This is a genomic window from Microbacterium sp. CIAB417 (genome assembly GCF_022788845.1).
Map to the genome: position 1 here is coordinate 1 of NZ_JAHZUT010000014.1, position 55863 is coordinate 55863.

The window sequence follows — 55863 nt, forward strand, 5'->3', positions numbered from 1 at the left end:
TATCCCCGAGTCCTTCAAGGTGCTCATGAAGGAGATGCAGTCGCTCTGCCTGAACGTCGAGGTCCTCTCGGCCGACGGTACGGCTGTCAACCTGCGCGACACCGATGACGACGCCTTCCGCGCGGCGGAGGAGCTCGGCATCAACATCTCCAGCCGGTTCGAGTCCTCGTCCATCGACGAGATCTGACCCCGGCTCACTCACCGAGATTTATTAGGCACACAGGAGAACCAGTGCTCGAATCCACCACTTTCGACCAGATCCGCATCGGGCTGGCCACGGCCGACGACATCCGTCGTTGGTCCTTCGGCGAGGTCAAGAAGCCCGAGACGATCAACTACCGCACCCTGAAGCCCGAGAAGGACGGTCTGTTCGGCGAGCAGATCTTCGGACCCTCGCGCGACTGGGAGTGCGCCTGCGGCAAGTACAAGCGCGTCCGCTTCAAGGGCATCGTCTGCGAGCGCTGTGGCGTGGAGGTCACCAAGAGCTCCGTCCGTCGCGAGCGCATGGGCCACATCGAGCTCGCCGCGCCCGTCACCCACATCTGGTACTTCAAGGGCGTCCCCTCGCGCTTGGGTTACCTGCTGGACATGGCGCCGAAGGACCTCGAGAAGGTCATCTACTTCGCCGCGTACATGGTGATCTCCGTCGATGAGGAAGGCCGCCACCGCGACCTTCCCACCCACGAGAACAACCTGCGTCTCGAGATCAAGAACCTCGGCGACCGCCGCGACGCCCGTGTGGCCGCTCGTCTGGCCGCCCTCGAGGAGGAGCTCGCGACCCTCGAGGCCGAGGACGCCAAGGCCGACGCCAAGAAGAAGGCCAAGGATGCGGCCGAGAAGGAGATGGCTCTCATCCGCAAGCGCGGTGACGAGCAGATCGCCAAGCTCGAGCGCGTCTGGGAGGAGTTCCGCTCCCTCGAGGTCGGTGCCCTGAAGCCCGAGGACGAGATCTTCAACGAGCTCGTTGACCGCTTCGGTCAGTACTTCGAGGCCCACATGGGTGCGGAGTCGATCAAGCGCCGTCTGGAGAGCTTCGACCTGGCCGCCGAGGCCGAGAGCCTGCGTCTGCAGATCTCGGAGGGCAAGGGCCAGCGCAAGATCCGTGCGATCAAGCGCCTCAAGGTCGTCAACTCGTTCCTGTCGACCGGCATGTCGCCGGCGTCGATGGTCCTGGACGTCGTCCCGGTCATCCCGCCGGAGCTGCGCCCGATGGTCCAGCTCGACGGTGGCCGCTTCGCCACCAGCGACCTGAACGACCTCTACCGTCGCGTGATCAACCGCAACAACCGTCTTCGTCGTCTGATCGACCTCGGTGCTCCCGAGATCATCGTCAACAACGAGAAGCGGATGCTGCAGGAGGCCGTCGACGCGCTGTTCGACAACGGTCGTCGTGGTCGCCCGGTCACGGGTACCGGCAACCGCGCCCTCAAGTCCCTCAGCGACATGCTGAAGGGTAAGCAGGGTCGGTTCCGTCAGAACCTGCTCGGTAAGCGCGTCGACTACTCGGGCCGTTCGGTCATCATCGTCGGCCCGCAGCTGAAGCTGCACCAGTGCGGTCTGCCGAAGCAGATGGCGCTGGAGCTGTTCAAGCCGTTCGTGATCAAGCGCCTGATCGACCTCGGTCACTCGCAGAACATCAAGGCCGCCAAGCGCGCCGTCGAGCGTACGCGTCCCGAGGTCTGGGACGTGCTCGAGGAGATCATCCGCGAGCGTCCGGTGCTGCTCAACCGTGCCCCCACGCTGCACCGCCTGGGCATCCAGGCGTTCGAGCCGCAGCTCGTCGAGGGCAAGGCCATCCAGCTCCACCCGCTCGTGTGTGCCGCCTTCAACGCGGACTTCGACGGTGACCAGATGGCTGTGCACCTGCCGCTGTCGGTCGAGGCGCAGGCCGAGGCCCGCATCCTGATGCTCGCGTCGAACAACATCCTGAAGCCGTCGGACGGCCGTCCGGTCACCCTGCCCTCGCAGGACATGATCATCGGCCTGCACCACCTGACCACGGTCAAGGAGGGTGCCGTCGGTGAGGGCCGCGTGTTCGGTTCGGTCGGCGAGGCGATCCTGGCCAAGGACGAGGGCACCCTCGACCTGCAGGCCAAGGTCCGCATCCGCGTTCCCGGTCTGACCTTCCTCGAGGGCGAAGCCCCCGAGGGCTACGAGCGTCACGGTCTCGTCGACGCCTCGCTCGGTCAGGCGATCTTCAACGACACGCTCCCCAAGGGCTACCCGTTCGTCCGCGAGCAGGCCGACAAGGGCAAGCTGTCGCAGATCGTCAACAAGCTGGCCGAGGAGTACCCCAAGGTCGAGGTCGCCGCATCCCTGGACCGCATCAAGGACGCCGGCTTCTACTGGGCCACGCGTTCGGGTGTGACCGTCGCGCTCAGCGACGTGCTGACCCCGCCGAACAAGGCGGAGATCATCGCGGGCTACGAGAAGCAGGCCGCGAAGGTCCAGTCCCAGTACGAGAAGGGTCTCACCACCGACGCCGAGCGTCGTCAGGAGCTCATCAAGATCTGGACGGCTGCGACCGACGAGGTCCAGGCGGCCATGAAGAGCCACTTCCCGGCCGACAACACCATCAACCGGATGGTGAGCTCGGGTGCCCGTGGTAACTGGCTGCAGATCCGCAACATCGCGGGTATGCGTGGTCTGGTGAACAACCCGAAGGGTGAGATCATCGCCCGCCCGATCATCTCCTCGTACCGCGAGGGTCTGAGCGTGGCCGAGTACTTCATCGCGACCCACGGTGCCCGTAAGGGTCTCGCCGACACCGCTCTGCGTACCGCCGACTCGGGTTACCTCACGCGTCGACTCGTCGACGTGTCGCAGGACGTCATCATCCGCGAGGAGGACTGCGCCACGACCAAGGGTCTGGAGCTGCCCATCGCCGCCGCGGGTGCCGACGGGGTGCTCATCAAGGACGCCAATGTCGAGAACTCGGTGTTCGCCCGTACGCTCGCCGCGGACGTGGTCAGCCCGAGCGGCGAGGTGCTCGCCGAGGCCGGTTCGGATGTGGGCGACGTGCTCATCAACCGCCTGGTCGAGGGCGGCGTGACCTCCATCAAGGTGCGCTCGGTCCTGACCTGCGACTCCGCCGTCGGTGTGTGCGCGAAGTGCTACGGCCGTTCGCTCGCGACCGGCAAGGTCGTCGACATCGGCGAGGCCGTCGGCATCATCGCGGCCCAGTCGATCGGTGAGCCCGGTACCCAGCTGACGATGCGTACCTTCCACACCGGTGGTTCGGCCTCGGCCGAGGACATCACGCAGGGTCTGCCCCGCGTGCAGGAGCTCTTCGAGGCGCGTACCCCCAAGGGGTCCTCGCCCATCGCAGAGGCCGACGGACGCATCACGATCGAAGAGACCGAGAAGCAGAAGAAGGTCATCCTCACGCCCGACAACGGTGACGAGCCGCACGTCTACCCCGTGCTCAAGCGCGCCACCCTGCTCGTCGAGGACGGCCAGCGCGTCGAGGTCGGTCAGCCCCTCCAGGTCGGCACGCTCGACCCGAAGGAGATCATGCGCGTCATGGGCGCCCGCGAGGTGCAGAAGTACCTCGTCGGCGGTGTCCAGGGTGTGTACCGGTCGCAGGGTGTCCCGATCCACGACAAGCACATCGAAGTCATCGTCCGCCAGATGCTGCGCAAGGTCACCGTGGTCGACCACGGCGACACCACGCTGCTGCCCGGCGAGATGGTCGACTCGCGTCGCTTCATCGACATCAACCGCGCGTCTGTGGCCGAGGGCAAGCGCCCCGCGTCGGGCCGCCCGGAGCTGATGGGTATCACGAAGGCCTCGCTCGCGACCGAGTCGTGGCTGTCGGCCGCTTCCTTCCAGGAGACGACCCGCGTTCTGACGCAGGCCGCCATGGAGGGCAAGAGCGACCCGCTCGTGGGCCTGAAGGAGAACGTGATCATCGGAAAGCTGATCCCCGCGGGGACCGGCCTGTCGAAGTACCGCAACGTCACGGTCGAGGCGACCGAAGAGGCCAAGAGCGAGCGGTACCCCAACCGCATCTTCGCCTCGGACGGTGCGTACAGCGACTCCGACCTGAGCTACGTCGACTTCGACAGCTTCTCGACGGATGACTTCACCCCCGGGACGTATAACTGATCGACGATTGACGACGAAGGCCCCCGAGCTCCGGCTCGGGGGCCTTCGTCGTTCCCCGTCCGCATAGCGAGCGTTCGGCTCGCGCCAAGGCCCGGAGGCTAGCCTTCCGGCATGCAGCTCGCCGTCCGCTCCTCAGGCTCCGGTGCGCGCACCGCGATCCTCATCCACGGCATCATGTCCGACTCGCGGGCGTGGCACCGTGTGAGCGACGACCTCGAGGATGCGGGCTTCCGCGTGCTGGCCGTGGACCTCGCCGGACACGGCCGGAGCCCCCGGGCTCGGAGCTACTCGCCCGCCGCCTGGGCCGAGGATGTCGTTGAGACGTTGGAACCCCTGCTCGCGCACGCGCCGGATCTGATCGTCGGGCACTCCCTCGGAGCGCTCGTCGCGAGCATCGTGGCCGAGCGCCTCGCCCCCCGTGCCGCCGTCTACGTCGACCCCGCCTTCGCCTTCCCGAGGGGCGTGCGCGGGCTCGCGTACAAGCTGGCGTTCGCCATCGCACCCAAGCCGCGTCGGCGGATGCTGCGCCGGATGAACCCCGGCTGGAGCACGCAGGACATCGACCTCGAGCTGTCATCGCTGCAGGCCTGGGACAAGCGCACGATCCTCGGACTCGCCGACACCCGCGCGCTCGTCGCGCCGCGTCGACCCCGACAGCCGAGTCTGGTCGTGCTGGCGGAGAAGAGCCTGCTGATCACCCGTACCGTCGCCGCGGCGATGCGCGGTGACGGGCTCACGGTCACGGTGCTGCCGGGGTCGGGGCACACCGTCTTCCGTGACGACCACGCGGGATTCATGGGACTCGTCCACGGCTGGATCGCCGATCACATTCCCGCCCGCGCCTGACGCCGCGTGCCGCTGCCGCGCTTCGCCGGATGCGACGCGTAGCGTGGATCGGGGAGGTCGGGGTGGCACGGATCGGCGGGCGGAACAGCTTCATGGCGTGGGTCGTGGGGCTCGGAAGTGCTGCTGTGGTGGCGGCGCTCGTGGTGCTTGCCGTTCCCGCGATCCCGGCCGGCATCCAGATGGTCGGCGACACTCTGCGGTCCTCGACGTCCGCCCCCATCGCCCAAGGGGAGGCGCCCGCGCCCGCCCCCACCTCATCGACCCCGCTGTGCCAGGCCCTCTACACGGACGCGCTGTGGGCGCAACTGACCCAGCGTGCGGGCGGAGTGCCGGTACAGGACACGAGCGCGCCGCGCGTGTCCGTGACCACGTTGGGGGCCTCGCTGTCGCCTGAGGTGTCGGTCTCGTGCACGTTCACCGGCATCAACGCCGGCTCCATCGTGACGACGGTAGCGAAGGTGGATGCGGACGCCGCCCGCGTCGCGCGTGCGACCCTGGAGAGCGCAGGCTACGCGTGCAGTGACTTCGGCGACGGCGTGCGCTGTCGGTTGACGACCGCGGACAGCTCCGAGGACCAGGTCATCCGCGACGGCACCTGGCTGGCGAGCGTGTTCACGGGATGGCACCCCGATCGCTACACCGAACGGGTCGCGCTGCAGCTCTGGCCGAGCTGAGCGCGCTCAGCCGAAGACGCGCGAGATGACCGCATCCGTGTAGCCGGAAGGGGCGAGGCCGACGTACTGGGTGTCGATGAGCACATCGTCGCGCCAGAACAGCGTCCGTCCGTCGTTGACCGGGTATTGCGGGTCGACCCATACCTTCTCGCACCGTGTGCCGTTGTTCGGCGTGTAGCACGTGAAGCCCTCGCCGACGAGAGCGTTGAGCATGTCGAGGGCGGGTCCGCGCGACTTCTTGGAGATGGTGGTCGTGAGCCGGCCGGTGTCGGTCGCGGGGCTTCCCCAGATGCAGGTGAGGCTTCCGTCGGCCTGGGCGCCGGCCGTTCCGAACGCCGGATCGTTGAGCGGTACGTCGGCGAGCTGGGCGAGCACCGCGTCGGAGAGGATCTCGCGGCAGTCCGTCGGAATGGCGACAGGAGTCGTCGTGGGCGTCGCCGTCGCCGTGGGAGTGGGCGAGCTCGACGGCGGTGCATCGAGCGTCGTGCCCGTCGGTGCGGGTGCAGGATCCGGAGCGCAGGCTGCGAGGGCGAACAGTGCGAGAAGAGCCGACGAGGTCGTGAGCAAAGTGGTCTTCGTGCGCCGGCGTGGGGTCATGGGGTCAGGTTAGCCGCGGCGCGCGCCGCGCGCCTGACGCGACCCGACGCGACCCGGCGTTACCCTCGGGAAGCGGATGTGCACCCCCGCTGAAGGAGCGACAGCGATGACCGAGCAGAAGACGCCCTCGGCCGGCGAACCCGTCGAGGAGCCGACTGTCGTCGTGGACGACGTCGTGGGCAACGCGAACGAGGCGCTGGCCGACGCGGAGGCCGCTCAGCGCACGGCGACCGGAGAACAGGACGTCGCCGCGGAGCGCGTCGTCGAGCAGGACGTGGTGGTCGTCGAGACCCCGACCCCCGACGGCGAGCGTGTCGTCGAGGAGGTCGTGGTCACCGAGGCCGCGGCCGACCAGACCCGCGCCGACGACGACGTGCCCTGGTACGACCGTCCGGAGACCGTCCCCATGGACCCCGAGCCGGCTGCCACGACCGCGATCCCGTCCGCTGCCGCGCCGGTCGCCGAACCCGAGCCGACCTATGCCGCCGCTGCGGCTCAGCCCATCTTCGTGCAGGCGCCCGAGGCGCCCCGCCCCCGGGGCAACCGCGGTGCCGCGGGTGCGATCGGCCTGCTCGCGGCCCTCGCGTTCGCCGTGCTGTCGTTCGGTGTGCTCTTCGCCTACGGCTACTTCTACGGCGGCTTCGGCGGCGCAGACGCCGACGCCGCCGACTACGCGCTCGCTCTGATCCGCTCGTGGACGTTCTGGATGCCGGTGGTGGTTTTCTACCTCGGTTTCTGGATCCTCGGCGCCATCCTCAATCGTGCGCGCTGGGCGCACTGGGTCATCTGGGGTCTGCTCGTCGGTGTCGCGGCCTACGCGGGATCGCTTCTCGGCATCCTGTTCCAGGCGCCGTTCTGGGAGCTCACCGCGCGTCAGGGCGCCGACCTGCTGCAGGGTTCGTTGTTCTCCCCGCTGCCGATCCTCGCCTTCGTGCTGGGCCGTGAGCTGACGGTGTGGTTCGGTGCATGGGTCGCCGCCCGCGGACGTCGTGTCACCGCGCTCAACGACGAGGCGCAGCGCGAGTACGAGCGCACCCTCGAGGCGGGTCCGCAGCTCCACCAGGTGTGATGTCGCAGCCGGACGCGCCTCGGACTCCGCCGGTGCGCCCGGCGGTCGCCATCGCTCTGACGCTCGCGGCGTTCTTCGCCCTGATCGTCGCCGCTTTCGGGGTGGTGAGCCTGCTCGCCGACGTCGAGGTCGTTCCGGTGGCGGGCGTCGGGCAGGCGCCCGGAATCGTCGGCGTCGTCGTCGCATGCGCGGTCTACGCCGCGGGCGCGGCTCTCGTGCTCCGACCGGGAAACCCCGCCTATACGGGCGCCGTGTTCATCGCGGTCGCCGTGTGGTTCTGCTACAGCCTCAGTGCGGGCATCGTCGGCGCCGTGACCTCGGAGGATGTGGCGGTGGGGCTCGCGCTCATGGCCCGTCTGCTGACGGGGTGGCAGGGGGCTGTGGTGGCTCTTGGCGCAGCGGTCGCCGCATGGTGCGCGATCGCGCTGGTTCGCACGCACGCGGGCCGTCCCCGATGGCCCTGGGAGGGCCCGGACGAGGCCTGATCGCGGACGCGACCGACCGGATGCGCGGATTTCCCGCGGAAAGACGCGGGTGGCGGCTACCTTTAGAGCGTGGAGCGCTCGCTCGAGACGCAGGTGAGCCAGGCTGTCGACGCCTGGCTGCGTTGGTTGCCCCGTTGGGAGCCGGCCACGCACCGAGGACGTCTCGCGGTGTGCCGCCGCTGCCTCGGCTCGCCGATCCTCTCGGCCGCGGGCCTGGGCGGGGACGTCCCCCATGCGGTGCAGCACGGGCTGTCCACCCGCCTGAAGACCGTCGTTGACCACGCGGTCGCGGAGTACACGGCGCGCAACCTCCCTCTTCTACAGTCCGAGCTCGACCAGCAGGCCACGCGCAACAGGGCACGCAGCTACCGGCCCACGGAGAACCTCGAGCCCGAGTACGACGGTCTGCCGCTGGATCCGGAGCCGATCCCGGGTGCGCCGTTCCTCTTCACCCTGGCGGGCATGGCCGCCGACGCGGATGCGGGCATCCCTGCGCTGCCGCCGCTGTCCGATGAGGCCAAGGCAGCGCTGCGCCACGAAGTGGCGCTGGCCGACGACTACGCGAACCTGATCGGCCGCGAAGTATGCCAGGTCCTGCTGCACCACCGCATCCGCATCCAAGCAGCGGTCGCGAAGTATGTAGAACCGCAGATCACCGCCATGCTGGAAGAGTTGACGCGTTCGCTCGACGTTCCTTTCGACCCCCGAGACCTCGACGGTCCCACTCCCTGAGGCAGTTCATCCATGCTCAACGCACTTGTCGCCGCTTACTCCTCGCCGTTGGTCCCCGACGCGGGAACGGTCGTGGTCCTCGTTCTCGTGTCGCTCGTGCCCTCGCTCCTGGTCTACGTCTGGGGCGCACTCGCGCTGTCGCGGGTGTATGCGAAGCTGGGCATCGAGGGCTGGAAGGCGTGGATCCCGGTCTACAACGTCGCCGTCCTGTTCATGATCGGCGGCCTGAGCCCCTGGCTCCTCCTGCTCTACCTCATCCCGTTCTTCGGGCAGATCTTCGTCTACGTCGCCTTCATCACCGCCGCGCACCGCGTGAACGTCATGTTCGGGCAGGGGGTGGGGATGACGGTTCTGGCCGCGCTGCTCTTCCCCGTCTGGGCGAGCGTGTTGGGATTCGGCTCCGCCAGGCCGATCGAGCAGGCCCCTGCGCGCCAGGCCGCAGGGGGCGTCGACGACCTCCTGGGGTTCGCGCCGCAGTACGCCCCGGCCACCGACGAATTCGGCGCCCGCCGCGATGTCCCGGCACCGTCGGCGTGGATCCCCCCGGCACCGCCCGCGCCCGGCGCGGCGGCGGCACCCGCAACCGCCGCGATGCCGATCGCCGGAGCGTGGGGCGAGCCGCCTCTGCCGCCCGCCCCGGCGGCTCCCGCCGCTGATCCCTACGCTCCGGCGGACGCGTACGCCGCGGCCCCGGCGGATCCGTATGCCGCAGCCGCTCCGGCGCCCGCCGTCGACCCGTACGCGGCACCCGCGCCCGACGCATACGCCCCGCCGGCGTTCCCCGCCCCCGTCGCGGACCCCTACGCCCAGCCGGCTCCGGCAGCGGGTGCTCACGACGCGTACTCGGCGCCCTCGGTGGATCCCTACGCGCCGCCCGTCGCCGATGCGCCTGCAGCGCCGGTCGACGACCCCTACGTGGCACCGGCCGCGCCCGAGCCGGCACCGGTGATGTCGTGGTGGCAGCCGGCCATCGTCGAGGACGAGCCCGCACCCGCCGCCGCGACGCCCGCATGGGTGGAGCCGGAGACGCCCGTAGCGCCTGCCGCGGCAGAACCCGCGACGTCCGACTCCTTCGTGCCGCCCGCGGCGCCCCCCGTGCTGCGGGAGTCCTTCGTCGCCGAGCCCGACGCGTTCCCCGAGGCCTCGGGCGAGGTCTCGGCCGTGGCCGGAGCGCCGATCGCGGGGATGCCGCGGTCGGCGGCCGCATCCGTCGCCGCCTCGCGCCCCGGCGTCGGCGACATCGTCGAGGACACCGTCATCGCTTCGCGCCGTCGGCCGAAGTGGGCGCTGCTGCTGCCCGACGGATCGCCCATGGAACTCACCGGCGATGCCGTCGTGCTCGGGCGCCGGCCCGTCCCCGTGCACGCCGCGCCCGGCGCCCAGCTGGTGACCGTCGTCGATGACACGCGCACGGTCTCCAAGACCCATGCGCTGCTCCGTCGTCGTGCGGATGCCTGGATGGTGAGCGATCTGGACTCCACGAACGGCGTCGTCGTGTTCGCCGCGCAGGAGGAGATCGACGTGGCGCCGGGTACCGAGCACGAGGTCACGGAGCGTTTCCTGCTGGGCGATGCGGAGCTGCGCATCGTCCGGGCCGACGGATGATCGCGATCGTTTGACCGCATCCCGATTCGACGCGTATCATTGAGCGGGTGTGCGCTCTCGCGCGCCCTGCGTCGTGCCCGGCACGAACAGGGTGAACAGGAGCACACCATCTCAGGGAACGGCCTGCGAACAGGCCACCCCCACGGCATATCCACCAACGAAACGGGCGCCAGTCATTCTGTCGCCCCGGTGGGTCCGCGTGAGCCCTCTCCGACATGAATCGAAAGAATCCCGTCGGAGCGGGGGAGACCACGACGCTGTCACCGTGCAGCACTGACAAGGAGAGAACGTGCCAACTATTCAGCAGTTGGTTCGCAAGGGGCGCACGCCGAAGGTCACCAAGACCAAGGCTCCCGCGCTGAAGTCGAACCCGCAGCAGGCCGGTGTCTGCACCCGTGTGTACACCACCACCCCGAAGAAGCCGAACTCGGCGATGCGCAAGGTCGCTCGTGTGAAGCTCCGCAACGGCACCGAGGTCACCGCCTACATCCCCGGCGAGGGCCACAACCTGCAGGAGCACTCGCTCGTGCTGGTGCGCGGCGGTCGTGTGAAGGACCTCCCCGGCGTGCGTTACAAGATCGTTCGTGGCGCCCTGGACACCCAGGCCGTCAAGAACCGCAAGCAGGCCCGTAGCCGCTACGGCGCGAAGAAGGGTTGAGTTAGATGCCTCGTAAGGGTCCCGCCCCGAAGCGTCCGGTCGTCAACGACCCGGTCTACGGCGCACCGATCGTCAGCCAGCTCGTCAACAAGATCCTCGTCGACGGCAAGAAGTCACTCGCCGAGTCGATCGTCTACACGGCGCTCCGCGGCGTCGAGGCCAAGAACGGCCAGGACGCGGTCGCGACGCTGAAGAAGGCGCTCGACAACGTCCGTCCCACCCTCGAGGTCAAGAGCCGCCGCGTCGGCGGTTCGACCTACCAGGTGCCGGTCGAGGTCAAGCCGCACCGCGCCAACACCCTGGCGCTGCGCTGGCTCGTCAGCTACGCGAAGGGTCGTCGTGAGAAGACGATGACCGAGCGTCTGCAGAACGAGATCCTCGACGCCTCGAACGGCCTCGGTGCCGCGGTCAAGCGCCGCGAAGACACCCACAAGATGGCCGAGTCGAACCGCGCCTTCGCGCACTACCGCTGGTAATCAGCAGCTCGGCGCCGGCCGGGGCCACCGCCCCGGCCGGCGCACCCGACAACACGTAAGGACATCCCCGTGGCACAAGAAGTGCTCACCGACCTCAACAAGGTCCGCAACATCGGCATCATGGCGCACATCGATGCCGGCAAGACGACGACGACCGAGCGCATCCTCTTCTACACGGGCGTCAACCACAAGATCGGTGAGACGCACGACGGCGCTGCGACCACCGACTGGATGGAGCAGGAGCAGGAGCGTGGCATCACGATCACGTCCGCCGCTGTGACCTGCTTCTGGAACAAGAACCAGATCAACATCATCGACACCCCCGGCCACGTCGACTTCACGGTCGAGGTCGAGCGTTCGCTGCGCGTGCTCGACGGCGCCGTCGCCGTCTTCGACGGCAAGGAGGGCGTCGAGCCCCAGTCCGAGACGGTGTGGCGTCAGGCCGACAAGTACGACGTGCCGCGCATCTGCTTCGTCAACAAGATGGACAAGCTGGGCGCCGACTTCTACTTCACCGTCGATACGATCGTGAACCGCCTGAAGGCCAAGCCGCTCGTCCTGCAGCTGCCCATCGGTGCCGAGAACGACTTCGTCGGTGTCATCGACCTCGTCGAGATGCGCGCTCTGGTGTGGCCCGGCGATGCCAAGGGTGACGTCACCATGGGCGCGAAGTACGAGATCCAGGAGATCCCGGCCGACCTCGCCGACCGCGCTGCCGAGTACCGCGAGAAGCTGCTCGAGACGGTCGCCGAGAGCGACGAGACGCTGCTCGAGAAGTACTTCGGCGGCGAGGAGCTCTCGCTGGCCGAGATCAAGGGCGCGATCCGCAAGCTCACGATCAACTCCGAGGTCTACCCGGTCCTGTGTGGATCGGCGTTCAAGAACCGCGGCGTGCAGCCGATGCTGGACGCTGTCGTCGACTACCTCCCCTCGCCCCTGGACGTGCCCGCCATCGAGGCGCACGACCCCAAGGACGAAGAGATCGTCATCGAGCGCCACGCCGACCGCGACGAGCCCTTCGCGGCCCTCGCGTTCAAGATCGTCACGCACCCGTTCTTCGGTCGTCTGACCTACATCCGCGTGTACTCGGGTCACCTCGACTCCGGCGCCCAGGTCGTCAACGCGACCAAGGGCAAGAAGGAGCGCATCGGAAAGATCTTCCAGATGCACGCCAACAAGGAGATGCCGGTCGACTCGGTGACCGCCGGTCACATCTACGCGGTCATCGGTCTGAAGGACACCACCACCGGTGACACCCTCTCCGACAGCACCAACCAGGTCGTCCTCGAGTCGATGACGTTCCCGGAGCCGGTCATCGAGGTCGCGATCGAGCCCAAGACCAAGGCCGACCAGGAGAAGCTGGGTCTCGCGATCCAGAAGCTCGCCGAAGAGGACCCGACGTTCCGCGTCGAGCAGAACGCCGAGACCGGTCAGACGGTCATCAAGGGCATGGGTGAGCTCCACCTCGACATCCTCGTGGACCGCATGAAGCGCGAGTTCAAGGTCGAGGCCAACGTCGGAAAGCCGCAGGTCGCGTACCGCGAGACGATCCGCAAGACAGTCGAGCGCCACGACTACACGCACAAGAAGCAGACCGGTGGTTCGGGTCAGTTCGCCAAGATCCAGTTCGCGCTGGAGCCCCTCGAGGTCACGGCGGACAAGACGTACGAGTTCGAGAACAAGGTCACGGGCGGCCGCATCCCGCGCGAGTACATCAGCCCCACCGACCAGGGCTTCCAGGACGCCATGAACGTCGGCGTGCTCGCCGGCTTCCCCATGGTGGGCGTGAAGGCGATCCTGCTCGACGGCGCGTCGCACGACGTCGACTCCTCGGAGATGGCGTTCAAGATCGCCGGCTCCATGGGCTTCAAGGAGGCCGTCCGCAAGGCGAACCCCGTCATCCTCGAGCCGATCATGGCCGTCGAGGTGCGTACTCCCGAGGAGTACATGGGTGACGTCATCGGCGACCTGAACTCCCGTCGCGGCCAGATCCAGTCGATGGAGGATGCGGCCGGCGTCAAGGTCGTCCGTGCCAACGTCCCGCTGTCCGAGATGTTCGGTTACATCGGTGACCTGCGTTCGAAGACCTCCGGTCGCGCCGTCTACTCCATGGAGTTCGACAGCTACGCCGAGGTCCCGCGCAACGTCATGGACGAGATCGTTCAGAAGACCAAGGGCGAGTAATCTCCTCGGAGGTCTCGTCTGCGGACGGGGCGGTTTCGTCCCGTCCGCACTTCTGGCTCACAACTTCACACGACCCCTCTCTATTACACTGAGAACAATCCCCGTAGCGAGCCGGTCGCAACCCAGCGACCGGAGTCTCTACACGACGTCCTGAGGAGGACCCAGTGGCTAAGGCCAAGTTCGAGCGGACCAAGCCGCACGTGAACATCGGAACGATCGGTCACGTCGACCACGGCAAGACCACGCTCACCGCGGCGATCTCGAAGGTGCTCGCCGACAAGTTCCCGTCGGCCACCAACGTGCAGCGCGACTTCGCGTCGATCGACTCCGCTCCCGAAGAGCGCCAGCGCGGCATCACGATCAACATCTCGCACGTCGAGTACGAGACGCCCAAGCGTCACTACGCTCACGTCGACGCTCCCGGTCACGCTGACTACATCAAGAACATGATCACCGGTGCCGCCCAGATGGACGGCGCGATCCTCGTGGTCGCCGCCACCGACGGTCCGATGGCTCAGACCCGCGAGCACGTGCTGCTGGCCAAGCAGGTCGGCGTGCCGTACCTGCTCGTCGCCCTGAACAAGAGCGACATGGTCGACGACGAGGAGATCCTGGAGCTCGTCGAGCTCGAGGTTCGCGAGCTGCTGTCGTCGCAGGACTTCGATGGCGACAACGCCCCCGTCGTCCGCGTCTCGGGCCTGAAGGCTCTCGAGGGTGACGAGAAGTGGGTCAACTCGATCGTCGAGCTCATGGAGGCCGTCGACGAGTCCATCCCGGACCCGGTGCGCGACAAGGACAAGCCGTTCCTGATGCCCATCGAGGACGTCTTCACGATCACCGGTCGTGGCACCGTCGTCACGGGCCGCGCCGAGCGTGGCACGCTGGCGATCAACTCCGAGGTCGAGATCGTCGGCATCCGCCCGACGCAGAAGACGATCGTCACGGGTATCGAGATGTTCCACAAGCAGCTCGACGAGGCGTGGGCCGGCGAGAACTGTGGTCTGCTCCTTCGCGGCACCAAGCGTGACGACGTCGAGCGCGGCCAGGTCGTCGTCAAGCCCGGTTCGGTCACCCCGCACACCAACTTCGAGGGCACGGCGTACATCCTGTCCAAGGAGGAAGGCGGCCGTCACAACCCGTTCTTCACGAACTACCGTCCGCAGTTCTACTTCCGCACCACGGACGTGACCGGCGTCATCACGCTGCCCGAGGGCACCGAGATGGTCATGCCCGGTGACACCACGGAGATGTCGGTCGAGCTCATCCAGCCGATCGCCATGGAAGAGGGCCTCGGCTTCGCGATCCGTGAGGGTGGCCGCACCGTCGGCGCCGGCACGGTGACCAAGATCCTCAAGTAAGTCCTTTAGGACTTCGCCGACAGGGGTCGGGCCTTCGGGCCCGGCCCCTGTCGGCATTTCAGCGTGTGTCGTGCGTGGGCCGCGAGATTACGGAGACGTAAAAAATGGCCGCATAACGCGCCCTCGACTTGTGAGCGGGCTGGGAAAAGAGCTAGCGTGGCCTGCGGGGGTAGGTTGGATGATTCACACCAACCCAACTCCCGGACCGTTCTGGTACCCATTGAGGCTGCGCCTCACACCCCCACGGAGTTGAAAATGAAGAGCCTTCGCACCAAGATCGCGGCGGTCATCCTGACCGCTGCCGCCCTCGTTGCTGCTCCCGCGGCAGCGCAGGCATACGTCCCCACGCCCGGCGAGCCCGACGCGGCCGTCTCGGGTGCTCCCGTTCCCGGCGGCACGGTGACACTCGTCGCCACCGCGTTCGACGGCAACACGCCGATCAGCTTCGTCGTCACCGGTGAAAACGGCGCCGGCATCACGCAGGCCTCGGTCAAGCTGGCGGTCAGCGCGTCGCCGACCTTCAACACCTCGACGAACGCTTCGGGTGACGCGTCCTTCAACGTCAAGCTGCCCTCCAACGCGTCCGGCACGTACTCCGTCACAGCCTCCGGCCAGAAGGATGGTCAGCCCGCCCAGGAGACGACGAGCTTCGCGATCGGCACCGGAAGCGGCGGCACGGGCTCCGGCACGGGACTTCCCGCGACCGGTGTCGACAGCGGTTCGCTGATGGGCGTCTGGATCGGCGGCGGCGTGCTGCTGCTGGGCGGCCTCGCGGTCACCGTGTTCGCCGTCCGTCGTCAGCGCCAGGGCGCCTGACGCACCACGCTCAACGACAGAACCCCCGGGCCACGGTCCGGGGGTTCTGTCGTTGTGCCCGACACGCCGTTCCGACACGCCCGAGTTTGCGACACGCCCGGGCGACACGTAGACTAGTCAGGTTCCACATTCCGGGTGCTTTGCTGCCCGGATCACTGCCAGGGCAGTGCATAGACCAGCGCCTCGAGCGCGGGGTCTAGGCCGCGGGCAGCAGAACAACATCTCCCACACTTCTTCCCGGAAACGGGCGTGCATTGCGCGTGAAGTGCGGGGCCGGCCTCGGAAGGGGCCGGTTTGACACGAGAACAGTGGTGCAGCATCACCGCGAAAGCGGGAGAAGTGCCCGGCGCGCAAGCGTCACCGTGCGTCCGATGCCCTCAGAGGTATGACGCGAGAAAGAGAGTGAGCAGACTATGGCGGGACAGAAGATCCGCATTCGCCTGAAGTCGTACGATCACGCGGGGCTCGACAGCTCGGCGCGCAAGATCGTCGACACCGTGACCCGAGCCGGCGCCACCGTCGTCGGCCCCGTGCCGCTGCCGACCGAGAAGAACGTCGTGGTCGTCATCCGGTCGCCGCACAAGTACAAGGACAGCCGCGAGCACTTCGAGATGCGCACCCACAAGCGCCTCATCGACATCATCGACCCGACGCCCAAGGCCGTCGACTCGCTGATGCGTCTCGACCTTCCGGCCGACGTCAACATCGAGATCAAGCTCTGAGGTTCGACATGGCTGACATCAACTCCAAGATCTCCCAGGGCCTCCTGGGCACCAAGCTCGGCATGACCCAGGTCTGGAACGAGCAGGGCAAGCTCGTCCCCGTGACGGTCATCCAGATCACCCCGAACGTGGTCACGCAGATCCGCACCCCCGAGAAGGACGGCTACAACGCCGTTCAGATTGCCGCGGGTCAGATCGACCCCCGCAAGGTCACCAAGCCCCTCGAGGGCCACTTCGAGGCTGCCGGCGTCACGCCGCGCCGCCACGTCACCGAGATCCGCACCGCGAACGCCGCTGACTACTCACTCGGTCAGGAGCTCACGGTCGACGGTGTCTTCGAAGCGGGCAAGCTGGTCGACGTCGTCGGCACCAGCAAGGGCAAGGGCACCGCGGGTGTCATGAAGCGCCACAACTTCAAGGGTGTCTCCGCCTCGCACGGTGCGCACCGCAACCACCGCAAGCCCGGTTCCATCGGTGCCTCCTCGACGCCCAGCCGCGTCTTCAAGGGCATGCGCATGGCCGGCCGCATGGGTGGCGAGCGCGTGACCGTCCTCAACCTCACGGTGCACGCCGTCGACGCCGAGAAGGGTCTGCTGCTCGTCAAGGGCGCTGTGCCCGGCGCTCGTGGCCGCATCGTCTACGTCCGCAACGCAGTGAAGGGTGCCTGAGAACATGGCTGACTCGACTCTCGCGCTCGACGTCGTGAAGGCAGACGGCAAGAAGGCCGGCTCCGTGGAGCTGCCCGCCGCCCTGTTCGACGTCAAGACGAACATCCCCCTCATCCACCAGGTCGTCGTCGCGCAGCTCGCGGCGGCTCGCCAGGGCACGCACTCGACCAAGCGTCGCGGCGAGGTCTCCGGTGCCGGCCGCAAGCCCTTCAAGCAGAAGGGCACGGGTAACGCCCGTCAGGGCTCGATCCGCGCGCCGCACATGACCGGCGGTGGCATCGTCCACGGTCCGAAGCCGCGCAACTACTCGCAGCGCACGCCCAAGAAGATGATCGCGGCCGCCCTCCTGGGCGCGCTCAGCGATCGTGCTCGCGGCGAGCGCCTGCACATCGTCGACTCGTTCGGCGTCGAGGGCGCTCCCTCGACCAAGGCCGCTGCCGCGGTGCTGAACGCGCTGACTCCCGCGAAGAACGTCCTCGTCGTGATCGAGCGTGACGACGAGCTGAGCCTGCTGAGCGTGCGCAACCTCGCGTACGTCCACGTGCTCGCCTTCGACCAGCTGAACGCCTACGACGTGCTCGTCTCCGACGACATCGTCTTCACCAAGGCCGCCTACGACGCGTTCGTCGCGTCGCGGACCGCCACCGAGGAGGTCTCGGCATGACCGCCGTCAACAAGGACCCGCGCGACATCATCCTGAAGCCGGTCGTCTCCGAGAAGAGCTACGGACTGATCGACGAGGGCAAGTACACGTTCTACGTGGACACCCGCGCCAACAAGACCGAGATCAAGCTCGCCATCGAGAAGATCTTCGGCGTCAAGGTCGCTTCGGTCAACACGATCAACCGCGTCGGCAAGGCCCGTCGCACCCGCTTCGGCATCGGCAAGCGCAAGGACACCAAGCGCGCCATCGTCACCCTGAAGTCGGGCACCATCGACATCTTCACGGCAGTCGGCTGACGGTCGGGATAGAGGACACAGATTATGGCTATTCGCAAGTACAAGCCGACGACCCCCGGTCGTCGCGGCTCGTCGGTGGCGGACTTCGCCGAGATCACGCGATCGACGCCCGAGAAGTCCCTGCTGCGCCCGCTGAGCAAGACCGGTGGACGTAACAACCAGGGCCGCATCACGACGCGTCACATCGGTGGTGGCCACAAGCGCCAGTACCGCGTGATCGACTTCCGTCGCAACGACAAGGACGGAATCAACGCGAAGGTCGCTCACATCGAGTACGACCCCAACCGCACCGCGCGTATCGCGCTGCTGCACTACGTGGACGGCGAGAAGCGTTACATCCTCGCGCCCAACAAGCTGCAGCAGGGTGACATTGTGGAGTCGGGCGCCGGCGCCGACATCAAGCCCGGCAACAACCTGCCGCTGCGCAACATCCCCACCGGTACCGTCATCCACGCCATCGAGCTCCGCCCCGGCGGCGGCGCGAAGATGGCTCGCTCGGCCGGCGCCAGCGTGCGCCTGGTCGCGAAGGACGGTCCGTACGCGCAGCTGCGTCTGCCCTCCGGCGAGATCCGCAACGTCGACGCGCGCTGCCGCGCGACGATCGGCGAGGTCGGCAACGCCGAGCAGTCGAACATCAACTGGGGTAAGGCCGGCCGCAAGCGCTGGAAGGGCGTTCGCCCGACCGTCCGCGGTGTCGCGATGAACCCGGTCGACCACCCGCACGGTGGTGGCGAGGGCAAGACCAGCGGTGGACGCCACCCGGTCACGCCGTGGGGTAAGGCCGAGGGCCGCACCCGCCACGCCAACAAGGAAAGCGACAAGTACATCGTCCGCCGTCGCACCGCCGGCAAGAAGCGCAAGTAGGAGTCAAGAAGATGCCACGCAGTCTGAAGAAGGGCCCCTTCGTCGACGAGCACCTGCTTCGCAAGGTTGTCTCGCAGAACGAGGCGGGTTCCAAGAACGTCATCAAGACCTGGTCGCGCCGATCCATGATCGTGCCCGCGATGCTCGGTCACACGATCGCGGTCCACGACGGTCGCAAGCACATCCCTGTGTTCGTGAGCGAGACCATGGTCGGTCACAAGCTGGGCGAGTTCGCGCCCACCCGCACCTTCCGCGGCCACGTGAAGGACGACAAGAAGGGCCGTCGCCGCTGACGCGGTGACGCAGAGGAGAAGAAATGGTGGAGTCCATCGCACGCGTGCGACACATCCGCGTGACCCCTCAGAAGGCTCGTCGTGTCGTCGCTCTCATCAAGGGCAAGCAGGCTGAAGAAGCTCTCGCGATCCTGAAGTTCGCGCAGCAGAGCGCCAGCGAGCCCATCTACAAGCTGGTCGCCTCGGCGATCGCGAACGCCCGTGTGAAGGCGGATGCGGCAGGCGAGTTCTTCGACGAGCAGGACCTGTTCGTCAAGAACGCGTTCGTCGACGAGGGCACGACGCTCAAGCGTTTCCAGCCCCGCGCCCAGGGCCGCGCGTTCCAGATCAAGAAGCGCACCAGCCACATCACCGTCGTCCTGGCGACGCCCGAGGTGGCAGAGACCGCCCCGGCCCAGAGCAAGAAGGCGAGCAAGTAATGGGACAGAAAGTCAACCCGTACGGCTTCCGCCTCGGCATCACCACCGACCACGTGTCGCGGTGGTTCTCGGACTCGACGAAGCCCGGACAGCGCTACGCCGACTACGTGGCCGAGGACATCAAGATCCGTAAGCTCCTGCTGTCGAGCCTCGACCGCGCAGGCGTGAGCAACATCGAGATCGAGCGCACCCGCGACCGCGTGCGCGTCGACATCCACACCGCGCGTCCCGGCATCGTGATCGGCCGTCGTGGTGCGGAGGCCGAGCGCATCCGTGGCGACCTCGAGAAGCTCACCGGCAAGCAGATCCAGCTGAACATCCTCGAGGTCAAGAACCCCGAGGCCGACGCTCAGCTCGTCGCGCAGGGCATCGCCGAGCAGCTTTCCGCTCGCGTGGCGTTCCGCCGCGCGATGCGCAAGGGCCTGCAGGGCGCTCAGCGCGCCGGCGCCAAGGGCATCCGTATCCAGGTCTCCGGCCGCCTCGGCGGCGCCGAGATGAGCCGTTCGGAGTTCTACCGCGAAGGCCGTGTGCCCCTGCACACCCTGCGCGCGAACATCGACTACGGCTTCTACGAGGCCAAGACCACCTTCGGCCGCATCGGCGTGAAGGTCTGGATCTACAAGGGCGACCTCACCAACAAGGAACTCGCTCGCGAGCAGGCCAACGCGCCGAAGTCCCGCGGTCGTGACGACCGTGGTGGCGACCGCCGTCGTGGCCCCCGCAACGAGGCCCCCGTCGCAGAAGGAGCGTCTGCCTGATGCTTATTCCCCGCAAGGTCAAGTACCGCAAGCAGCACCACCCGAAGCGTGACGGCCAGGCCACCGGCGGCACCCAGGTGTCGTTCGGCGAGTTCGGCATCCAGGCGCTGACCCCCGCTTACGTGACCAACCGTCAGATCGAGTCCGCTCGTATCGCGATGACCCGTCACATCAAGCGTGGTGGAAAGGTGTGGATCAACATCTACCCCGACCGTCCGCTGACCAAGAAGCCCGCTGAAACCCGCATGGGTTCGGGTAAGGGCTCGCCCGAGTGGTGGGTCGCGAACGTCAAGCCGGGCCGCGTCCTCTTCGAGGTCGCGGGCGTCAACGAGCAGCTCGCTCGCGAGGCGCTGACCCGTGCCATCCACAAGCTGCCGCTGAAGGCACGCATCATCAAGCGCGAGGAGGGCGACGCGTAATGGCGATCGGCACCAAGCAGCTCGCCCCGAGCGAGCTCGACACGTTCGAAGACCAGCGCCTCGTCGAGGAGCTGCGCAAGGCCAAGGAAGAGCTGTTCAACCTGCGCTTCCAGTCGGCAACCGGCCAGCTCGAGAGCCACGGCCGCATCCGTGCGGTCAAGCGCGACATCGCGCGGCTCTACACCGTGATCCGCGAGCGCGAGCTGGGCATCCGTGCCACGCCCGTCGCCGCTGAGCCGGCGAAGGCGAAGAAGACGAAGGCGAAGAAGACCGAGGACACCTCGGCCGCCGCCGAAGGAGAGGCTGAGTGATGGCCACCACGAAGAAGGCTGCAGAGGTCGAGCAGACCGCTGGGCACGAGAGCTCGGAGCACGACGTCCGTGACGCCGGTGCCCGTGGCTACCGCAAGGCACGCCGCGGCTACGTCGTCAGCGACAAGATGGACAAGACCATCGTCGTCGAGGTCGAGGACCGCGTGAAGCACCCGCTCTACGGCAAGGTCATCCGCCGCACCTCCAAGGTCAAGGCGCACGACGAGGGCAACACCGCCGGCATCGGCGACCTGGTGCTCATCAACGAGACCCGCCCGCTGAGCGCCACCAAGCGCTGGCGCCTGGTCGAGATCCTCGAGAAGGCCAAGTAAGCCTCGGGCTTACTTGGAACCCAAGGAGTAACAAGTGATTCAGAACGAATCCCGCCTCAAGGTCGCCGACAACACCGGCGCCAAGGAGCTGCTCACGATCCGTGTGCTCGGCGGCTCCAACCGGCGCTACGCCGGCCTGGGCGACGTCATCGTCGCCACGGTCAAGGACGCGATCCCCGGCGGCAACGTCAAGAAGGGCGACGTGGTCAAGGCCGTCGTCGTCCGTACCGTCAAGCAGACCCGTCGTCCCGACGGTTCCTACATCAAGTTCGACGAGAACGCCGCCGTCATCCTGAAGAACGACGGGGAGCCCCGCGGCACCCGTATCTTCGGCCCGGTCGGCCGCGAGCTTCGTGACAAGAAGTTCATGAAGATCGTCTCGCTCGCTCCGGAGGTGATCTGACCCTCATGGCCAAGATCAAGGCAGGTGACCTGGTTCAGGTCATCACTGGTAAGAAGCAGGACAAGGGCGGCGACCGCGGCAAGCAGGGCAAGGTCCGCAAGGTCCTGACCGAGCAGAACCGCGTCATCGTCGAGGGCGTCAACTACGTCACCAAGCACACGCGGGTCGGTCAGACCCAGCGCGGCACCAAGACCGGTGGCATCGAGACGACCGAAGCCCCCATCCACATCTCCAACGTCGCCCTCGTCGACCCCTCGACCAAGAAGCCGACCCGTGTCGGCCGCCGTGTCGAGGAGCAGGTCAAGGACGGCGTCAAGCGCACCGTCCGCGTGCGCTACGCGAAGAAGTCAGGTAAGGACCTCTGATGAGCACCGCCACTGCCGTGGAGGCTGGCAAGACCCAGCCCCGCCTGAAGCAGAAGTACAACGCCGAGATCAAGAAGGCGATGCAGGACGAGTTCGGCTACGCGAACGTCATGCAGATCCCCGGCCTGGTCAAGGTCGTCGTGAACACCGGTGTCGGCGAGGCAGCTCGCGACAGCAAGGTGATCGATGGTGCGGTCGACGACCTCACCAAGATCACCGGACAGAAGCCGGTCGTCACCAAGGCACGCAAGTCCATCGCGCAGTTCAAGCTGCGTGAGGGCCAGGCCATCGGTGCGCACGTCACCCTGCGCGGCGACCGCGCCTGGGAGTTCATCGACCGTCTCGTGAACCTCGCGCTGCCCCGCATCCGCGACTTCCGTGGTCTGAACGACCGCCAGTTCGACGGCCACGGCAACTACACGTTCGGTCTGCAGGAGCAGTCGGTCTTTCACGAGATCGACCAGGACAAGATCGATCGCGTCCGCGGTTTCGACATCACGATCGTCACGACGGCGAACACGGACGACGAGGGTCGCGCTCTGCTGCGTCACCTCGGCTTCCCGTTCCGCCAGGCGGACGCTCAGGCGTAACACCCCGTGCCGACATCCGTCGGCATCCACCACAGGTCGGCCGTCGTGTAACGGCGGTCGAAACCTGGTGAACGAAGGAAAACCATCATGACGATGACAGACCCGGTCGCAGATCTGCTGACCCGTCTGCGCAACGCGAACTCGGCGCACCACGACTCCGTGTCGCTGCCGAGCTCCAAGCTCAAGACCCACATCGCCGAGATCCTCCAGCAGGAGGGCTACATCTCCGGCTGGGAGGTCACCGACGCGCGTGTCGGCCAGACGCTGACGCTCACGCTGAAGTACGGCCCCAACCGCGAGCGGTCGATCGCCGGCATCAAGCGCGTGTCGAAGCCCGGCCTTCGCGTGTACGCGAAGTCGACCGAGATCCCCAAGGTCCTCGGCGGCCTCGGCGTCGCGATCCTGTCCACCTCCTCTGGCCTCCTCACGGACCGTCAGGCCGAGTCGAAGGGCGTGGGTGGGGAAGTCCTCGCCTACGTGTGGTGACCTGATATGTCGCGTATCGGACGTCTTCCCATCGACATCCCCGCCGGCGTCACCGTCTCGGTGTCCGGTCAGGATGTCTCCGTCAAGGGCCCGAAGGGCGAGCTCACGCTCACCGCAGCCCACCCGATCGAGGTCAAGGTGGAGGAGAACCAGGTTCTCGTCACCCGCCCCGACGACGAGCGCGAGTCGCGGTCGCTTCACGGCCTGACCCGCACGCTCATCAACAACAACATCATCGGCGTCACCCAGGGCTACACCAAGGGCCTCGAGGTCGTCGGCACGGGTTACCGCGTCGCGCAGAAGGGCTCGTCCGTCGAGTTCGCGCTGGGCTTCTCGCACCCCGTCCTGGTCGACCCGCCTGCCGGCATCACGTTCACGGTCGAGGGCAACAACAAGCTCACCGTGAGCGGGATCGACAAGCAGGCCGTCGGTGAGGCCGCTGCCAACATCCGCAAGATCCGCAAGCCCGAGCCGTACAAGGGCAAGGGTGTGCGCTACGCCGGCGAGGTCGTCCGGCGCAAGGCCGGAAAGGCTGGTAAGTAACCATGGCCGTGACTTCCAAGTCCGAGGCCCGCGCTCGTCGCCACTCGCGTCTTCGCAAGAAGATCGTCGGCACCGCAGAGCGCCCCCGCCTCGTCGTGACCCGTTCGGCCCGCCACGTCTTCGTGCAGGTCGTCGACGACAGCAAGGGCCACACCGTGGCCAGTGCGTCCACCCTCGAGACCGACCTGCGCGGCTTCGACGGTGACAAGACCTCGAAGGCCCGCAAGGTCGGCGAGCTCGTCGCCGAGCGCGCGAAGGCAGCCGGCGTGGCCGACGTCGTCTTCGACCGTGGCGGCAACCGCTACGCCGGTCGTGTCGCCGCGATCGCCGAGGGCGCCCGTGAAGGAGGGCTGAACCTGTGAGCGATGCAACGAACACCAACCAGGAGACCGAAGTGACCGATGCCACTCAGGCGGCGGCGACGGAGACGGCGCCCGCCGAGCGTGAGCGGGAGCCGCGTCGCGGTGGCCGTGAGCGCAACGCCAACCAGCGTGACCGCGGGTCGCGCGACCGCTCGGAGAGCCAGTTCCTCGAGCGCGTCGTGACCATCAACCGTGTGTCGAAGGTCGTCAAGGGTGGCCGTCGCTTCAGCTTCACCGCTCTCGTTGTCGTCGGTGACGGCAACGGTGTGGTGGGTGTCGGCTACGGCAAGGCCCGCGAGGTCCCGCTCGCGATCTCGAAGGGTGTCGAGGAAGCCAAGCGCAACTTCTTCCGCGTCCCCCGCTCGGGATCGACCATCCCGCACCCGGTCCAGGGTGAGGCCGCCGCGGGTGTCGTCCTGCTGCGTCCCGCTGCTGCCGGTACCGGTGTTATCGCCGGTGGCCCCGTGCGTGCCGTGCTCGAGTGCGCCGGTATCCACGACGTCCTCTCGAAGTCCCTCGGCTCGTCGAACACGATCAACATCGTGCACGCGACCGTCGAGGCTCTGAAGCAGCTCGAAGAGCCGCGTCAGGTGGCCGCGCGTCGTGGCCTCGACTTCGATCAGGTCGCTCCGGCCCGTCTGGTTCGCGCCGAGGCTGAGGCCGCGGCCGCATCGAAGGTAGGTGCCTGATGGCTCAGCGTCTGAAGGTCACGCAGGTCAAGTCCAAGGTGAGCGAGAAGCAGAACCAGCGTGACACGCTGCGCAGCCTCGGCCTCAAGCGGATCGGCGACTCGGTCGTCCGCCCCGACGACGCGCAGACGCGCGGCTACGTCAAGGCCGTCGCTCACCTCGTGAAGGTTGAGGAGATCGACTAATGGCTGAGAACGAGAACGTCGAGCAGACGGCTGAGAAGCCCGCTGCCAAGACGACCCGTAAGCCCGCCGCCAAGAAGGCCGCAGCGCCGAAGGCGGAGAAGAAGGACGTCGCCGTGGCGCGTCCGGGCGTGCTGAAGGTGCACCACCTTCGTCCCGTCCCCGGATCCAACACCGCCAAGACCCGCGTCGGTCGTGGTGAGGGATCCAAGGGTAAGACCGCCGGCCGTGGCACCAAGGGCCAGAAGGCCCGCTACCAGGTCAAGGCCGGCTTCGAGGGTGGGCAGATGCCGCTGCACATGCGCACCCCGAAGCTGCGCGGGTTCAAGAACCCGTTCCGCGTCGAGTACCAGGTCGTGAACCTGGACAAGCTCGCGGAGCTGTACCCGTCCGGTGGCGACGTGACCGTCGTCGACCTGGTCGCCAAGGGTGCGGTTCGGAAGAACGAGAAGGTCAAGGTGCTCGGCACCGGCGAGATCTCGGTGAAGCTGAACGTCGAGGTCGACAAGGTCTCCGGCTCCGCTGAGCAGAAGATCGTCGCCGCGGGCGGCACCGTCAAGTAAGCCGCGTGCAGGGGCCGGAGGACATCTCCGGCCCCTGTCGCATACCCGGAGGATGCGGCCGCTCGGTCACGCGCGGGGTGGGATACCCTGGTGGTCTGTGCGCCTCCTGCGCCGGGAACCCTTTCTGGAGGAATCCACGTGTTCAGCGCCATCGCGCGCGTGTTCCGCACGCCTGACCTGCGTCGGAAGATCGCTTTCACCCTGGGCATCATCGTGCTGTACCGTCTCGGTGCGCACGTGCCGTCGCCGTTCGTCGACTTCCCGAACGTTCAGTCGTGTCTCGCCGACACATCGAACACGCAGGGCGTGCTGTCGCTGGTCAACCTCTTCTCGGGCGGCGCGCTTCTGCAGCTGTCGATCTTCGCGCTGGGCGTCATGCCCTACATCACCGCGACGATCATCGTCCAGCTGCTGCGCGTGGTCATCCCGCACTTCGAGACCCTCTACAAGGAGGGCCAGTCGGGCCAGGCGCGTCTGACGCAGTACACGCGCTACCTGACCATCGCCCTCGCCCTGCTGCAATCGACGACCCTCGTGACAGTCGCGCGCAGCGGCCAGCTCTTCGGCAACACCGGTGTCGCCTCCTGCGAGCAGCTGCTGACCAACGACGCATGGTGGGCTCAGCTGCTCATGATCATCACCATGACCGCCGGCACCGGCCTCATCATGTGGTTCGCCGAGCTCGTCACCGAGCGTGGCATCGGCAACGGGATGTCGCTGCTGATCTTCACCTCGATCGCCGCGACCTTCCCGGCCGCGATGTGGTCGATCTGGCAGGCCCGCGGTTTCGAGGTGTTCCTGCTCGTGCTCGCGGTCGGCGTCGTGATCGTGGCGCTCGTGGTCTTCGTCGAGCAGTCGCAACGTCGCATCCCCGTGCAGTACGCGAAGCGGATGGTGGGCCGTCGTACCTACGGCGGGACGAACACCTACATCCCGATCAAGGTGAACATGGCAGGTGTCGTGCCGGTCATCTTCGCCTCGTCGCTCCTGTACATCCCCGCGCTCATCTCGCAGTTCAACCAGACCCCGGATGCCGATGGCGCGCTGCCGGGCTGGGTCGTCTGGATCCAGAACTACCTCACGCGCGGCGATCACCCGCTGTACTGGCTGCTGTACTTCCTGCTGATCGTCGGGTTCACCTACTTCTACGTCGCGATCACCTTCAACCCGGTCGACGTCGCCGACAACATGAAGAAGTACGGCGGCTTCATCCCGGGCATCCGTGCCGGCCGTCCCACCGCGGAGTACCTCGACTACGTGCTCACCCGCATCACCCTGCCCGGCTCGATCTATCTGGGTCTGGTCGCACTCATCCCGCTGATCGCTCTGGCGACGGTCGGTGCCAACCAGAACTTCCCGTTCGGCGGCACCTCGATCCTCATCATGGTCGGCGTCGGACTCGAGACCGTGAAGCAGATCGACGCCCAGCTCCAGCAGCGTCACTACGAAGGGCTCCTGCGATGACCGCGCGCTTGTTGATCGTGGGGCCTCAGGGCTCCGGCAAGGGTACCCAGGGCGTGCGCATCGCCGAGGCGTTCGGTGTGCCGGCGGTGTCGACGGGCGACGTGTTCCGGGCGAACATCTCCGAGGGCACCGAGCTCGGCCAGCAGGTCCAGGCCATCATCGCGGCGGGAAACCTCGTTCCGGACGAGCTGACGAGCGCGGTCGTGCGCGATCGGCTGGCGCAGGACGACGCGGCTCCCGGCTTCCTCCTCGACGGATACCCCCGCAATCTCGGACAGGTGGGTGATCTCGATGCGTTCCTGGAAGAGCGCGGGGAGAGCCTCGACGCCGTGATCGAGCTGGACGTGCCCCGCGAGGAGAGCATCGCCCGCCTGACCAAGCGCGCCGAGGAACAGGGCCGCACGGACGACACCGCCGAGGTGATCGCGCACCGCCTGAGCATCTACGAGAACGAGACGGCACCGATCCTCGATGTGTACCGCGAGCGCGGTCTCGTCGTCGCGATCGACGGCATCGGCTCCCTCGACGTCATCACCGAGCGCATCCTCACGGCCCTCATCGCCCGCGGGCTGACGCCGGCGTCCTGAGCCGTGCTGCGACGCTCCATCTACAAGACCCCGGCGCAGCTGCGCCAGATGATCGAGCCGGGGCTCATCACCGCCGCCGCCCTCCAGGCGGTGCGCGAGATGATCGCCCCCGGCGTGACGACGGCCGAGTTGGATGCGGCGGCCGCGGCCGTGATCACCGCGCGCGGGGCGGAATCGAACTTCCAGCTGGTGCGCGGCTACCGCCACACCACGTGCGTGTCGGTCAACGAGCAGGTCGTGCACGGGATCCCCGGCGACCGGGTGCTCGAGGCCGGTGACATCGTCTCGATCGACGCCGGGGCGCAGTTTCGCGGGTGGAACGGCGACTCTGCGATCACGATCGTCCTGCCCGACCCCGAGCGGCCCGAGCTCGTCGCAGCACGGCAAGAGCTGTCCCGGGTCACCGAAGGGTCCATGTGGGCCGGGATCGCCGCGATGGCGACCGGACGCCACATCGGTGAGATCGGCGCCGCGGTCGAGGACCACATCACGGCGGCGGGGGAGTACGGCATCCTGCGCGACTATGTCGGGCACGGCATCGGCCGCAAGATGCACGAGGCGCCCTCGGTGTTCAACTACCGCGTCCCGGATCCGGGCCCTCGCATCCAGCCCGGTCTGGTGCTCGCCATCGAGCCGATGGTGGTGGCGGGGTCCGAGGCGACCTTCGTCGAAGACGACGACTGGACCGTCTCCACGGTCGACGGCTCAGCCGGCTCCCACTGGGAACATAGCGTCGCCGTCCATGATGGAGGGATCTGGGTTCTCACGGCCCCCGACGGCGGAGCCGCGGGGCTGGCTCCGTATGGTGTGAAGCCGGTCGAAATCGAGTAGGAAAGAGCGTCATGGCAGCGGCAAAGGGCAAGACAAACTGGTTCGCGATCTGGATCAGCGTCATCGCTGTCGTCGCCATCGTGGCCGTCGGAGGTCTCGTGGTCGTGTTCAACAACATGGCTTCGGACCCGGGCAAGGCGCCCGAGGCATCCAACATCGACCCGTCCACGGGGGCGATCTCCTTCGGGACGGGCGAGCACACCGTCGACACGTACATCGACTTCATGTGCCCTTACTGCAACCAGTTCGAGCAGACGGAGGGCGAGACCATCCAGGGCCTCGTCGCGTCGGGCGACATCACGCTGAACGTCTACCCGGTCGCGATCCTGGACCGTCTGTCGCAGGGCACCGAGTACTCCAGCCGCGCCGCGAGCGCGTTGTACGCCGTGGCCGCCGCCGACCCTGACAACGCCTACGCCTTCCTGCAGGCGCTGTACGCGAACCAGCCCGCCGAGAACTCGACCGGCCTGACCGACGAGCAGCTGGTGGATCTCGCCCGCGGTGCCGGCGTGAATGTCACCTCCGACCTGGAGAACGCGATCACCTCGAACGAGTACATCAAGTTCGCGAAGTCGCGGTCCCTGCCGGACGGGGCGACGGGTACGCCCACGCTCCGCGTGAACGGAGACCTCGTCCAGATCACGTACAACCCGCAGACCGACATCCTCAGCAGGATCTCCTGAGCGGGGTGCGCCCTTCGCGCCACTCGCCGAGTGGCGCGAAGCGGCTCTATCACCTATAGTTGATCTTTGGTGCTTTGCGCCTTCGTTGGCGTGTCGCCGTCGAGGCGTTTCCGGCACCGAATCCCATCCACCGCAGATCGACCGGTCTGCACGAGGGTAGCGAGGCTATGGCTAAAAAAGACGGTGTCATCGAGATCGAAGGCGTGATCTCCGAGGCTCTGCCCAACGCGATGTTCCGCGTCGAGCTGAGCAACGGGCACAAGGTGCTCGCCACGATCTCCGGCAAGATGCGGCAGAACTACATCCGCATCATCCCCGAGGACCGCGTCGTCGTGGAGCTCTCGCCCTACGACCTCACCCGCGGCCGCATCGTCTATCGCTACCGCTGATCCGGTCGAGAAGTAACGGCTCCGCCTCGGAGCACGAAGACAGCGAACAGGAAGCATCATGAAGGTCAACCCCAGCGTCAAGCCGATCTGCGATCACTGCAAGGTGATCCGTCGTCACGGACGCGTCATGGTCATCTGCAAGTCCAACCCGCGCCACAAGCAGCGCCAGGGCTGACGTGAGGCGTGTCAATGCCGCACAGCGGCATTGACACGCGAACGTCAAGGTTGAGCGAGGCCGCGCAGCGGCCGAGTCGAAACCTCGGCACCAAGACACAACTCAATACGCATACAGGCAGGATCAGAACCCGTAAGGGGGACACCTCGGGCGGAGGCCCGGGCACCGATCCTGCTCCACACCTCCACTCACTCCTAGGAGAGCCGCATGGCACGTCTTGCCGGCGTCGACATTCCGCGCGACAAGCGCGTGGTGATCGCACTCACGTACATCTACGGCATCGGCCGTACCCGCTCCGTCGAGATCCTGAAGGCGACTTCGATCGACGAGAGCATCCGCGTCAAGGACCTGACCGACGACCAGCTCGTCGCGCTCCGCGACTACATCGAAGGCACCTACAAGGTCGAAGGTGATCTTCGTCGTGAGGTCGCCGCCGACATCCGCCGCAAGGTCGAGATCGGCTCCTACGAGGGCCTGCGTCACCGCCGCGGCCTGCCTGTGCGCGGTCAGCGCACGAAGACCAACGCCCGCACGCGCAAGGGTCCCAAGCGCACCGTCGCCGGCAAGAAGAAGGCGCGCTAAGGCGCGGCCCCCAGGGTTTAGGAGAACACGCACATGGCACAGGCCAAGTCCGCGGCGCGCAAGCCCCGCCGCAAGGAGAAGAAGAACATCGCCGTGGGTCACGCCCACATCAAGTCGACGTTCAACAACACGATCGTCTCGATCACCGACCCGTCCGGCGCTGTCATCAGCTGGGCGTCCTCGGGTGGAGTGGGCTTCAAGGGCTCGCGCAAGTCGACCCCGTACGCGGCCGGCATGGCCGCCGAGTCGGCCGCCCGTCAGGCCGCCGAGCACGGTGTCAAGAAGGTCGACGTCTTCGTGAAGGGTCCGGGTTCGGGCCGCGAGACGGCGATCCGTTCGCTGACCGCTGCCGGCCTCGAGGTGGGGTCGATCCAGGACGTCACGCCGCAGGCGCACAACGGCTGCCGCCCGCCCAAGCGTCGCCGCGTCTGACGTCTCACAGCTTCTGGATGCCGGGGCACGCCGCCTGACGGTGCGCCCCGGCATCCGCGAGAAAAACTCAACACCTCATCCACGCAAGTGTCATATAGCGGGCACTTAGCCGAAAGGAACACATCGTGCTCATCGCACAGCGTCCCACTCTGACCGAGGAGAAGATCGGGGAGTTCCGCAGCCGCTTCGTCATCGAGCCGCTCGAGCCCGGCTTCGGTTACACCATCGGCAACGCGCTGCGTCGCAGCCTCCTCTCGTCCATCCCCGGTGCTGCTGTCACCAGCATCCGCATCGACGGCGTGCTGCACGAGTTCAGCACCATCCCCGGTGTGAAGGAGGATGTCACCGAGATCATCCTGAACATCAAGCAGCTGGTCGTCTCGAGCGAGCGCGACGAGCCCATCACGGCGTACCTGCGCAAGACGGGTGCGGGCGAAGTGACCGCCGCCGACATCTCGGCTCCGGCCGGTGTCGAGGTGCACAACCCCGAGCTGGTCATCGCGACCCTGAACGACACCGCTCGTTTCGAGCTCGAGCTGACGATCGAGCGCGGTCGCGGCTACGTGTCGGCCACGCAGAACCGCAACGAGTACGCCGAGGCGGGTCAGATCCCGATCGACTCGATCTACTCCCCGGTGCTCAAGGTCAGCTACCGCGTCGAGGCCACCCGTGCCGGTGAGCGCACCGACTTCGACAAGCTCGTGCTGGATGTCGAGACCAAGCCCTCGATCGCCCCGCGCGACGCCGTCGCGTCGGCCGGTCGCACCCTGACCGAGCTGTTCGGCCTCGCCCGCGAGCTGAACGTCGAGGCCGAGGGTATCGAGATCGGCCCCGCGCCGGTCGAGACCGTCCTCTCCAACGAGCTGTCGATGCCCATCGAGGATCTCGACCTCTCGGTGCGCTCGTACAACTGCCTCAAGCGCGAGGGCATCAACACGGTGTCCGAGCTGGTCGCCCTCTCGGAGACCCAGCTCATGAACATCCGCAACTTCGGTCAGAAGTCGGTCGACGAGGTGCGCGACAAGCTCGTCTCGCTCGGTCTGTCGCTGAAGGACTCGGTGCCCGGTTTCGACGGCGCCCACTTCTACGGCGGATACGAAGAAGACAACGCCTGATCCGGCTCACCCGCGAAATCCTGGAGTAACTGAGAATGCCCAAGCCCACGAAGGGACCCCGCCTCGGAGGCGGCCCCGCACACGAGCGTCTTCTGCTGGCGAACCTTGCCGCGGCACTGTTCACCCACAAGTCGATCACCACGACCGAGACCAAGGCCAAGCGCCTTCGTCCGCTCGCCGAGCGCCTGATCACGTTCGGCAAGCGCGGCGACCTGCACGCCCGCCGTCGCGTGCTGTCGGTCATCGGTGACAAGGAAGTCGTGCACGTCCTGTTCACCGAGATCGCGCCCCTGGTCGCCGAGCGTGAGGGTGGTTACACCCGTATCACGAAGATCGGCAACCGTAAGGGCGACAACGCTCCCATGGCCGTGATCGAGCTCGTGCTCGAGCCCGTCACCAAGAAGAAGGCCGCCCCTGCCAAGAAGGCCGCCAAGGCCGACAAGGCTCCCGTCGAGGCCGCTCCCGCCGAGGAGACGGTTGTCGAAGAGGCTCCGGTCGAGGAGACTGTCGTCGAGGAGGCGCCCGAGGCCACCGCTGACGAGGCTCCGGCCGAGTCGGAGGAGAAGAAGTCCGAGTAATCGGACCCGCCGGGACCCGTCCCGGCCCCTTTGCACCGCGAACCCCGCGTGATCTTCGGATCCCGCGGGGTTCGCGCCGTTGAGGTGACGTTCTCCGTCGTGCGTGGCGCGCGGACGCTCAGCCTGCGCTAGGCGAGCCGGGCGCCTGGAACAGCTGCGACTGGCGCAGCTCCTGCTCGAAGGCGCGCTGCTCGGCGAACGCGGAGAATCGCGCCTTCGCACGCTGCGCCTCGGTGAGTGCCGCGACGACGACATCGGCGTAGATCCGGCCGCCCGCATCCCCCGGGTGCACCTCGTCGCCGGCGAGCAGATCCGGGTGCGGCGCGATCGCCGTCTGCCAGTCGGCGATCTGCACACCGCGATGCGTGCGGGCGAAAGCGGCGAGGTCGGCGTTCACCCCCGGGATCCAGGAGCGCGGTGCGGACGCCGTGACGAGCACGAGCTGACGGTCGGGGCCGATGACCTCCAGCACCTGCTCGAGCGTGTGCTGCGAGATCGACCCGTTGGTGCCGAGACCCAGGACCACGAACTCGCGCAGGCGACCCGAGTCCGCGAGGGAGCGCAGGATGTCGGGTGCCGCGTACATCTGACGCGATACGGCGGCGTCGACATCCGCGCCCGGTAGCGCGGTGAGCAGACTCGGGGCGGACGCGAGCATGACGGAGTCGCCGACGGCGGTGACCTCGTCGCCGGTGACGACGTCGTCGTCGGGATCCCCGCCCGTGTTCGTCGGCGCGGGTTGACTCTGCAGCGCGTCCACGCCGGCGGCGACCACGGCCTCGCCGCTGGAGACCGCAGGTGCCGAGGCGACCGCGCCGGCGGTGCCGGCAACAAGCAGGACAGCTGCTGCCGTGACGCCCACGGCTCCCGCACGGCGGCGCGCGCTGGTCGCGAACGCCTGTCGGAGCTCGCCGATGACCGGACCTCCGCCGCGGCGACGCACCGGCATCTCGAGGAACCGGTACGACAGTGCGGACACGACCACCGTCACGGCCAATGCGGCGGCGCCGATGGCCGCCGGGAAGGTGCGATCGATGCTCGTGCCCTGCGAGGCCGCCACCAGCAGCACCAGCACGGGCCAATGCCAGAGGTACAAGCCGTACGAGCGTTCGCCGATCCACCGCAGGGGGAGGACATCCAGTGCGCGCCCCAGCAGCGACCCGGGCCACGCACCCGCCACGATCACGATCGCGGAGAGCACGCTCGCCGCGACGAGCGCGCCGGGGAAGGTCGCGGTGCTCTGACTCTGAGCGATCGTGGCCAGCAGGACGAGACCCGCGAGAGCAGCCGTCCCCAGCACCAACGCGCCACCGCGAACGACACGAGCCTGCATCCAGCCGCGCTCGACCCGCACGGCCGCCCACCAGGCGAATGCGACGGCTACTCCGAGCAGGAGACCGAAGGAGTGGGTGTCGGTGCCGAAGTAGGCGCGGGTGACGCGGGCTCCCAGTGTCAGCGGATCGGCGGCTCCGGAGGCGACGACCACCGCCATCCAGACCGCGGATGCGGCCGCCGCGACCAGTGCCGCCCCGGCACGCATCCAGGCGCGGGGAAGCAGCAGGAGCACGAGCAGCAGCAGCGGCCAGACGAGGTAGAACTGCTCCTCGACGGCGAGCGACCAGAGGTTGCGGAAGAGCTCACCGCTGCCGGAGCCGAAGTAGTCCGCGCCGTCGACGACGGCCGTCCAGTTGTACCCGAACACCAGCGCGCCGATGAGCTGCCGCCGAAGCCCCACGAGCACGTCGCCGCCGATCAGCCATGCCGCGCTCGAGCACGCCAGCAGGACGAGCACGAGCGCCGGCAGCAACCGCCGGGCACGCCGGCGCCAGAAGGCCCCGAGCGCGATGCGGCCGGTGTCATCGCGCTCTCGGAGCAGGATCGAGGTGATGAGGAACCCGCTGATCACGAAGAAGACGTCGACACCGATGAAGCCGCCCCGCATCCACCATTCGGGAAACAGGTGATAGATCACGACGAGGGTCACAGCGACCGCGCGGAGGCCGTCGAGACCTGCGAAGCGGGCGCGCGGGGCAGGAGGAGTGTCAGCGATCATGGGGGAGGATCCGGGAGGGGGAGCCCGGCCATTCTACGATCCGGGCATGGGCGCCCCGGTGGGGTGCACCCGTAGGCTTGTGCGGTGCGGATCCGACTCGACATCGCTTATGACGGCACGCACTTCCGCGGCTGGGCGCGGCAGCCGGGCCTGCGCACCGTCCAGGGCACGCTGGAGGAGGCCTTAGCTCGGATCGTCGCCGGCGCGCCGCAGCTGACGGTCGCCGGGCGCACGGATGCGGGCGTGCACGCGAGCGGCCAGGTCGCCCACCTCGATCTCGACGAGGCCCAGCAGGCGAGGCTGGCGGCGTCGCGCCGGTCGGAGCCTGACCCCGTCGATGCTCTGGCGCGCCGGATCCGCGGCGTCTTGAGCTCGTACTCGGATGTGACGGTGCGCCGCACCACTCTCGCTCCCGACGGCTTCGATGCGCGCTTCTCGGCCGTGTGGCGCCGTTACGCGTACCGGATCGCCGACGACGTCACCGGCTACGACCCGCTGCGGCGGGAGTTCACCACCACCGTTCGGGCCGCGCTGGATGTGGCGGCGATGGATGAGGCGGCGCGCTCGCTCCGGGGGCTGCACGACTTCGCGGCGTACTGCAAGCCGCGTGAGGAGGCGACGACAATCCGCACGCTCCTCGAGTTCGATTGGCGACGCGACGCCGAGGGGGCGATCGTCGCGAACGTGAAAGCCGATGCGTTCTGCCACTCGATGGTGCGCGCGCTCGTGGGAGCGTGTGTGGCGGTCGGCCAGGGGCGTCTGGGGATCGAGGACGTCGTGCGACTGCGCGAGCAGGCGACGCGGACCAGTGAGTTCGCGGTCCTCGCCGCGCGCGGGCTGGTGCTGACGGAGGTCGGCTATCCGGAACCGGAGCTCATGGCGGCGCGGGCCGAGCAGACGCGCGCGCGTCGCGATCAGGAATGAACTCGCTGGGCGTTGCGCAACCGGCATCCGCCGTTCACGTGCCGGGCATAGTGTGGATGGCCTGATGAAGGTCATCTCCTACAACCTGCGCAAACATCGCGCTGCGGGCGAGATCGCGGATCTGGCCGAGCAGCACGGCGTCGATGTGCTCTGTCTCCAGGAGGCGGACACGACCGACATCCCGGAGGTGAGCGGTGGCCTGCGCCTCGCGGACGCGACGAGCCGCAACCGGCTGGGGTTGGCGGTCTACTACCGCGAGAGCAGCTTCCGGTTGCAGGAGGTGCGCGCGCTCTCACTCAAGAAGTCGCTGCACGATCGGGTGCTCAAGCCCGCGGAGGAGCGGATGCTGGGCGTGCGTCTGCACGACATCGACGCGGGGCGCGAGATCATCGTGGCGTCCTTCCACGCGGCGCCCCTCACGGCGCTCAACTCGCTGCGTCGCCACCAGATCCGCACGGCACTGGCCGAGCTGCAGGATCTCGGACCGCAGCTTCCCGCCCTGATGGTGGGCGACTACAACTATCCCGTCTTCAAGGAACGACTCGGCGAGCGGGTGAGGGACCAGGGCTACGAGCTCACGCTCAGCGACACCCGCACGTATACGCGCTATCGCTTCTTCCGCGGGCACTACGACTTCGCGACATCCGCCGGGTTCGACATCGAGCACATCCGAACGCTGCCGCAGGGGCTCAGTGACCACCTGCCGATCCTTGTGACCGCGACGCTCTCGTCGTCGCGCGCCCGCGTCGAGGTGGGCTGACCCCGCTCAGCCGCAGGAGGCGACGAGAGCGGAGTCCGTCCCCGGCAGCACCGGCGTGACCTGCGCGCTCAGCTCGGGGGTCCAGGGTGTCCGGACACGGATGCTGGCGCTGGCCTGCTCGCCCGGAGCGAGCAACGACGACCAGATGAGAACCGGTCGACCCTGGTCGGTTCCGGACTGGAAGCCCGTGCCGTCCGAGTTCTCCGAGGAGAGCACGGAGGCGCCCTCGGGAAGGTACAGATACCCCGTCGTGCGGGTCAGCCCCGGCTCGGTGCCGAAGCCGCCGCCTCCGGTGATGTAAGCGGGCAGGCCGGCCGCATCGGCAGGTGCATCGTTGGTGAGCGATACGTCGAGCACGGCTTCGCTCGCCCCGCCCTGCGCGGTGCACCACTGCACTCCGGTGCCGACCCTCATGTAGTAGTCCATCTTCGAGCCGGTCGCGTCATTGAGATACACGCCGAAGCTCGTCCGCTCGCTGTCGGTCACCGGCAGCAGACCCTGCAGGCTCGTGCCGTCGAGGATCGCCTGTTCCTCGGGCGCGTTGCTCCAGATGAGCAGACGCTCCTGCTCGCCGGCCTTCGCCAAGGCGGAGACGAGCGCAGACGGGGCGACGTCCCCTGCGGCGAGTTTGGCGAACACGGACGCGGCCGCCACCTGGAAGAACGCGTCCTGGGTCGCCGGGTCGTACCGGAGATACACCTCGTTCAGCAGCAGCGGGATCGCGTTCTCGCTCGTGAGCTCGTCGCCCGTGGGCAGCGCCACCGGGCCGGTCGCCGCGAGCATGTAGGACAGGGTGACGGGATCGAGGGAGATCACGCCGTCGACTCGGACGCCGTACTCGCGCTCCCACATGGCCTGCGCGATCTGCGCCGCCAGGGGGAAAGACGCCACCTGCGTGGCGTTCTGCATGAAGCGCGCCGGCCGTGTGTCCATGAAGCCGGTGATCTCCGGACCGAGATCGATCACGGGGTCGCGATACTGAGTGATGTCGCCGGAGGCGGATGCCTGCGCCGCGAGGGAGATCTGACCGTTCTCCGTGTGCACGAGAGCCATGGCGCCGACGATGCCGCCGAGCGAACGCCACTCGGCGTTGTTCTGGAAGACGACGAGGTAGTTGCGCGGACCGTCCGCGCCGAGGATGGCCGGCATCAGCGCCGTCGCGCGGCTGACCGCATCCGAGCCCGTCTCGACGGAGGCGAGCAGCCCGGATACGTCCTCGACGGCCTTCGCCACCGGGGGGAGCAGGGCGGCGCGGTCGATGTCGTCGACGGCGTCCGAGGCGAGAGCCACCTGCGCGGTGGTGCTCTGGGCCGCCTCATGCATCTCGCCGAACCCGCTGACATCGATGCGTCCGTCGACCGGCTTCAGCGCTCCGGCCGAGAAATCCGACGCGACGCGCACGAGGGGAGTCAGCGCCTTCCCGGCCACGTCGTCGACGGCCGCGGTGACGGTGGCGACGGCCGAGAGCTGGTCCCCGACCCACGGCAGGACCTCGGCCGCCCGCCACACGGGGTCCGAGGTCAAGGAGCGCGCGGCCGCCGTGTCCGCGGCGATGTCGGCCAACCGTGCGGTCGCCGCATCCGTGTCGTCGAGGTTGCGGGTGACCTCTCCGGCGGCGCGCTGCGCCGCGGTCAGATGGCCGTAGGCGAGGTACCCCCGCACTCCCAGCCAGGCTGCTGCCGCAACGAGGACGACGAGCAGGGCGAGCAGCACCCAGACGAGAATCCGTCCGGCCGTTCTGGCGGGCGCCGGCAGCAGGGGATTGGTCACGCCTTCACCTTAAGCGGTCATGCCTCGCCGCTAGAGTGGGAACTCCACCTCACACCGGGAGTCGCCATGCGCCGCAGACACTGGACACCCGTCGCGGTCGTCGCTCCGCTGCTGGCCACGGCCCTGCTGACCGGATGCGGTCCGGCGCCGTGGAACACCGGCGGCCAGACGCCGAGTCCGACGGCGGCGTCGCGTTCGAGCACCCCCGTTCCGACTCCCGTGACCAACGATCTGTCCAGCGGTTCGACGCAGCGCGTCGTGCCCGCCGGCGCGGTGAGTGCGACGATCAACTACTGGTCGACGCTGTCCATGGACCGCTGGACGGCCACGGCTCTGAAGCCCGTCAGCATCTCGATGGTGACCACCGTCACCCCCAACGACGGCCAGAAGGTCTTCCTCCAGAAGGCGACCATGGTCGCCGTCCCCGGCAACGCTTCGCGCTCTTTCGACCCCCTCCAGCCCCAGACCGACCAGTCGTCGGTCAGCCCCGGCTATCTAGTGCTCGACCCCTATAGCTACTCGCAGACCTTCAACATCGGTGACGTACCGGCCGAAGCGACGTTCGTGCAGGTGCAGTTCACCTACGACTTCCTCGTGCAGACCACGCCCACCTCGGCCGAATACGCCAAGCAGACCGCCAGCGACACGCTGACGATCGCCATCGCAGGGGCATCGCAGGACTGACCGGGATTCCGTGCATGGCGCACGGGGGTGGATCGCGTATACTTTCGGCGCTGACCCCGGGGTTTTCTGGAAACGGGCCGGCACCGACCCGAAATCCTGTGAGCCTCGTGAGGCCACGTCTCCGAGGAGCGCCCTGTGAGAATCCCCTTCGTCGATCGCGGTATGCGTCGGCTCTGCGTGGGGGCCGCTCTCGCCCTCGCGAGCACCCTGGCTCTGACCGGGTGTTCGCAGATCGTCGACGGTTTCAATTCCCTGCAGGGCACCAACACTGCCGTGCAGCCGACGACCGTCGTGCCCTCGCCCGCCCCCTCGGCGAGCATGGCGTTCAACTCGCAGTTCACGTACGACGGGTCGGTCGAGCTCCGCAGCGACGTGGCGCAGGATCTCGAGCTCGTGCTCAATGTGTGGGCCGTCGATCCCAAGCGCACCCAGGAGTGGACCGCGAACAACGAGAAGGTCTTCGGCTTCGCGGTCAACGTCTACGACCACCGCGTCGATGAGAAGGCGGTGCTGACGGACAAGCGTCGGGTCTACATCTCGTCGGTGCAGATCAACTCCACCACGACGCAGACCTCGAACCAGATGCAGTCGCCTTACCAGTTCAGCGCCGACCCGCGCACGCTGGTTCCCAGCGACACCCTGCGCTCCGACCGGGGGCTGCTGCTCAACAGCTTCCAGGGCGGGCTCTACGTTCCCCAGCAGAGCATCCATCAACTGCCGGCGGATACGTTCGGTCTCACTCTCGAGTTCGCACTGACGATCTCGGTCGAGGGCACCGCCAACACGGACACCTCGTTCCAGCAGCAGACGGTGTACCAGTACCTGCCGATCGCGATCTTCCCCGGCTGAGCCGACGACCACCGGCGCTGATCTTGCGCCAATCTTGCGCTGAGCTTCTCGCCGGACCCTCCCTGATCTTGCGGTTGAGCGTGCATTCTGGACTCATCGCACGAACAGCGTGCTGATCTCCCGCCGCATCGCGGCCCATGAATGTCAGGAAGTGATCACTGTGTCGGACCCCCGCATGGCGCATCAGCAGGTGCCCTCACAGGAGCTGGAGCCCGTGTACCCGGCGACGGCGCCCGGCGCCGACCTCGAAACGCACTTCGAGCAGGACTTCATGTCCGTGCTCGAGAACTCGACCACGCACCGCTCCACGATCGGATGCGTCATCCCCGCCTACAACGAGGAGGAGTCGATCGCGGATGTGATCGAGGCCCTCCTCGCCCAGACGCGGGTTCCCGATGTCATCCACGTCGTGATCAACAACACGTCCGACAACACGGCGAAGATCGCGTCGGAGTATGCCGGCCCGCACGAGATCATGACTGACCTCGGCGAGCAGTTCACCGAGGTCTTCGTGCACGACATCGGCAAGAACCCCGACAAGAAGGTCGGCGCACTCAACTACGGCTACTCGCTCGTCGAGGGATGCGACTATCTCCTCGGTGTGGACGGCGACACGATCGCCGAACCGCGCGCCGTCGAGTACCTCGAGACCGAGGCCGTCAGCGACTCTCGCATCGGAGGCATCTCGGCGATCTACACGATCGACGATCGCCCCATCAAGGGGCTCACGGCCAAGTGGCTCATCGCCGGCCAGCGCACCCAGTTCGCGGCCTTCAACCTGCAGAACCTCCTCCGCGGCCGCAACATGGCGGTGCTCGGTGGTCAGTTCTCGATCTTCTCGACCAACGCCCTGCGTGACGCGATGAAGCAGAACCACCAGAACACCCCGTGGGTCAAGGACAGCGAGGTGGAGGACTCGCTGCTCTCGCTGCAGATCAAGAGCGCCGGTTACCTCACCAAGATCAGCCCCTACGCGCGCGCCGCAGTGGGCGGTATGACGACGCTCAAGGGATACGACGCGCAGCAGGTCAAGTGGACGTTCGGTGCGATCGAGCTCATGTGGCCCGGGCAGCGCGGCGACACCAAGGGACAGCCGTTCCACCCGAACCTGCGCCTGCGCTGGTTCGAGAACTTCGGCATGCTCACCAACCTCTTCGTCCGTGTCGCCTTCCTCGTGCTGCTCGCCGGCTCGCTGTCGATCAACGCCTTCGTCTTCTCGCCCCTGTGGCTGATCCCCGTGCTGACGGCCGTGCTGCTGAACCTGCGCATCGCCCGCACGATGAAGTACTGCAATCAGCGCGACATCCTCTTCGCCCTGCTGGTCTTCCCCGCGGAGATCTTCATGTGGATCCGCCTCAGCCACTTTCTCCGCTCGTGGACCCGCTTCCTCTCACGGAAGAAGGTCGACAACTGGGCCATGCAAGCGAAGGCGGAGCGCGGCGGCGGGTCGATCGGCCACTGGACGCCCTTCATCCTGCTGGCCGCAGCACTGGTCGCCATGGCGATCATCTGGAACATGCTGGGCCCGGTCGTGCAGTCCTCCATCCTCTGGATCGGATGGCCCATCGTCGGTGTCGTGACGGTTCTGCAGACGCTGCTCATGTTCTCGAAGCTGCTGCGTCGGTACCAGGGCTACAAGGTCTGACCCGCACCATCCGAACGAAGAGGGCTCACGGTTTCCCGTGAGCCCTCTTCGTTCATCACCCGCCTGATCAGGGGGCGAGCAGCTCGGTGGTCAGTCGGTAGCCGACGCCGCGCACGGTCTCGATGTAGCGCGGGTTGCTCGGGTTGTCGCCCAGCTTGCGGCGGAGGTTCGTCATGTGGGCCTCGACGGCGCGCTTGTCGGCTTCGCCCACGTAGTAGGACGTGACGTAGGACTCGCCGCGCAGCACGAGGGTCAGATCGGCCTTGCTGCGCACGCGCCGCTTGGACTCGAGGAGGGTCGCCAGCAGATCGAACTCGGTACGCGTCAGCTCGATCTGCTGACCGTTGACGAGCACGATGCGCGTCTCCGGGTTCAGCTGGAGGTCGCGGTGCGTCACCCAGAACCCGCCGCCGGGGACGAGAGCGCCAGAGGCCTGAGGGGCGAGCTCGGCCCCCGCTCCGGCCGCGGGCGCCGGGACCGCAGGCTGCTGAGGCTGGAAAGTCGGCGGCGTGGCGTACGTCATGCGGTCGGCGGGCATCGCCGCCTCCGGCGGGTAGGAGCTCTCCTCGATGTGCACCGGCGCGGGGGACTGCCGGACCTCGGGCTGCACGGGGATCGACTGCGTCTGCGGCCGCGCTCCGGGGAACGACGGACCGACGCTCTCCTGTCGACGGGTCTGGCCCGCAGGCTCCGGGCGGGGCCTGCGAAGCAGTGCTTCGACGCGGGCGCGGAACTCCCGAGGACGGAACGGCTTCACGATGTACTCGTCGGCGCCGGCACCGAGCCCCAGGACGACGTCGGCCTCATCGGCGAGCCCGGTCAGCATGATGATGAAGGTGTTCGACTTCTCGCGGATGCGCCGGGCGGCCTCGAAGCCGTCGATGCCGGGCATGTTGACGTCGAGGGTCGTGATGAGCGGCTGGTAGGCGAGCACGGCCCGCACGCCGTCGATGCCGTTTCCGACCGAGACGGTGGAGAAACCCGCCGCCTCGAGCACCTCGGCGAGGAGGTGGCGCACATCGGGATCGTCTTCGACGATGACCGCGGTCTTCTGCCCGTCAGAAGCGTCGCTCATGAGTCCGGCATCCTCGATTCTCGGTTCAAGGCCGCGGCTCGTGGCACCGCACGCGTCGCCATTGTTCCATATCCGCCGGATTACCCGCGATGCACCGCGGGTACCATGACGTGCGCGGTCAGAGCACGTTGCGCGTGAGCTGTACGGAACCGTCCGGCCACCACGATCCCGCGCGCGGGCCGCCGTTGCACACGCCGTCGCTCTCTCCGGGCGGTTTGATCCACAGATTCGTGTCGACGACGTCGTCGCCGTACGTTCCGCCGGGCTCGCCCACGAGCGCCGTGGGGTCGTTGCACCACTCGCTCGTGGAGGTGCCGGCGCCGTTGCGAGACGTGTCGATGAGGGCGTGGCTGCCGCCGAGGAGCCGCGACACTTCGTGCGCGTAGGCGAACTCGTCGGTGGTGGGGTTGTAGTTCGACACGTTGGTGGCGAAGCCTCGCACCTTGTCGGTGACCCCGACTCGCTGGATGAGAGAGGCCATCTCCGAGGCGGGACGCCAGTTGGAGTGGCCGCCGTCGAGGTACACCCACGTGTCGACGCCGACCAGTCGCAGCGCGGCATCGTGGAGTGCGTTCATCCGCTGGTCGATGTTGGCATCGCAGTCCGGTGCCTGGGCGAGGCTGTCCGGCTCGAGGACGACGATCTTCTGCACGTCTTTCACGCTCGCCAACGCCTGACCGATCTCCGCCGTCCATGTGGCGTAGGAGGCGTCGTCCAGCCCGCCCGCGGACTGGCTGCCGCAGTCGCGCTCGGGCAGACCGTAGACGACCACGGCGAGCGCGGCATCCTGATCGCGGGCCTCGGCCGCGAGGTTCAGGATGCGGGGACCCGCGTCGCCGATCGGGTCGATCTCGGGAGTGAGCCAGTATGCGGTCGGCTGGGCGGCGAGATAGTCGGCCGCCGCTTGCGCGTCGGAGTCCAGCCCGCCCTCGGTCGCGGCCTTGCTGGCCTTGGACTCCTCGGGCACGACGATGCGTGTGCCCACGCCCGGTGCCTGCGCGCCGAGGAACTGGAGCCCGGAGGTGATCGCCCATCCCACGACTCCGATGGCCGTGATCACGATCACCAGGCTCGCCGCCAGCACGGTGATCAGCAGCCAGCGGGGGAAGGCGCGCCGACGCCCACGGGCGGGCCTTGCTGGCGTGGAACTCACGCAAGGACTGTACCGTGCGCCCGCGCTACCCTGGCTGCAACGACCGGAAGGACACAGGATGTCGGACTCGATCATCGTGGGCGTAACGGATGCGGACAGCTCGCAGCGTGCGGTCGACTGGGCGGCGGCCCGTGCGCGCCGCGGCGGGGAGTCTCTCGTGCTCTTCTCCGTCGTGGGCGGTGCCACCGGAGCCGTGGGTGAGGACGACGTGCTGACGGCGGCCGTCACCGCGACGCGTGAGCGCCTCGAACAGCAGGCGGGCCTCTTGCGGTCGGCGGGTGTCTCGTGCGAGGTGCGCGTCACGCACGGCAATCCGGTTGCGGAGCTCGTGGAGGCGTCGAAGGATGCGCGGCTGCTGGTGATCGGCGGAGAGAAGCGCGCACAGGGTCGTCGTGGTCAGCACGGCTACCGCATCGCGGCCGGATCGCACTCGCCGGTCGTCGTGGTGCCGTTGGATGCGCCCGCTGACGGCGCGGGCGTCGTGGTCGGTGTCGACGGCTCCGAGGTCTCCGATGCGGCGGTGGCGTTCGCGGCGTCCGAAGCGGAGCGTTTCGGTGAGACCCTCACGATCGTCTCGGCGTGGATGCCGGTCGCCGTTCCGGGCGACTTCGGTGTGTACCCCGACCTCTATCTCACCGACCTCAACGCGATCACCCAGTCCGCCGTCGACCGCGTCGCGGAAAACGTGAGCGAGGCGTATCCGGATCTCGACGTGCAGACCCGCGTCGTCGAGGGCGATCCCGCGGCGGCGATCGCGGATGCGGCGGGCGCGGCCCGCCTCGTCGTCGTCGGCTCGCACGGGCGCGGAGCCTTCGCCCGCTTCCTTCTCGGCTCGGTCAGCGAGGAGGTCGTGTCGCAGATGACGACCGCGACAGCCGTCGTCCGCTGAGCGGATCTCCACAGTTCCGGCGCGTACGCGTCGCAGGCGCCCGCGCAGGACTACCTTTGTGCCACCACGGTAGGCGGACGAAGGAGTCCTCATGGATCGTGCAACACAAGTAGCTGTCACCGCTCTCGGCCTGCTCGCTCTCATCGCGGTCGCCGTCGGCATCTTCGCCGCGGGGGCCCTTCCCGGGCTCGAGCTCCACGCTCAGCGCGCCGCGAGTCTCGTCCCCTTCGTCGTCGCCACGCTCGCCGTGCTGGGCGCGCTCGCGCTGACGGTGTCACGGCGTCGCCTCCACCGCTGACCGGTCTCGCCGCGAAAAGCGGAGAGGCCCTCTGCGGCCTGGGGGAACCGGAGAGGACCTCTCATCACACGGGCGGAACGCTCCGTGCCTTCACGCGCCGTCGGTGACCCGAACACGTCCGGCGTGCGGTGTTGCCCCACCAGTATGGGAAGTGAGCCGCTCCGGTTGGAGGGGCTTGACAACGGCCCCGCGGTCCGTGCGTCATCCGACGCGCCGCGTCACACGATCGTCATCCTTTCTCAGTAGCATGGCGCTCATGGCGCGCGAGGGGCAACGCAATCCGGAGCCGGGCGGGTCCCGATGGCTCATCTACATCGGGGTGGCGCTGCTGGCGCTCGGGGTGGGTGCCCTCGTGTACGCCTCGATCATCAGTTACCTCAACGCCATCCTCTAGCGGCGGCTGCGTCCGTCCGTGCGTGCAGCAGTTCGCGCGGCAACGACGCGTCTTACCGCCGCGAGCGTGGGGGCACGCGGGTGCTCGTCGGCTGAGTGGTCGTTGCACACCCGCTGTGTGACCGGTAACATTTGTTTCGGCCGGCCGGGTATGGGACCCCGCGGGCCACGAGACCAATGGAGCACCCGTGACAGGCAGCGCAGCCACGCCCTTCCCCTCTGACGTCCAGACGGCCATCGACGCCGTTCGCGAGGATGTCGCGACTCTGCACGGCGAACTGGTGCGTTACGGACTGGTGGTGTGGACAGGTGGCAACGTCTCCGGTCGCGTGCCGGGTGCCGACCTGTTCGTGATCAAGCCGTCCGGTGTCTCCTACGACGACCTGACGGCCGCGAACATGATCCTCTGCGATCTCGACGGCAATGTGATCCCCGGCACGCCCGGGAGCGAGCGTTCGCCGTCCAGCGACACCGCCGCGCACGCCTACGTCTACCGCAACATGCCGGACGTCGGCGGGGTCGTGCACACGCACTCCGACTACGCGGTCGCCTGGGCCGCCCGCGGCGAGGAGATCCCCTGTGTCATCACCGCGATGGCCGACGAGTTCGGCGGCCCCATCCCGGTCGGACCGTTCGCGATCATCGGCGACGACTCGATCGGTCGCGGGATCGTCGAGACGCTGCGCGGGCACCGCTCCCGCGCGGTGCTGATGCGCAACCACGGCCCGTTCACGATCGGAGTGAGCGCGAAGGATGCGGTTAAGGCGGCCGTCATGGTCGAGGACGTCGCGCGCACCGTGCACATCGCACGTCAGGGCGGAGAGCTCGTGCCCATCCCGCAGGAGGCGATCGACAGCCTCTACGCGCGGTATCAGAACGTCTACGGACAGAGCGGGGACGACCGGCGATGACCGCTGCAGACGCCATCACGACGGGGCGCACCTGGCTCGGCATCGAGCTCGGCTCCACCCGCATCAAGGCATGCCTGATCGACGACGCGGGCGCGGTGATCGCCGTGGGCGCTCACGCGTGGGAGAACAGCTACGTCGATCGCCTCTGGACCTACTCCCTGGACGAGGTCGTCGCCGGCCTCCAGACCGCGTACGCCGCGCTCGTGGCCGATGCGATCCAGCGGCACGGCGTTCGCCCGGAGACCCACGCCGCCATCGGCGTCTCCGCCATGATGCACGGCTATCTCGCGTTCGACGCATCCGGTGAGCTGCTCGTGCCCTTCCGCACGTGGCGCAACACCAACACGGGCCCCGCAGCCAGCGCGCTGAGCGAACTCTTCGGCGTCAACATCCCGTTGCGCTGGTCGATCGCGCACCTGCACCAGGCGGCCATCGACGCGGAGCCGCATGTGCCGCACATCGCCTCCATCACCACCCTCGCGGGCTATGTGCACCGCCGCCTCACCGGGCGGTCGGTACTCGGTGTGGGCGACGCGTCGGGCATGTTCCCGATCGACGCGGTCACGCGCGACTACGACGCGGACCTGCTCGCCCGCTACGACGCCCTCGGCGCCATCGATCGTCCGCTCGTCGACATCCTTCCGGAGGTCCTTCCCGCCGGTCGCGAGGCAGGCGCGCTCACCCCCGAAGGCGCAGCGCTGCTCGATCCCTCCGGCGCGCTCCGTGCCGGCATCCCGCTCTGCCCGCCCGAGGGCGACGCCGGGACCGGCATGGTCGCCACCAACGCCGTGGCGCCGCGCACCGGCAACGTGAGCGCCGGAACCAGCATCTTCGCCATGGTCGTCCTGGAACGCCCCCTCGAGCGCGTGCATCACGAGCTCGACCTCGTCACCACGCCCGCGGGAGATCCCGTGGCGATGGTGCACTGCAACAACGGCGCGAGCGAGCTCGCGGCATGGGTCGAGATGTTCTCCCGTTTCTCGGCCGCATCCGGCCAGCCGCTCGATGCGGACGCCGTGTTCGAGACGCTCTTCCGTGAGGCTGTCGGCGGCGAGGCGGATGCGGGTGGTCTCCTCGCCTACAACCACCTCGCGGGCGAGCCCATCGCCGGACTCGAGGAGGGACGTCCACTCGTCGTACGCACGCCCGACAGCCGTCTGACTCTCGCGAACTTCATGCGGGCCCAGCTGTACGGCGTGTTCGGCACCCTGGCGTTGGGCATGCGGGTGCTCGCCGAGGAGGGCGTCGCGCTCGATCTGATGTTCGCCCACGGCGGCATGTTCCGCACGGCCGGCGTCGCTCAGCGCTTCCTCGCCGGGGCGCTCGCGGCCCCTGTCGCGGTGGGGGAGACCGCATCCGAAGGCGGCGCCTGGGGAATCGCGGTGCTCGCCGCGTATCTCGGCGAATCCGACGAACTCGATCTGTCCACCTACCTCGAGCGCCGCGTGTTCGCCGGCGCCGCGACCTCGACCGCGGAGCCCGACGCCGACGACGTCGCCGGCTTCGCCGCCTACCTCGAGCGTTACCGGTCCGGCCTCGCCATCGAAGCCGCCGCCGTCGCCGCGCTCTGAAAAACCGAAAGAGAGATATCCATGCCTCGTACCCCCTTGTCCAGCTCCCTCGACGGCTACGAGGTCTGGTTCGTCACCGGCAGCCAGAACCTCTACGGCGAGGAGACCCTCAAGCAGGTCGCCGAGCAGTCGCAGGCCGTCGTCGCGGGCTTGGGTGAGCTTCCCGTGAAGGTCGTCTGGAAGCCCGTGCTGAAGGACGCGGACTCGATCCGTCGGATGGCGTTGGAGATCAACAGCCGCGACGACGTCATCGGCGTGATCGCGTGGATGCACACCTTCAGCCCCGCCAAGATGTGGATCTCGGGCCTCGACGCCCTCCAGAAGCCTCTGCTGCACCTGCACACACAGGCCAACGTCGAGCTGCCGTGGGCCGACATCGACTTCGACTTCATGAACCTGAACCAGGCCGCGCACGGCGACCGCGAGTTCGGTTACATCCAGACGCGACTCGGCGTTGCCCGCAAGACCGTCGTGGGTCACGTCTCGAACCCGGTCGTCCGCCAGCAGATCGAGGACTGGGAGCGCGCCGCCGCCGGCTGGGCTGCGGTTCGCACGCTGAAGCTCGCCCGTTTCGGCGACAACATGCGCTATGTCGCCGTCACCGAGGGCGACAAGACCGAGGCGGAGCTGCGCTTCGGCGTGCAGGTGAACACCTGGGGCGTCAACGAGTTGGCGGATGCGGTCGCCGCCGCATCCGAGTCCGACATCGACGCTCTGGTGGCCGAGTACGAGGAGCTGTACGACGTCGTCGACGAGCTGCGCGCGGGAGGCGAGCGGCACCAGTCCCTGCGTGACGGGGCCGCGATCGAGCTCGGTCTGCGCTCGTTCCTCGAGGAGGGCGGCTTCGGCGCCTTCACGACGAGCTTCGAGGACCTCGGCGCTCTGAAGCAGCTTCCGGGCCTGGCTGTCCAGCGCCTCATGGCCGAGGGCTACGGCTTCGGCGCCGAGGGAGACTGGAAGACGGCGATCCTCGTGCGTGTGGCCAATGTCATGGGTGCGGGCCTGCCCGGCGGCGCGAGCCTCATGGAGGACTACACCTACGACCTCGTGGCCGGCGACGAGAAGATCCTCGGCGCGCACATGCTGGAGGTCGCCCCGTCGCTGACCACCGCCAAGCCGCGGCTGGAGATCCACCCGCTCGGCATCGGCGGCAAGGACGACCCGGTGCGCCTCGTCTTCACGGCCGACCCGGGCTCCGCTGTCGTCGTTGCCATGAGCGACATGCGCGACCGGTTCCGTCTGGTGGCCAACGTGGTCGAGAACGTGTCTGCGCCGGAGCTGCCGAAGCTGCCCGTGGGTCGCGCCGTGTGGAAGCCTGCTCCCGACTTCGCGACCTCCGCCGCCTGCTGGCTCGCGGCGGGAGCCGCCCACCACACGGTGATGTCGACCGCCGTCGGCATCGAGGTGTTCCGGGACTTCGCCGAGATCGCGAAGACCGAACTGGTCGTCATCGACGAGTCGACCACGGTGCGTGACTTCCAGCGCGAGCTGCGGTGGAACCAGGCGTACTACCGTCTCGCGCAGGGCCTGTGATGACGGGTTCGGTGCCGTTGTCGGGTACGCAGCACCTGCTGCGTTCGGGTGACGTTGAGGCGAGCATCGCGAGCGTCGGCGCATCCCTTCGCGCCCTCACGTACGCCGGGCGCGACCTCGTCGTCCCTTTCGGGGCGGACGAGGTCCGCCCCGCCTACCGGGGTGCGACGCTCGCCCCGTGGCCCAACCGGGTCGTGGACGGCCGCTACGCCTTCGGGGGTGAGGAGTACCGGCTCGCGCTGACCGAGCCCGCACGCGGGCATGCGCTGCACGGACTCGCGGCATGGCTCGACTACACCGCGATCGACAAGGGCTCCGACCACGTCACCCTGTCGGCCGTGGTCGAGGCGCAGGACGGCTATCCGTGGCGTGTGCGCGTGGAGACGCGTTTCACGTTGGATGCGGATGGCCTCACGCAGACGGTGACCGCGGTCAACGAGTCCGACACGGCTGCGCCGTACGGCACAGGACCGCATCCGTATCTGGTGGCAGGCGACGGACTCGTCGACGACTGGACGTTCGAGCTGCCCGCCGCCGAGGTGCTGCACGTCACGGAGGACCGACTGGCGCCGACCGAGCTGAAGCCGGTCGAAGCCGACGATCCGTCGCGGTTCGACTACCGCACCGCACGACGGATCGCCGCTGCCGAGATCGATCACGCCTACACCGGACTCATCCGCGATGCGGACGGCTTCGCGACGGTACGTCTGACAGATGCGAACGGCCGCGGTGTGGCCATGACGTGGGATGCGGCGTGCCCCTGGCTCCAGGTGCACACGGCCGATCGCCCGGGTCTCTCGGGACACCGCGTGGGGCTCGCGATCGAGCCCATGACATGCGCGCCGGACGCGTTCAACGCGGACCGGTACCCGTACGACGTGGGCCTCCAGGTGCTCGAGCCCGGCGGTTCGCTCTCGGCGAGCTGGTCGATCCGCACCATCTGACCGGTCACGGCCCGCGTCCACGACACGTTCGCCTGTCACAGATCGCGCCTCCGGCGTCGATCTGTGACAGGCGAACGTTGCTTGCGGGGACGCGGAAGGCCCCGGAGAGGGACGAATCCTTCTCCGGGGCCTTCGATGACAGGGATGCGCGATGACGCCTGTGAGCGTCAGCTGTCGCGCAGGTTCTCCTTGACCTCGTTGCGACGCTCGACCGACTCCTTCTCGGCCTCGGCCTTCTTGACGTTCGCGTCGGCCTTGGCCTCGTCGATCTTGTCGCCGATGCGGTCCGTGGTGTCGTCCCACTTGTCCTTGAGCTTGCGACCGGCGGTCTCCGCGGCCTCCTTCGCATCATCGATGAAACCCATGATGTGCTCCCTTCGTCGAGGTGTGCCGACAGGTTAATCCGGCCATCCGGCGGGACCGGTGGGGTTGCACCGAATGGGGCTGGTTGCTAGCGGCGCTCGGGGTGCATACTCGGCCCATGCGCTTCGAGGCGACCATGTCGCAGTTCGGGAACAACACGGGTATCGAGGTTCCCGGGGAAGTGATCGAGGAGCTCGGCGGCGGCCGTCGTCCCGCTCTGGTGGTGACCGTCAACGGGTACACGTATCGCTCGACCGTCGGAGTGATGGCCGGCAAACACCTGATCCCGTTCAGCGCGGACAAGCGGCGTGAGACGGGCATCGGCGGTGGCGATGCCCTCACGATCGACGTCGAACTCGACACCGCTCCGCGCACCGTCGAGGTGCCGGAGGATCTCGCTGAGGCGCTGGCGTCCGCGGCGCTCCGCCCCGCCTTCGACGCTCTTTCGCCGAGTGCGCAGAAGGCGCATGTTACCGCGGTGACGGGCGCCAAGGCGGCCGAGACGCGGCAGCGCCGTATCGACAAGGTGGTCGAGTCGCTGGGCTGAGCCGCCCCGGGCGCTTTTCCCCATTCTCGACCCGTGAGTCGCCGAGACCCCTCCGATAGAATCCAGGGAGGGGGTGCTGTGGCATCACGAGCGGACGAACCGACGGATCACAAGGGACTCGGAGCCTTGTGGGCCGCACGAGCGTCGCGCCCGAAACTCGCCGATGTCGTGGCCGAGGGCGTCTACATCGCCGCGGCCGCAACACGTCTGTCGTTGAAGAACCACATCCTCGTGGACATCCTCTCCGCCGGAGAAGGATTCGACGCCGATCGGTTCGTGCCTGACGCGAAGGACGCGCTGCTGAAGCTCGCCGCGGAGGCGGAGGCGGACGCCGAGCGCGCGGAGCGGGAGCGCAAGCTGGCGCGTGGCCGCTTCAGCGACTCCGGGGGCACGCACGACTATCGCAGCCGTGATGTGCGCAACCTCCGACGCCGGCGCAAGCAGTCCCTGCGCATCGCCCAGGAGCTCCGCGAGCGCGCGGAGGATCTCGAGGGGCTCCGCGAACTGGTGGAGGCTGCGCGCGAGGCGGCCTGGGCAGAGGTCGCGCGCAACATCGACAGCTCCCTACGGATCGAGGCCGCCCGGCCCGACCTCGAGCCGGGCTACGACAAGATGCGGCAGGCGCGGATGCAGAGCCTGCGGCTCGTCGACCTCCCCCGTCTCGCCGCGCACCGGCGCAGGCTGAACGCGAAGGTCGAGGATGCGGCGCCCGCGGTCTCCGCTGGCACCGAGCGGCGGGGCGGGATCGACGTCAGCGAGCTGGAGTAGCCGTCTCGATTCGCGAGCAACCCCGGTTGTGTTGTAGTCTCTCCTAGTGCCCGCGCGCAGGAATGCGACGGGAAACATGCGCCCGTAGCTCAATGGATAGAGCATCTGACTACGGATCAGAAGGTTAGGGGTTCGAGTCCCTTCGGGCGCACACTGTGTTGAGACAGTAACGAAAAAGACCTCCGCGATGCGGGGGTCTTCTTCGTTAGGTCGAGAAGCCGTCGATATCTGCGCGACTTCCGCTCGCCTGGCTAGCCTGCGGAGCATGAACGCCCTCCAGCAGTTCGTCGATGAGTGGGGCTGCCGCCCGTGACGCGCGGGCGTTCTGGCAGGCGGTCGACGGCTGAGGCGTCACCGCGCGACCCGGTCACGGCGCGGGGGGCGTACTCTGGCGACATGCCGATGAAGCCGCCGACGGCCAATATCGATGAGACCCGCGTGCACGTATCGCGACCGAAGAAGGTCGCGGTGGGCGTGCCGGCCGTGCTGCATGCGCTCCAGATCGCGAACGAGCAGATGGGCCTCAAGCGATCCGCCGAGACCCTGCTCCGCGTCAACCAGAAGGACGGGTTCGACTGCCCCGGCTGCGCGTGGCCGGAGGAGGACAAGCGGCACGTCGCCGAGTTCTGCGAGAACGGCGCCAAGGCCGTCGCCGAGGAGGCGACCGTGCGCCGCGTCGGGCCGGAGTTCTTCGCCGCCCACTCGATCGCCGACCTACGCGAAGGCGATGACTGGTGGCTCGGCCAGCAGGGGCGGCTGACGCATCCGATGGTGCTCGACGAAGGTGCCACGCACTACCGTCCGATCTCGTGGGATGCGGCGCTCGAGATGATCGCGGACGAGCTCAAAACGCTGTCGCACCCCGACGAGGCGGTGTTCTACACATCGGGACGCACCTCGAACGAGGCGGCGTTCCTGTACCAGGTGCTCGTGCGCGGGCTCGGCACGAACAACCTCCCCGACTGCTCCAACATGTGCCACGAGTCCAGCGGCTCGGCGCTGACGGAGACGATCGGCATCGGCAAGGGCACCGTCTCGATCGAAGACATCCACGAGGCGGACCTGCTGATCGTCGCCGGCCAGAACCCCGGCACGAATCATCCCCGCATGCTGTCGGCCCTCGAGAAGGCGAAGCAGCGCGGCGCGCGCATCATCGCCGTGAACCCGCTGCCCGAGGCGGGGCTCATGCGGTTCGAGAACCCGCAGACCCCGCGCGGAGTGGCCTTCGGCGGCACCAAGCTCGCCGACCGCTTCGTGCAGATCCGCTCCGGCGGCGACCAGGCGCTCTTCCACGCGATCGGCAAGCATCTGCTCGAGGCGCAGGACCGAGACGGCGACGTGCTGGACACGGCCTTCATCAGCGCCCACACGAGCGGGTTCGAGTCGTACCGCCGGCAGATGGCGGATGCGCAGTGGTCGCAGCTGGAGGAGGCTACCGGCCTCGGCGAGCAGGAGTTGCGCGCGATCGGCGACGAGGTGCGCGCCTCGAAGGCGACGATCGTGTGCTGGGCGATGGGACTCACCCAGCACAAGCACTCCGTGCCCACCCTCCGCGATGTCGTGAACGTGCTGCTGCTGCAGGGCAACATCGGTCGCCCCGGGGCGGGCGTCTGCCCCGTGCGCGGCCACTCGAACGTGCAGGGCGACCGCACGGTCGGCATCTACGAGAAGCCGGCGGATGCCTTCCTCGACGCTCTCGATCGGGAGTTCTCGTTCGCCGCGCCTCGCGCGCACGGCTTCGACACCGTCGCCGCCATCCGCGCGATGCGCGACGGTAAGGTGCGCTTCTTCATGGGCATGGGCGGCAACTTCGTGTCGGCGACGCCCGACACCGCGGTCGTCGAGGCGGGAATGGCGCGCGTGGGCCTCACCGTGCACGTGTCGACAAAGCTCAACCGCTCCCACGTCATCACCGGTAGCCGCGCGCTCATCCTTCCCACGCTCGGACGCACCGACCGCGATCGTCGCGGCGGCCGGGAACAGCGTGTCACGGTGGAGGATTCGATGGGTGCCGTGCACGCCTCGCGCGGTCGGCTCGCCCCGCCCTCCGAAGACATGCTCAGCGAGGTCGCGATCATCGCGCGGCTGTGCGCGCTCCTGTTCGGCGGCGGGTCCTCGCCCCAGGAGGCGCCGACAGCCCATGACGGCGACCATGAACGTACCCTTCCCGAGCACGGGACGGTGGAGTCCGAAGGTCTGGATGCGGCCGGTCTTCACGACCCGGCCAATGTGCCGCAGGCGGACTGGGCCGCCCTCGAGGCGGACTATGCGCTCATCCGCTCTCACATCGAACGGGTGATCCCTGGGTTCGAGGACTACGAGAGCCGCATCCAGAAGGGACGCACGTTCTTCCTGCCGAACGGCCCGCGCGACGAGCGTCGGTTCGCGACGATCGATGGCAAGGCGCGTTTCACGGTCAATCCGCTGGAGTACCCGCACATCCCCGCTGGGCGCCTGCTGCTACAGACGCTGCGCTCTCACGATCAGTACAACACCACGGTCTACGGCAAGGACGACCGGTACCGGGGGATCCACGGGGGCCGTCGCGTCGTGCTCGTCAACGCCGACGACATCCGCGAGCTCGGCTTCGCGGAGGGGGAGATCGTCGACCTCGTCTCCGAATGGACGGATGCGGACGGCAGCCTCCAGGAGCGTCGCGCCGAGAGCTTCCGCATCGTCTCCTACGACACGCCCCGTCAGAACGCGGCCGCCTACTACCCCGAGACGAACGTGCTCGTGCCGCTCGAATCGGTCGCCGATGTCAGCGGCACGCCCACCTCGAAGGCGGTCATCGTGCGCCTCGAGCACCGCTGAGCGCGGCATGGGAAGACTCACCGAGCGCACCCCGGTCACGCGCATCGCCTTCACGGACGACGGCGTCGCGACGCGTCGTCGCGCCGACACAGTCGTGGTGGAGGAGCCGCTGGAGGTGCGCGTGGGCGGGGAGCCGCTCGTCGTGACGATGCGCACCCCGGGTCACGATCTCGAGCTCGCCGCCGGTTTCCTCACGGGGGAGGGTGTCATCGCCACCGGCGCCGACGTCCGCAGCGCGATCCACTGCGGGGGCCCGGGGAGCACCCCCGTCGGTGCGCCGCAGAGCGAGAACACCTACAACGTGCTCGACATGGCGCTCGCGCCCGGGCGTGAGATCCCCGCCAGGGACGCGGCCCGCGCCTTCTACACGACGAGCTCCTGCGGCGTCTGCGGTGCCGCATCCATCGAGCAGATCACCAAGGTCTCGCGATTCGACCTGGCCGCCGACGAGAGCCGCGCGTCCGCGCGGTGGCTCGCCTCGCTGCCGGACGCGCTGCGACGTGGGCAGGCGCTCTTCGAGAAGACGGGTGGCCTGCACGCGGCGGCGCTCTTCGACATCGCAACGGGGGAGCTGCTGGTGCTGCGTGAGGATGTCGGACGCCACAACGCGGTCGACAAGGTGATCGGCTGGGCGCTGCTCGCCGACCGGTTGCCCCTCGCAGGCACCGCGCTGCAGGTCTCGGGTCGCGCGAGCTTCGAGCTCGTGCAGAAGGCGATCATGGCGGGCATCCCCGTGCTGGCCGCGGTCTCGGCGCCCTCCTCGCTCGCCGTGGAACTCGCGTCGTCGATGCACCTCACACTCGTGGGGTTCTCACGCGGCACCTCGCTGAACGTCTACGCGCACCCCGAGCGGCTCACCGTCGAGGAGTGACGCCGCCGCATCCAGGCGTCCGAGCGTAGGCTGGCGGGGTGAGCGCATACGTTTCGGCGTTCGAGTTGTTCTCCATCGGTGTCGGACCCTCGAGCTCCCATACCGTCGGACCGATGCGTGCCGCCGGTGTCTTCGCCCGGCGGCTCGCGGATGCGGGGCTGCTCGAGCGCGTGCATCGTGTGGGATGCGAGCTGTTCGGTTCCCTGGGTGCGACGGGCATCGGACACGGCACCCCCGACGCGATCGTCGCGGGGCTGGCGGGCCACCACCCCGAAACGGTGAATCCGGAGCTGGTGCGAGGAGCCTGGTCCACGCTGGGGGACGACGGGTCGCTCGCGCTCGCCGGCATCCATCCGATCCGCTTCCAGCTCGCGGACATCGTGCTCTCGCCCCGTGTGCGTCGTCCCGAGCACCCCAACGCCCTCACGCTGACGGCATGGGATGCGGCGGGAGAGATCGTCGCGAGCGAGACCTACTTCTCGATCGGCGGCGGGTTCATCCGCCGCGACGGCGAGGCGGCGCAGGCGCCCGCAGCCGTGCCCTACGCCTACACCAGCGCCGCCCAGCTGCTCGCGCTCTGCGCCGAGACCGGCCTCTCCATCGCCGAGATCGCCCGCCGCAACGAGCAGGCCTGGCGCAGCGAGGACGACGTGCGCACCGGACTCGACGCGATCTG

Annotated in this window: 66 protein-coding genes and 1 tRNA gene (1 of these 67 only partly in view); 61 read left to right on the forward strand and 6 right to left on the reverse strand. The window is 68.0% G+C overall.

The features are described from left to right. The 4 genes from KYX17_RS29950 to KYX17_RS29965 all read left to right on the forward strand — a co-directional run. On the forward strand, positions 1–187 hold a 187-nt coding region (locus KYX17_RS29950), incomplete at its 5' end, for a hypothetical protein (protein ID WP_243233148.1). 44 nt (positions 188–231) lie between these two features. Next, positions 232–4107, forward strand: a complete 3876-nt coding sequence (gene rpoC, locus KYX17_RS29955; protein WP_243233149.1) for a DNA-directed RNA polymerase subunit beta' — start codon at positions 232–234, stop codon at positions 4105–4107. A gap of 111 nt (positions 4108–4218) precedes the next feature. After that, positions 4219–4953, forward strand: a complete 735-nt coding sequence (locus KYX17_RS29960; RefSeq protein ID WP_243233158.1) for an alpha/beta fold hydrolase — start codon at positions 4219–4221, stop codon at positions 4951–4953. A 62-nt stretch (positions 4954–5015) separates the two neighbouring features. Next, positions 5016–5627, forward strand: a complete 612-nt coding sequence (locus tag KYX17_RS29965; RefSeq protein WP_243233160.1) for a hypothetical protein — start codon at positions 5016–5018, stop codon at positions 5625–5627. A 6-nt stretch (positions 5628–5633) separates the two neighbouring features. Here KYX17_RS29965 and KYX17_RS29970 read toward each other — a convergent pair whose 3' ends face one another. Beyond that, positions 5634–6224 (reverse strand): hypothetical protein, encoded by a 591-nt coding sequence (locus KYX17_RS29970; RefSeq protein ID WP_243233162.1) that lies wholly within the window; start codon positions 6222–6224, stop codon positions 5634–5636. A 106-nt stretch (positions 6225–6330) separates the two neighbouring features. On the opposite strand from KYX17_RS29970, the gene KYX17_RS29975 reads away from it, so the two are divergent. The 39 genes from KYX17_RS29975 (at position 6331) to rplQ (ending at position 32372) form a co-directional block, all read left to right on the forward strand. Then, complete coding sequence (locus KYX17_RS29975; RefSeq protein ID WP_243233164.1) at positions 6331–7293, forward strand: ABC transporter; 963 nt, start codon at positions 6331–6333, stop codon at positions 7291–7293. After that, the gene (locus tag KYX17_RS29980; RefSeq protein WP_243233166.1) at positions 7293–7778 is read left to right on the forward strand and encodes a hypothetical protein; all 486 of its coding nucleotides are present in this window, start codon (positions 7293–7295) and stop codon (positions 7776–7778) included. Before KYX17_RS29975 ends, KYX17_RS29980 begins: the two co-directional genes overlap by 1 nt. A 69-nt stretch (positions 7779–7847) precedes the next feature. Next, positions 7848–8510: a spermidine/putrescine ABC transporter substrate-binding protein gene (locus KYX17_RS29985; RefSeq protein WP_243233168.1), complete on the forward strand. Its 663-nt coding sequence runs from the start codon at positions 7848–7850 to the stop codon at positions 8508–8510. Positions 8511–8522: 12 nt separating this feature from the next. Continuing rightward, positions 8523–10115 carry a DUF5684 domain-containing protein gene (locus KYX17_RS29990; RefSeq protein ID WP_243233169.1) on the forward strand — a complete coding sequence of 531 codons (1593 nt, stop codon included), beginning with the start codon at positions 8523–8525 and terminating at the stop codon, positions 10113–10115. Between the two features lie 289 nt (positions 10116–10404). Continuing rightward, a complete protein-coding gene (gene rpsL / locus KYX17_RS29995; protein WP_036318318.1) occupies positions 10405–10773 on the forward strand; it encodes a 30S ribosomal protein S12 in 369 nt (122 codons plus the stop codon). A 5-nt stretch (positions 10774–10778) separates the two neighbouring features. Next, on the forward strand, positions 10779–11249 hold the full coding sequence (rpsG, locus tag KYX17_RS30000; protein ID WP_137418066.1) for a 30S ribosomal protein S7: 471 nt from the start codon (positions 10779–10781) through the stop codon (positions 11247–11249). Between the two features lie 69 nt (positions 11250–11318). Beyond that, entirely contained in the window at positions 11319–13433 is a 2115-nt protein-coding gene (gene fusA, locus KYX17_RS30005; RefSeq protein WP_243233171.1) for an elongation factor G, read from the forward strand. 164 nt (positions 13434–13597) lie between these two features. Continuing rightward, positions 13598–14791 carry an elongation factor Tu gene (gene tuf / locus KYX17_RS30010; protein WP_137418064.1) on the forward strand — a complete coding sequence of 398 codons (1194 nt, stop codon included), beginning with the start codon at positions 13598–13600 and terminating at the stop codon, positions 14789–14791. Between the two features lie 255 nt (positions 14792–15046). After that, a complete protein-coding gene (locus KYX17_RS30015; protein ID WP_243233174.1) occupies positions 15047–15607 on the forward strand; it encodes an LPXTG cell wall anchor domain-containing protein in 561 nt (186 codons plus the stop codon). 413 nt (positions 15608–16020) lie between these two features. Next, positions 16021–16329: a 30S ribosomal protein S10 gene (rpsJ, locus tag KYX17_RS30020; RefSeq protein ID WP_045246810.1), complete on the forward strand. Its 309-nt coding sequence runs from the start codon at positions 16021–16023 to the stop codon at positions 16327–16329. Positions 16330–16337: 8 nt separating this feature from the next. Then, the gene (rplC, locus tag KYX17_RS30025; protein ID WP_137418052.1) at positions 16338–16997 is read left to right on the forward strand and encodes a 50S ribosomal protein L3; all 660 of its coding nucleotides are present in this window, start codon (positions 16338–16340) and stop codon (positions 16995–16997) included. 4 nt (positions 16998–17001) lie between these two features. Beyond that, positions 17002–17661: a 50S ribosomal protein L4 gene (gene rplD / locus KYX17_RS30030; RefSeq protein ID WP_234074508.1), complete on the forward strand. Its 660-nt coding sequence runs from the start codon at positions 17002–17004 to the stop codon at positions 17659–17661. Continuing rightward, positions 17658–17957 carry a 50S ribosomal protein L23 gene (rplW, locus tag KYX17_RS30035; RefSeq protein ID WP_137418050.1) on the forward strand — a complete coding sequence of 100 codons (300 nt, stop codon included), beginning with the start codon at positions 17658–17660 and terminating at the stop codon, positions 17955–17957. The genes rplD and rplW overlap by 4 nt, the downstream gene beginning before the upstream one ends. A gap of 24 nt (positions 17958–17981) precedes the next feature. After that, positions 17982–18821 (forward strand): 50S ribosomal protein L2, encoded by an 840-nt coding sequence (gene rplB, locus KYX17_RS30040; RefSeq protein WP_137418049.1) that lies wholly within the window; start codon positions 17982–17984, stop codon positions 18819–18821. Positions 18822–18832: 11 nt separating this feature from the next. Next, positions 18833–19114 carry a 30S ribosomal protein S19 gene (rpsS, locus tag KYX17_RS30045; RefSeq protein ID WP_053546372.1) on the forward strand — a complete coding sequence of 94 codons (282 nt, stop codon included), beginning with the start codon at positions 18833–18835 and terminating at the stop codon, positions 19112–19114. A gap of 23 nt (positions 19115–19137) precedes the next feature. Continuing rightward, the gene (gene rplV / locus KYX17_RS30050) at positions 19138–19533 is read left to right on the forward strand and encodes a 50S ribosomal protein L22 (protein ID WP_137418048.1); all 396 of its coding nucleotides are present in this window, start codon (positions 19138–19140) and stop codon (positions 19531–19533) included. Then, a complete protein-coding gene (rpsC, locus tag KYX17_RS30055) occupies positions 19533–20291 on the forward strand; it encodes a 30S ribosomal protein S3 (RefSeq protein ID WP_137418047.1) in 759 nt (252 codons plus the stop codon). The genes rplV and rpsC overlap by 1 nt, the downstream gene beginning before the upstream one ends. After that, the gene (gene rplP, locus KYX17_RS30060) at positions 20291–20710 is read left to right on the forward strand and encodes a 50S ribosomal protein L16 (protein WP_137418046.1); all 420 of its coding nucleotides are present in this window, start codon (positions 20291–20293) and stop codon (positions 20708–20710) included. Before rpsC ends, rplP begins: the two co-directional genes overlap by 1 nt. Then, positions 20710–21021 carry a 50S ribosomal protein L29 gene (gene rpmC / locus KYX17_RS32160; RefSeq protein WP_137418045.1) on the forward strand — a complete coding sequence of 104 codons (312 nt, stop codon included), beginning with the start codon at positions 20710–20712 and terminating at the stop codon, positions 21019–21021. Before rplP ends, rpmC begins: the two co-directional genes overlap by 1 nt. After that, on the forward strand, positions 21021–21353 hold the full coding sequence (gene rpsQ / locus KYX17_RS32165) for a 30S ribosomal protein S17 (RefSeq protein ID WP_137418044.1): 333 nt from the start codon (positions 21021–21023) through the stop codon (positions 21351–21353). The genes rpmC and rpsQ overlap by 1 nt, the downstream gene beginning before the upstream one ends. Positions 21354–21387: 34 nt before the next feature. Beyond that, complete coding sequence (gene rplN / locus KYX17_RS30075; RefSeq protein ID WP_045246799.1) at positions 21388–21756, forward strand: 50S ribosomal protein L14; 369 nt, start codon at positions 21388–21390, stop codon at positions 21754–21756. 5 nt (positions 21757–21761) lie between these two features. Continuing rightward, a complete protein-coding gene (gene rplX, locus KYX17_RS30080) occupies positions 21762–22121 on the forward strand; it encodes a 50S ribosomal protein L24 (RefSeq protein ID WP_137418043.1) in 360 nt (119 codons plus the stop codon). Continuing rightward, entirely contained in the window at positions 22121–22711 is a 591-nt protein-coding gene (gene rplE / locus KYX17_RS30085) for a 50S ribosomal protein L5 (RefSeq protein ID WP_243233176.1), read from the forward strand. Before rplX ends, rplE begins: the two co-directional genes overlap by 1 nt. Before the next feature lie 87 nt (positions 22712–22798). Further along, positions 22799–23197 carry a 30S ribosomal protein S8 gene (gene rpsH / locus KYX17_RS30090; RefSeq protein ID WP_137418041.1) on the forward strand — a complete coding sequence of 133 codons (399 nt, stop codon included), beginning with the start codon at positions 22799–22801 and terminating at the stop codon, positions 23195–23197. Between the two features lie 6 nt (positions 23198–23203). Beyond that, complete coding sequence (rplF, locus tag KYX17_RS30095) at positions 23204–23740, forward strand: 50S ribosomal protein L6 (protein WP_137418040.1); 537 nt, start codon at positions 23204–23206, stop codon at positions 23738–23740. A gap of 2 nt (positions 23741–23742) precedes the next feature. Further along, the gene (rplR, locus tag KYX17_RS30100) at positions 23743–24102 is read left to right on the forward strand and encodes a 50S ribosomal protein L18 (RefSeq protein ID WP_137418039.1); all 360 of its coding nucleotides are present in this window, start codon (positions 23743–23745) and stop codon (positions 24100–24102) included. Further along, positions 24099–24791 (forward strand): 30S ribosomal protein S5, encoded by a 693-nt coding sequence (gene rpsE, locus KYX17_RS30105; protein ID WP_137418038.1) that lies wholly within the window; start codon positions 24099–24101, stop codon positions 24789–24791. Before rplR ends, rpsE begins: the two co-directional genes overlap by 4 nt. Further along, positions 24791–24976: a 50S ribosomal protein L30 gene (rpmD, locus tag KYX17_RS30110; protein WP_137418037.1), complete on the forward strand. Its 186-nt coding sequence runs from the start codon at positions 24791–24793 to the stop codon at positions 24974–24976. Before rpsE ends, rpmD begins: the two co-directional genes overlap by 1 nt. Then, the gene (gene rplO, locus KYX17_RS30115) at positions 24976–25536 is read left to right on the forward strand and encodes a 50S ribosomal protein L15 (RefSeq protein ID WP_243233178.1); all 561 of its coding nucleotides are present in this window, start codon (positions 24976–24978) and stop codon (positions 25534–25536) included. Before rpmD ends, rplO begins: the two co-directional genes overlap by 1 nt. Positions 25537–25674: 138 nt before the next feature. Beyond that, a complete protein-coding gene (gene secY, locus KYX17_RS30120) occupies positions 25675–27000 on the forward strand; it encodes a preprotein translocase subunit SecY (protein ID WP_137418035.1) in 1326 nt (441 codons plus the stop codon). Next, a complete protein-coding gene (locus tag KYX17_RS30125; protein WP_243233180.1) occupies positions 26997–27587 on the forward strand; it encodes an adenylate kinase in 591 nt (196 codons plus the stop codon). The genes secY and KYX17_RS30125 overlap by 4 nt, the downstream gene beginning before the upstream one ends. A 3-nt stretch (positions 27588–27590) precedes the next feature. Continuing rightward, entirely contained in the window at positions 27591–28418 is an 828-nt protein-coding gene (gene map, locus KYX17_RS30130) for a type I methionyl aminopeptidase (RefSeq protein ID WP_308220989.1), read from the forward strand. An 11-nt stretch (positions 28419–28429) separates the two neighbouring features. Next, positions 28430–29101 (forward strand): DsbA family protein, encoded by a 672-nt coding sequence (locus KYX17_RS30135; RefSeq protein WP_243233182.1) that lies wholly within the window; start codon positions 28430–28432, stop codon positions 29099–29101. A gap of 167 nt (positions 29102–29268) precedes the next feature. Continuing rightward, positions 29269–29490, forward strand: a complete 222-nt coding sequence (infA, locus tag KYX17_RS30140; RefSeq protein ID WP_017201569.1) for a translation initiation factor IF-1 — start codon at positions 29269–29271, stop codon at positions 29488–29490. Positions 29491–29548: 58 nt separating this feature from the next. After that, the gene (gene rpmJ, locus KYX17_RS30145; protein ID WP_005050492.1) at positions 29549–29665 is read left to right on the forward strand and encodes a 50S ribosomal protein L36; all 117 of its coding nucleotides are present in this window, start codon (positions 29549–29551) and stop codon (positions 29663–29665) included. Between the two features lie 207 nt (positions 29666–29872). Continuing rightward, the gene (rpsM, locus tag KYX17_RS30150) at positions 29873–30247 is read left to right on the forward strand and encodes a 30S ribosomal protein S13 (RefSeq protein WP_137418031.1); all 375 of its coding nucleotides are present in this window, start codon (positions 29873–29875) and stop codon (positions 30245–30247) included. Between the two features lie 33 nt (positions 30248–30280). Further along, complete coding sequence (rpsK, locus tag KYX17_RS30155; protein ID WP_039395885.1) at positions 30281–30679, forward strand: 30S ribosomal protein S11; 399 nt, start codon at positions 30281–30283, stop codon at positions 30677–30679. Between the two features lie 125 nt (positions 30680–30804). Next, positions 30805–31794: a DNA-directed RNA polymerase subunit alpha gene (locus KYX17_RS30160; protein ID WP_137418030.1), complete on the forward strand. Its 990-nt coding sequence runs from the start codon at positions 30805–30807 to the stop codon at positions 31792–31794. A gap of 35 nt (positions 31795–31829) precedes the next feature. Continuing rightward, positions 31830–32372, forward strand: a complete 543-nt coding sequence (gene rplQ, locus KYX17_RS30165; protein WP_243233183.1) for a 50S ribosomal protein L17 — start codon at positions 31830–31832, stop codon at positions 32370–32372. Positions 32373–32490: 118 nt separating this feature from the next. Here the strand turns inward: rplQ and KYX17_RS30170 are convergent, their stop codons facing one another. Beyond that, on the reverse strand, positions 32491–34425 hold the full coding sequence (locus KYX17_RS30170) for an acyltransferase family protein (protein WP_243233185.1): 1935 nt from the start codon (positions 34423–34425) through the stop codon (positions 32491–32493). Positions 34426–34509: 84 nt separating this feature from the next. On the opposite strand from KYX17_RS30170, the gene truA reads away from it, so the two are divergent. Further along, the gene (gene truA / locus KYX17_RS30175; RefSeq protein WP_243233187.1) at positions 34510–35349 is read left to right on the forward strand and encodes a tRNA pseudouridine(38-40) synthase TruA; all 840 of its coding nucleotides are present in this window, start codon (positions 34510–34512) and stop codon (positions 35347–35349) included. A 64-nt stretch (positions 35350–35413) separates the two neighbouring features. Continuing rightward, on the forward strand, positions 35414–36109 hold the full coding sequence (locus KYX17_RS30180; protein ID WP_243233189.1) for an endonuclease/exonuclease/phosphatase family protein: 696 nt from the start codon (positions 35414–35416) through the stop codon (positions 36107–36109). A 6-nt stretch (positions 36110–36115) separates the two neighbouring features. Here the strand turns inward: KYX17_RS30180 and KYX17_RS32405 are convergent, their stop codons facing one another. Then, positions 36116–37879 (reverse strand): DUF4012 domain-containing protein, encoded by a 1764-nt coding sequence (locus KYX17_RS32405; protein ID WP_243233191.1) that lies wholly within the window; start codon positions 37877–37879, stop codon positions 36116–36118. A 66-nt stretch (positions 37880–37945) separates the two neighbouring features. Here KYX17_RS32405 and KYX17_RS30190 point away from each other — a divergent pair, with 66 nt between their 5' ends. The 3 genes from KYX17_RS30190 to KYX17_RS30200 all read left to right on the forward strand — a co-directional run bounded on the left by KYX17_RS30190 (position 37946) and on the right by KYX17_RS30200 (position 41057). Continuing rightward, positions 37946–38563, forward strand: coding sequence for a hypothetical protein (locus KYX17_RS30190; RefSeq protein ID WP_243233193.1), 618 nt, complete (start codon positions 37946–37948; stop codon positions 38561–38563). Between the two features lie 135 nt (positions 38564–38698). Continuing rightward, complete coding sequence (locus KYX17_RS30195; protein WP_243233195.1) at positions 38699–39412, forward strand: fructose 1,6-bisphosphatase; 714 nt, start codon at positions 38699–38701, stop codon at positions 39410–39412. A gap of 175 nt (positions 39413–39587) precedes the next feature. Beyond that, complete coding sequence (locus tag KYX17_RS30200; protein WP_243233197.1) at positions 39588–41057, forward strand: glycosyltransferase; 1470 nt, start codon at positions 39588–39590, stop codon at positions 41055–41057. 67 nt (positions 41058–41124) lie between these two features. On the opposite strand, the gene KYX17_RS30205 is transcribed toward KYX17_RS30200, so the two are convergent. Together KYX17_RS30205 and KYX17_RS30210 are read right to left on the reverse strand one after the other, a co-directional pair. Further along, positions 41125–42132, reverse strand: a complete 1008-nt coding sequence (locus KYX17_RS30205) for a response regulator transcription factor (RefSeq protein WP_243233198.1) — start codon at positions 42130–42132, stop codon at positions 41125–41127. 118 nt (positions 42133–42250) lie between these two features. Continuing rightward, a complete protein-coding gene (locus KYX17_RS30210; RefSeq protein ID WP_243233200.1) occupies positions 42251–43285 on the reverse strand; it encodes a glycoside hydrolase family 6 protein in 1035 nt (344 codons plus the stop codon). Positions 43286–43343: 58 nt separating this feature from the next. On the opposite strand from KYX17_RS30210, the gene KYX17_RS30215 reads away from it, so the two are divergent. From KYX17_RS30215 to KYX17_RS30245, 7 genes are all read left to right on the forward strand, one after another. Further along, a complete protein-coding gene (locus KYX17_RS30215) occupies positions 43344–44174 on the forward strand; it encodes a universal stress protein (protein ID WP_243233202.1) in 831 nt (276 codons plus the stop codon). Between the two features lie 91 nt (positions 44175–44265). Beyond that, positions 44266–44472, forward strand: coding sequence for a hypothetical protein (locus KYX17_RS30220; RefSeq protein WP_243233204.1), 207 nt, complete (start codon positions 44266–44268; stop codon positions 44470–44472). A gap of 256 nt (positions 44473–44728) precedes the next feature. Further along, complete coding sequence (locus KYX17_RS30225; protein ID WP_243233206.1) at positions 44729–44866, forward strand: hypothetical protein; 138 nt, start codon at positions 44729–44731, stop codon at positions 44864–44866. Between the two features lie 187 nt (positions 44867–45053). Further along, a complete protein-coding gene (locus KYX17_RS30230; protein WP_243233207.1) occupies positions 45054–45776 on the forward strand; it encodes an L-ribulose-5-phosphate 4-epimerase in 723 nt (240 codons plus the stop codon). After that, entirely contained in the window at positions 45773–47347 is a 1575-nt protein-coding gene (locus KYX17_RS30235; protein ID WP_243233211.1) for a xylulokinase, read from the forward strand. The genes KYX17_RS30230 and KYX17_RS30235 overlap by 4 nt, the downstream gene beginning before the upstream one ends. 21 nt (positions 47348–47368) lie before the next feature. Beyond that, a complete protein-coding gene (gene araA / locus KYX17_RS30240) occupies positions 47369–48880 on the forward strand; it encodes an L-arabinose isomerase (protein ID WP_243233213.1) in 1512 nt (503 codons plus the stop codon). After that, positions 48880–49824: an aldose 1-epimerase family protein gene (locus KYX17_RS30245; RefSeq protein ID WP_243233214.1), complete on the forward strand. Its 945-nt coding sequence runs from the start codon at positions 48880–48882 to the stop codon at positions 49822–49824. The genes araA and KYX17_RS30245 overlap by 1 nt, the downstream gene beginning before the upstream one ends. Before the next feature lie 167 nt (positions 49825–49991). Here KYX17_RS30245 and KYX17_RS30250 read toward each other — a convergent pair whose 3' ends face one another. Beyond that, positions 49992–50189, reverse strand: a complete 198-nt coding sequence (locus KYX17_RS30250; protein WP_243233215.1) for a hypothetical protein — start codon at positions 50187–50189, stop codon at positions 49992–49994. Between the two features lie 116 nt (positions 50190–50305). Here KYX17_RS30250 and KYX17_RS30255 point away from each other — a divergent pair, with 116 nt between their 5' ends. From KYX17_RS30255 to KYX17_RS30280, 6 genes are all read left to right on the forward strand, one after another. Continuing rightward, positions 50306–50734: a YdeI/OmpD-associated family protein gene (locus KYX17_RS30255; RefSeq protein WP_243233216.1), complete on the forward strand. Its 429-nt coding sequence runs from the start codon at positions 50306–50308 to the stop codon at positions 50732–50734. Between the two features lie 78 nt (positions 50735–50812). Next, positions 50813–51502: an asparagine synthase gene (locus KYX17_RS30260; protein ID WP_243233218.1), complete on the forward strand. Its 690-nt coding sequence runs from the start codon at positions 50813–50815 to the stop codon at positions 51500–51502. 78 nt (positions 51503–51580) lie between these two features. Further along, a tRNA-Arg gene (locus tag KYX17_RS30265) sits at positions 51581–51653 on the forward strand. A gap of 245 nt (positions 51654–51898) precedes the next feature. Further along, positions 51899–54316: an FdhF/YdeP family oxidoreductase gene (locus KYX17_RS30270; protein WP_243233220.1), complete on the forward strand. Its 2418-nt coding sequence runs from the start codon at positions 51899–51901 to the stop codon at positions 54314–54316. 7 nt (positions 54317–54323) lie between these two features. Continuing rightward, positions 54324–55187: a formate dehydrogenase accessory sulfurtransferase FdhD gene (gene fdhD / locus KYX17_RS30275; protein ID WP_243233222.1), complete on the forward strand. Its 864-nt coding sequence runs from the start codon at positions 54324–54326 to the stop codon at positions 55185–55187. 38 nt (positions 55188–55225) lie between these two features. Further along, positions 55226–55863 carry the 5' end (the start) of an L-serine ammonia-lyase gene (locus tag KYX17_RS30280; protein ID WP_243233224.1) on the forward strand. 760 nt of this gene lie beyond the right edge of the window, so 638 of the gene's 1398 nt are visible here — the first part of the coding sequence; its start codon is at positions 55226–55228; its stop codon lies beyond the right edge, outside the window.

Coding starts and splice junctions, on each gene's coding strand:
- KYX17_RS29960 (WP_243233158.1), top strand. CDS start 4,219: ATGCAGCTCGCCGTCCGCTCCTCAGGCTCCGGTGCGCGCACCGCGATC.
- KYX17_RS29970 (WP_243233162.1), bottom strand. CDS start 6,224: ATGACCCCACGCCGGCGCACGAAGACCACTTTGCTCACGACCTCGTCG.
- KYX17_RS29975 (WP_243233164.1), top strand. CDS start 6,331: ATGACCGAGCAGAAGACGCCCTCGGCCGGCGAACCCGTCGAGGAGCCG.
- KYX17_RS29980 (WP_243233166.1), top strand. CDS start 7,293: ATGTCGCAGCCGGACGCGCCTCGGACTCCGCCGGTGCGCCCGGCGGTC.
- KYX17_RS29990 (WP_243233169.1), top strand. CDS start 8,523: ATGCTCAACGCACTTGTCGCCGCTTACTCCTCGCCGTTGGTCCCCGAC.
- rpsG (WP_137418066.1), top strand. CDS start 10,779: ATGCCTCGTAAGGGTCCCGCCCCGAAGCGTCCGGTCGTCAACGACCCG.
- KYX17_RS30015 (WP_243233174.1), top strand. CDS start 15,047: ATGAAGAGCCTTCGCACCAAGATCGCGGCGGTCATCCTGACCGCTGCC.
- rpsJ (WP_045246810.1), top strand. CDS start 16,021: ATGGCGGGACAGAAGATCCGCATTCGCCTGAAGTCGTACGATCACGCG.
- rplC (WP_137418052.1), top strand. CDS start 16,338: ATGGCTGACATCAACTCCAAGATCTCCCAGGGCCTCCTGGGCACCAAG.
- rplD (WP_234074508.1), top strand. CDS start 17,002: ATGGCTGACTCGACTCTCGCGCTCGACGTCGTGAAGGCAGACGGCAAG.
- rplW (WP_137418050.1), top strand. CDS start 17,658: ATGACCGCCGTCAACAAGGACCCGCGCGACATCATCCTGAAGCCGGTC.
- rplB (WP_137418049.1), top strand. CDS start 17,982: ATGGCTATTCGCAAGTACAAGCCGACGACCCCCGGTCGTCGCGGCTCG.
- rpsS (WP_053546372.1), top strand. CDS start 18,833: ATGCCACGCAGTCTGAAGAAGGGCCCCTTCGTCGACGAGCACCTGCTT.
- rplV (WP_137418048.1), top strand. CDS start 19,138: ATGGTGGAGTCCATCGCACGCGTGCGACACATCCGCGTGACCCCTCAG.
- rpsC (WP_137418047.1), top strand. CDS start 19,533: ATGGGACAGAAAGTCAACCCGTACGGCTTCCGCCTCGGCATCACCACC.
- rplP (WP_137418046.1), top strand. CDS start 20,291: ATGCTTATTCCCCGCAAGGTCAAGTACCGCAAGCAGCACCACCCGAAG.
- rpmC (WP_137418045.1), top strand. CDS start 20,710: ATGGCGATCGGCACCAAGCAGCTCGCCCCGAGCGAGCTCGACACGTTC.
- rpsQ (WP_137418044.1), top strand. CDS start 21,021: ATGGCCACCACGAAGAAGGCTGCAGAGGTCGAGCAGACCGCTGGGCAC.
- rplX (WP_137418043.1), top strand. CDS start 21,762: ATGGCCAAGATCAAGGCAGGTGACCTGGTTCAGGTCATCACTGGTAAG.
- rplE (WP_243233176.1), top strand. CDS start 22,121: ATGAGCACCGCCACTGCCGTGGAGGCTGGCAAGACCCAGCCCCGCCTG.
- rpsH (WP_137418041.1), top strand. CDS start 22,799: ATGACGATGACAGACCCGGTCGCAGATCTGCTGACCCGTCTGCGCAAC.
- rplF (WP_137418040.1), top strand. CDS start 23,204: ATGTCGCGTATCGGACGTCTTCCCATCGACATCCCCGCCGGCGTCACC.
- rplR (WP_137418039.1), top strand. CDS start 23,743: ATGGCCGTGACTTCCAAGTCCGAGGCCCGCGCTCGTCGCCACTCGCGT.
- rpmD (WP_137418037.1), top strand. CDS start 24,791: ATGGCTCAGCGTCTGAAGGTCACGCAGGTCAAGTCCAAGGTGAGCGAG.
- rplO (WP_243233178.1), top strand. CDS start 24,976: ATGGCTGAGAACGAGAACGTCGAGCAGACGGCTGAGAAGCCCGCTGCC.
- KYX17_RS30125 (WP_243233180.1), top strand. CDS start 26,997: ATGACCGCGCGCTTGTTGATCGTGGGGCCTCAGGGCTCCGGCAAGGGT.
- KYX17_RS30135 (WP_243233182.1), top strand. CDS start 28,430: ATGGCAGCGGCAAAGGGCAAGACAAACTGGTTCGCGATCTGGATCAGC.
- infA (WP_017201569.1), top strand. CDS start 29,269: ATGGCTAAAAAAGACGGTGTCATCGAGATCGAAGGCGTGATCTCCGAG.
- rpmJ (WP_005050492.1), top strand. CDS start 29,549: ATGAAGGTCAACCCCAGCGTCAAGCCGATCTGCGATCACTGCAAGGTG.
- rpsM (WP_137418031.1), top strand. CDS start 29,873: ATGGCACGTCTTGCCGGCGTCGACATTCCGCGCGACAAGCGCGTGGTG.
- rpsK (WP_039395885.1), top strand. CDS start 30,281: ATGGCACAGGCCAAGTCCGCGGCGCGCAAGCCCCGCCGCAAGGAGAAG.
- rplQ (WP_243233183.1), top strand. CDS start 31,830: ATGCCCAAGCCCACGAAGGGACCCCGCCTCGGAGGCGGCCCCGCACAC.
- KYX17_RS30170 (WP_243233185.1), bottom strand. CDS start 34,425: ATGATCGCTGACACTCCTCCTGCCCCGCGCGCCCGCTTCGCAGGTCTC.
- KYX17_RS30180 (WP_243233189.1), top strand. CDS start 35,414: ATGAAGGTCATCTCCTACAACCTGCGCAAACATCGCGCTGCGGGCGAG.
- KYX17_RS30190 (WP_243233193.1), top strand. CDS start 37,946: ATGCGCCGCAGACACTGGACACCCGTCGCGGTCGTCGCTCCGCTGCTG.
- KYX17_RS30200 (WP_243233197.1), top strand. CDS start 39,588: ATGGCGCATCAGCAGGTGCCCTCACAGGAGCTGGAGCCCGTGTACCCG.
- KYX17_RS30205 (WP_243233198.1), bottom strand. CDS start 42,132: ATGAGCGACGCTTCTGACGGGCAGAAGACCGCGGTCATCGTCGAAGAC.
- KYX17_RS30215 (WP_243233202.1), top strand. CDS start 43,344: ATGTCGGACTCGATCATCGTGGGCGTAACGGATGCGGACAGCTCGCAG.
- KYX17_RS30220 (WP_243233204.1), top strand. CDS start 44,266: ATGGATCGTGCAACACAAGTAGCTGTCACCGCTCTCGGCCTGCTCGCT.
- KYX17_RS30225 (WP_243233206.1), top strand. CDS start 44,729: ATGGCGCGCGAGGGGCAACGCAATCCGGAGCCGGGCGGGTCCCGATGG.
- KYX17_RS30235 (WP_243233211.1), top strand. CDS start 45,773: ATGACCGCTGCAGACGCCATCACGACGGGGCGCACCTGGCTCGGCATC.
- araA (WP_243233213.1), top strand. CDS start 47,369: ATGCCTCGTACCCCCTTGTCCAGCTCCCTCGACGGCTACGAGGTCTGG.
- KYX17_RS30245 (WP_243233214.1), top strand. CDS start 48,880: ATGACGGGTTCGGTGCCGTTGTCGGGTACGCAGCACCTGCTGCGTTCG.
- KYX17_RS30250 (WP_243233215.1), bottom strand. CDS start 50,189: ATGGGTTTCATCGATGATGCGAAGGAGGCCGCGGAGACCGCCGGTCGC.
- KYX17_RS30255 (WP_243233216.1), top strand. CDS start 50,306: ATGCGCTTCGAGGCGACCATGTCGCAGTTCGGGAACAACACGGGTATC.
- KYX17_RS30270 (WP_243233220.1), top strand. CDS start 51,899: ATGCCGATGAAGCCGCCGACGGCCAATATCGATGAGACCCGCGTGCAC.
- fdhD (WP_243233222.1), top strand. CDS start 54,324: ATGGGAAGACTCACCGAGCGCACCCCGGTCACGCGCATCGCCTTCACG.